Here is a 47302-nt window from a genome sequence, read left to right as displayed (position 1 = left end):
TATGATGATCGCGCTTATTGTATTTGGATGGATGGTTACTGCGAGACTTATAAGAGGGAATATACTTCAAGCTAAGAATGAACAGTATGTTATGGCAGCAAAAGCATTAGGGGTTAGTGACTTTTTCATAATAGTTAAGCATATTTTGCCTAATACAATCTTTCCAGTTTTGATAAATGCTACAATGAGAATTGGTTCTATGGTTATAACTGCGGCTGCCTTGAGTTTTTTGGGTTTGGGAGCTCCTCAAGGTTATGCAGACTGGGGATCAATTTTGTCTTATTCAAGAGATTGGATAATTGGAGGAACTAATCCTACTCAATATTGGTTTACTATATTATATCCGGGAATTGCAATGATACTTTTTGTCATAGGGTGGAATTTGTTAGGAGACGCCTTAAGAGATGTTTTTGATCCGAGAATGAGACATTAAAGCGAAGGGAGGATAAATGTTGAACAATAATGAAAAACCCTTACTTAAAGTAGAAAATTTACATGTGCATTTTAAAACAGAAGATGGCATAATAAAGGCCGTTAATGGCGTTAGTTTCGAATTATATCCTGGAGAAACACTCGCCATAGTAGGAGAATCAGGATCAGGTAAAACTGTAACGGCTTTAAGTACTATTAGATTATTAGACGAGAATGGATGGATAGAAGAAGGTAAAATTCAATATAAAGATAATGATGTTTTGTCTTTATCTGACAATCAATTAAGAAAGATACGAGGTAAAGAAATATCGATGATATTTCAAGAACCTATGACCGCCTTGAATCCAGTTTTTACTATTGGAGATCAAATAATAGAATCATTAGAATTGCATCTAGATATGAATAAACAAGAAGCTCGGAGAAAAGCCATAGATTTATTGAGAAAAGTTGGAATTCCTGAACCAGAAAGAAGGATTGATCAGTATCCTCACGAGTTATCAGGGGGAATGAGACAAAGAGCTATGATAGCAATGGCTTTATCTTGTAATCCTTCAATTTTGATAGCGGATGAACCAACAACTGCATTAGATGTAACGATACAAGCCCAGATATTGGAATTAATGAAAGATTTACAAAAAGAATTTCAAATGTCAATAATTTTCATTACACACGATCTTGGTGTTGTAGCTGAAATGGCGGATAGAGCTATTGTTATGTATGGTGGAGAGGTTGTTGAAGCAGCGGATATTATTACTATTTTTAAAAAGCCCAGACATCCATATACATGGGGGCTTATGAATTCAATTCCGCGTATTGACAAGGATGAAGAAAGACTGCTATCAATACCGGGTGTTGTTCCAAATCCTTTAAATTTTCCTAAAGGGTGTAAATTTTCTAACAGATGTTTCTTTGCTGATGAGAAATGTGTCGAGGAAAATCCAAATTTAGAAGAAATTGAGGAAAATCATTTTTCTAGATGTTGGCACATTGACAGGATGCTACGAGAAATGCACAAGGTAAAAGAAGGTGAAAGATGATGCCTGAAAATGAAAAGGTTATATTAGAAGTTGAACACTTAAAGAAATACTTTCCTGTCAGAGCTGGGGTATTTAAGAGAGTTGTAGCTCAAGTTCAAGCAGTAGATGATATTTCTTTTAAAGTTCATGAAGGCGAGACTTTAGGCTTAGTGGGAGAATCTGGTTGTGGAAAAAGTACAACTGGAATGACTATCTTGAGACTCTACGAACCTACTTTTGGAAGAATAATTTTAGAAGAAGAAGATACCACTCCGTGGTTTATGACAACCACTGAAGCAAAACGATACATAAAAATAATGTACGCTGATAGATTTGAAAAGATGAAACAAGAGTTTGGTTCACTGGATGAAGTTATAAAAAATCTTAATAAAGAAATTGACAAGAAGTATGCCGAGATATATTTTGAACAAGGAGAAACTGGAATTAGACAGGATATGATGAAAGATCTTACTGAAAAAAGAAGATACTTCAGGAAAAACGCTCAGGTTATTTTTCAAGATCCCTATTCTTCATTGAATCCAAGATTAAGAATTATTGAAATAATTGGAGAGGGAATGAAAGTTAACAAAATGGGAACTAATCAAGAAATACGTGATAGAGTTGCACATTTGATGGAAATTGTGGGATTGTCTAAAGATTATATTTATCGTTATCCCCACCAATTTTCAGGTGGCCAAAGACAAAGAATTGGAATTGCTCGTGCATTAGCTGTCAATCCAAAATTAATAATTTCAGACGAGGCAGTATCTGCATTGGATGTTTCAATTCAGTCACAGATTATAAATTTGTTAGTGGATTTAAAGAATGAATATGGTTTAACTTTTGTATTTATAGCTCATGATTTAGCTGTTGTTAAACATATTAGCGATAAAATTGCCGTGATGTATCTTGGAAAAATAGCAGAATTGACTTTAAAAAAAGAGCTTTTTGATAATCCTCTACACCCATATACAGTATCTTTGATGTCAGCTATTCCTATTCCAGATCCGGAAGTAAAGAAGAAAAGGGTAGTACTGGAAGGAGATGTTCCCAGTCCGTTAAACCCACCATCTGGTTGTAGATTTCATCCTCGATGTCCCGTGGCAAAAGAAATTTGTTCAAAAGAAGAACCATCATTAAATGAGATATCTGACAATCACTATGTGTCATGCTTTTTTCCTGGTGAATTTAAGATTTAGCAATAACCAAATTCATTTAATAACATCTAACATTATATTTATAAGGACACTCTGGCACTTGTGTATCTCCAGAGTGGTTGTAATATTAATGTGTTTTTATCTATTTGTTTTAGTTTAGAGTGTTTCAGTTTTCCTCAAATTTCTCTATAATGGTAGGAAGATACTTATTTTTGATTTTTTTCTTGTCATATATTCGAATAAATATATATATGAAACAAGTACATAGTAAACCAATTAGAAATGAATTTAAGTCGGAAAAACCCAAAAGATAAAAGAGTATAACAGACGCTAAAAAGACAATCAAGGGTAGTCCATAAGCAATAAAAGATAATTTTACTACAGGTACATTTGGCAACTCTACAACGACTTTATCTCCAATGTTAATATTATTTAAATTGTCGGTTTTTTTCGCCTTGAGTTTAAGTTCGTTAGAACTTCCTAAAATGTTACAACTATTTCTAATTGAGCAACTACCACACGCTTCTGTTCTTAAAGTTTTTAGATAGATGTAATCATTGTCTATATCAATTACGTCCATTACTTCCTTCACTGCACTGCACCTTCTTTATTCTTGTGAAGCAATTTTAAGTTTCACGTTTTCCAAAATGCTTTTTTCGCATGAAAAGTAGCAGTTAATTAATTGATAATATAAGTTTGCTAATTTTCTGCAATGCTCATCTAATTGACTTTCTTTTAATTTACCGTCTAAAAAATCAAACCACATTTGTTCATCTGTATTGTTCATATTAAATTCGCCTCCTCAATCAGTTTCTTAAGTTTCTTTCTAGCGTAATGAAGTTTGCTTTTAACGGTTCCTAAAGGGAGATCAGCTATTTCAGCTATTTCATTGTAGCTTAAACCATCTATATCTCGTAATTTGATCAGCAATCTTTCATCTTCATCTAATTGTTCCATAATTTCTAATATCATTTCATAGCTAAGTTCATTAAAAACTTCTTTTTTAACGTTTGTATCGGATACTGGCTGTACATTATAGGTTTCAGGCTCTTCACTATCCAAATCCATAGGTCTTTCAATTTCCTTACTGTAATTTCTTGAATAATCTTTACCAACATTTACAGCTATTCTATATATCCAAGTGGACAATTTAGAGCGACCTTCAAAATTATTTATACCTTTTAATATTCTTACAAAAACCTCTTGAAGAGCATCTTCAAGTTCATTGGGTCTAACGTAATTTTTTAATATACCATATATCTTAGGAGCATATTCATCGTAAAGTATTTTAAAAGCATTTTGATCGCCTTTTTTTAATGCTTCCACTAACTTCTCATCAGTCAAAAAAATCAACTCCATCATGAATTAGTCTAAAATAATTATAGCATACTTTAGGAAGAGCTGTAAAATTTGATCACTAAAAGTGGTTAAACTTCGAGAATTTTTTTAAAATTTTAAATAAAAATGATAAAATAATAAAAACTAACTTTAATACAAAAAAGAAGTTATCTTTTTTTGCCTTTTAGTCTTATAAAATGTTTTCTAAAAAGTTAAGTTGATAGGTTTTTAAAAGATTGAAAATTGTAAAGACGACAAAATGAGCGATAGCAGATTTTAAAAATATCTAAAATTTGTTAAGGGGGTACTTATAATGCAGGAAGAGAAAAAAGTTAGTATGTTTGATAACGCTGTAAAACAATTTGATAGAGCGGCAAGCATTATGGAACTAGATGCCAACCTTAGAGAAGTTTTGATAAAACCTAAAAGAGAGTTAATTGTAAACTTTCCTGTGCGTATGGATGACGGTTCAATAAAAGTTTTTACAGGATATAGAGTTCAACATAATATGACTTTGGGGCCAGCCAAAGGAGGGATTAGATATCATCAGAATGTTACATTAGATGAAGTAAAAGCTTTAGCTTTTTGGATGACATGGAAATCTGCAGTAGTAAATATTCCTTATGGTGGAGCTAAGGGAGGTGTTACAGTCGATCCAACTCAGTTATCGATTTCAGAACTAGAGAGATTGTCAAGGAGATTCTTCTATGAAATACAGATAATATTGGGTGAAGAAGTTGACATACCAGCTCCAGATGTAAATACCGATGGGCAAGTGATGGCATGGTATATGGACACTTATTCTATGAGTAAAGGACATACTTCACTAGGAATAGTTACAGGAAAGCCTGTAGAAATAGGTGGATCCGTAGGTCGAACTGAAGCAACTGGAAGAGGGATTAATATATGTCTTCAAGAAGCAGTAAAATATTTAAGAAATAAAGGCAGATTAAATAAAAAAGACGAAGAAATTACCGTTGCTATTCAAGGTTTTGGGAATGTAGGCTCAAATTTAGCATTGACTTTAACAGAGGAAACTAAGATGAGATTAATCGCAATTTCGGATATAAGTGGTGGATTATACAATGAACACGGATTTACTTCAACACAAATTAGAAGATTAATGGAAAGAACTAAAAGCAGGAAAAAATTATTATTAGAGGTTAATGAAGAAGGTTTTAAGGAAATATCAAATGAAGAACTGTTAACTTTAGATGTTGACATACTTTCTCCGTGCGCTATGGAAAATGTTATAACACATGAGAACAGTAAAGATATTCGTGCAAAATTGATAGTAGAAGGCGCCAATGGTCCTTTAACTCCGGAAGCCGACGAAATTCTTTTATCTAAAAATGTTTTTATAGTTCCTGATTTTCTAGCTAACTCTGGAGGGGTTACAGTTTCCTATTTTGAATGGTTACAAGGTATGCAGTGGAATTTTTGGGAGTTAGATGATGTCAGATCTGCCCTTCAAAAAAAGATGATCAATGCCTTTTATGATGTGGTTAAAACAATGGAAAAATATGAAATAGATATGAGAACTGCAGCTTATATTAAGGCTATTGACAGGGTAGCAACTGCAACAAGATTGAGAGGTATTTATCCCTGATAAATATAAGAGACAATAAAATATTCAAAAAACGTCCCTTTCTTTTTATGAGAGAAAGGGAGAGGTTTTTAATTATTAATTTTGTATCTTCTTGTATAAATTTACTAGGATATCGTCTACTAAAAGGAGTGACAAAAATAAGATGGCTTCTCTATTAATTTTCGTTTTTGTAAATCTTGGGCTTGCCTACTTTCTTATTAGTTTACCCTGTTGGATTTTTTCCGTGGTTTTACTTTCTTTTTTGCTTTTACTTTGTTATAAAAAAAAGCATTACAATAAACTTAGTAATGTCTTGTTATTAATTTCTTTAGTTTTTTCTTTTTTTGCATATTTAAATTCTTTCAATCCATCTATTTTCTATATTTTAATGAACTTATCTGCATTATTTGCATCTTTAAAAAGTATTTACTATAACAATATTTTCTTACTAATTTCGTGGATTTTGAATGCGGTCTCATTTGGATATTTAATTTCTGGTTTAAAAAGTTTAACTTTAGGAATAATTTTTTCCATAATTATATTTTTGTTAGGAATAAAAGATGTTTTTTCTACTAAAAAGATTCAAAGAAAAAGCGAAAAGTAACTGTTGCGTTAATTTCATTTAATTAATTCTTTTATACAAATAGCCAATCTTTTTATTCCTTCTTCAATAGTTTTTTCATCAGAGCAAGAATAATTTAATCTGAGTGTATTGACATCAGATTTTTTCACATAAAAAGGATCTCCTGGAACAAAAGCGACCTTTTTTTCTATAGAATGATTTAAAAGATTAACTGCCGAAATATTTTTTGGCAAGGTAACCCATAAAAACATGCCACCATTTGGTTTTGTAAATTCTACAGATTTAGGAAAATATCTTTCTATGCTTTCAATCATAGTTAATCTTTGTGAATTGTACGTTGCCTTTATATCTAAAATGTGTTTATCAAGATCTGTGTCTTTCAGGTATTGATATATTATTCTCTGCCCAACATAATTAGAGTGTAAATCAGCCGCTTGTTTTGCAATCACAAATTTATCCATAATTTTATCAGGTGCAATCAGCCATCCTATTCTAAATCCGGGAGCCACTATTTTGGAGAATGAACCAAGAAGTATTGTTTGTTCTGGCAATAATTTACCAAAAGATTCTATTTCTTCATCTTCATATCTTAATTCTCCGTAAGGATCGTCTTCGATTATAAATGTATTATAGCTTTTTAATAAATCAACGATCTTATTTCTTTTTTCAAAGCTATAAGAAATGCCAGTAGGGTTTTGAAAATTGGGTACAGTGTATATTATTTTAGGAGAAAAGTTTTCATATGCAATATGAAGTTCTTCTAAATTTAAACCGTCATTTTCTAATTTTATAGGAACAAAGTTTTTAGAAAAAATTGATAGGCACTGAATTGCGCCAAGATAACCGGGTTCTTCTATTGCTACGGCATCATTATCATTAAGAAAAACTTTTCCAATTAAGTCTAATGCTTGTTGAGATCCATGGGTAATTAGAACGTTTTCTGCCGAAATGTTTAGGTTCTTATTTTTGTTATATCTTTCGGCAATAAATTCTCTTAAAGGAAGATAACCTTCTGTTGTGCTGTACTGTAAGATTTCGGTTCCGTAATTTTCTAATTGATAATTTGCAGCATTTCTGATTTCCTTTACAGGGAAAAGATCTTTATTTGGCAGGCCGCCTGCAAAAGAAATAATCTCTGTATCGTCTATTAACTTCAGAATTTCACTGATAAAAGATGAAGGAACGTTATCCATACGTTTCGCGAAAATATTTTCCATATCCACCCCACCCATCTAGTTAATTTTATTTAACTTTTGATATTAGAATATATTTTGGTTTCTGAACAATTATTAATATACAGGCCATATTCAATACTATCTATTAAAGCGTCCCAACTTGCTTCGATAATATTTGACGAAACACCCACAGTAGTCCAAGTTCGTTCAGAATCTTTAGTTTCGATTAACACGCGTACCTTTGAAGCAGTGCCAAGAGAACTATCTAATACGCGTACTTTGTAATCTATAAGTTTTATATCTTTTAAAATAGGGAAAAATTCCTCTAAAGCTTTTCTTAATGCACAGTCCAAAGCATTTACCGGTCCATCTCCTTCTGAAACAGCATGTACAACTTTATCTTTAACCTTTAATTTAATAACAGCTTCAGTGCTTGTTTCTTCACCGAAATTGTAACTAAGAATTTTGAAATTTTCTACTTGAAAGTCAGGTATATAATCATAAAATTCTCTCATGACTAACAACTTTAAAGAAGCATCTGCTCCTTCGAATTGGTACCCTTGATGTTCATATTCTTTTATCTTTACAGTTAGATTTTTAATTTGTACCTCAGAGAATTGTGACAAGTCAAAACCCAATTCTTCCAATTTTGATTTTAAATTGCTTTTTCCTGATAACTCTGAGACAAGGATTCTTCGCTCATTTCCCACTAATTCTGGAGCTATATGTTCATAAGTTAGAGGATTTTTTAAAATAGCGCTGACGTGAACTCCACCTTTATGTGTAAAAGCACTTCTTCCTACAAATGGTTTTCTATTTTCCGGCGTTAAGTTCGCTATTTCCATGACAAAATTATACAAAGATGTTGTTTTTTCAAGTTTTATATTTTCTAAATGTAGATTATATTTAAACTTTAAAACAGGAATAAGTACTGATAGATCTGTATTGCCGCATCTTTCTCCTAATCCACCAATTGTTCCTTGTATTTGTTCTACTCCTTCCTCAAAAGCTGATAAACTATTTGCAACTGCTAAGCCAGAATCATTATGAGCGTGTATTCCCAATGGCACATTAATTTCTTTTTTAACAGTTTTGATAATTTCCTTTACTCTCGAAGGTATTTGGCCTCCGTTTGTATCACATAAGATTATTGTACTAGCCCCAGAATCTTGTGCAACTTGAAGAGTTTTCATAGCATACTTTGCGTTATTATTGAATCCATCAAAAAAATGTTCAGCATCAAAAAAAACATTTAATCCGTAGTGCCTTAAATATTTTATGGTGTCTTCGATAAGTTTTAAATTTTCTTCACAAGAGATATTTAAAGCTTCAAATACATGAAAGTCCCAGCTTTTGGCAAATATTACTACAGTTTTTACCCCTGCGGCAATTAGTTTGTTAATATTAACATCATCTTCAACATTGATACCAATTTTTTTGGTAGAACTGAAGGCTACTAATTCACTGTTTTTTAAGTTGAGGCTTTGAGCTTTTATAAAAAATTCTTCGTCTTTTGGATTAGAACCTGGCCATCCTCCTTCAATGTAGTGAATTCCATAGTCATCTAATCTTTGGGTTATTTTTATTTTGTCCCCAATAGAAAAAGAAACTCCTTCACCTTGACTTCCGTCTCTCAATGTAGTATCGAAAAGTTTAGGTTCAAAAATTTGAATCACCCTCTTTTTAAAACTTTTAATATCTCATCCCCAACTTCGTTAGTTCCGAGTTTACCCCCCATGTCAGGTGTTAATTTATTTTCTTCAATAACAATTTTAATTGCATTTTCAATTTTTTCAGATAAATCATTTCTATTAAAATATTCAAGCATCATAGATACCGCTAAAATAGCCGCTATTGGGTTAGCTATTCCTTTACCAGCTATATCGGGGGCTGAACCATGTATCGGTTCGAACATTGATACTGTTTTTGGATTAATATTTCCCGATGCGGCTAGGCCCATTCCACCTTGTAATTCCGCACCTAAATCAGTTATGATGTCTCCGAACATATTACAAGTCACAATGACATCAAACAGTTCGGGATTTCTTACCATTTTCATAGTTATAGCATCAACGTAATAATGGTCTGTTGCAATATTCGGATATTCAGTTTTTACTTCTTCGAATACTCTTAACCATAGATTGTGAGAATAAGTTAATACGTTGCTCTTGTCACATAAAGTGACTTTTCCATTTGTTTTTTTGGCATAATCAAAAGCATATCTGATAATTCTTTCTACCCCTTTTCTAGTGCACACCATTTCTTGTATGGCAACTTCATCTGGAGTCCCTTTTTTTAGAAAACCTCCAATTCCTGCGTAAAGGCCTTCAGTATTTTCTCGAACAACAGTAAAATTAATTTCCTCAACCCCTTTGTTTTTTAAGGGTGAAAATCGGTTATTTAATAATTTAATTGGTCTCAGATTTACATATTGATCGAAATAAAAACGTAATTTAAGTAGTATTCCGTGTTCTAAAATGCCCGCAGGTACTTTAGGATCTCCAACCGCTCCAAGATAAATAGCATCAAAAGTTTCTAACTTTTTCAATATATAGTCAGGAATTAATTCTCCACTATTTAAATATCTTTTTGCTCCTAGATCAAATTCTTCGAGCTTGAAGCCCAATTGGTATTGATCATTAAAATAATTTAATATTTTTAAACCTTCCTTTACAACCTCTGGGCCAATTCCATCTCCGGGTATTATTGCAATTGATGGCAATTAACTAACCTCCCTTTTGATTTTTTCTATTAGACCACCAGCCTCAATTATTTCCTGTAAAAATTCTGGATACGGTTCGGCTTTATATTCTTTATTAGCGTTAAGATCTATTATGAGGCCTGTAGATAAATCTATTTCAACTATAGCTCCATTTTCAATGTTTTGGGAAGCTTCTTTAGATATTAGAATTGGTAAACCAATATTTATAGCGTTTCTATAAAATATTCTTGCAAAACTTTCGGCAATAACACACGATATTCCAGCTGCTTTTATAGCAAGCGGTGCATGTTCTCTTGAACTTCCTGAACCAAAGTTTTTACCCGCCACTATAATGTCACCTTTTTTTACTTCTTTTACAAAATTTTTATCAATATCTTCCATACAATGTTGTGCTAATGCTTCAGGTTTAGGATTATTTAAATATCTAGCTGGTATAATGACATCTGTGTCGACATTGTCTCCATATTTAAAAACTTTGCCTCTTAATTTCATTTTAAGACCTCCTCGGGATGTACAATATAACCGACAATGGCAGAGGCAGTAGCAACGGCTGGATTTACTAAGTACACTTCGCTTTCGGGATGACCCATACGACCAACAAAATTTCGATTTGTGGTAGAAACGGCTCTTTCTCCTTTTGCTAAAACTCCCATATGTCCACCTAAACAAGGCCCGCAGGTTGGAGTACTTACCGCAGCACCAGCATCTATAAAAATTTCTATAAGTCCTTCTTTTAATGCATTTTTGTAGATTTCTTGGGTTCCCGGAAAAATGATACATCTAACATCTGGATGTACTTTATGACCTTTGAGTAATTTTGCTGCTATCCTTAAATCTTCCATTCTGCCATTGGTACAAGATCCTATAACGGCTTGATCAATTTTAATATTTTTAGCTTCTTGCACAGCTCTTGTATTTTCTGGAAGATGAGGAAAAGCAACTTGAGGTTCTAAATTTGAAACATCGAATTTAAGAATCTTTTCGTAAACCGCATCACTATCACTTGTTACAGGTACGTAATTTCGAGTAACTCTGTTCTTTAAATATTCTTCAGTTTTCTCGTCATAATCAAATAGGCCACACTTTGCACCAGCTTCAATAGCCATATTTGCCATAGTCATTCTTGAATCGATTGATAGATTTTTAATAGTATCTCCCATAAATTCTATAGATTTATATAATGCACCATCCACTCCAATTTGTCCAATGGTATATAATATAAGATCTTTTCCACTAACCCATTCTCTTAATTTTCCTGTATATATAATTTTAATTGTTTCAGGAACTCTAAACCATAAATATCCTGTTGCCATAGCTGCTGCAATGTCAGTACTTCCTACACCCGTGGCAAAAGCATTTAACGCACCATAAGTACAGGTATGGGAATCAGCACCAATAATTATTTCACCAGGTGCTACCAATCCTTTTTCAGGAAGTAAACAATGTTCTATTCCTACTCTCCCAACTTCAAAATAATTAGTTATTTCCATTTCTTTTGCAAAATTTCTCATCATAAGAGAATTTTCAGCTGATTGAATGTCTTTATTAGGCGTGAAATGATCAGGTACAAGTGCAACTTTATCTTTATCAAATACTTTACTAATTCCTATCTTTCGAAATTCTTTGATAGCTACCGGAGCAGTTACATCATTTCCTAAAATTAAATCTACCTTAGCGTTAACTAATTCTCCTGGCCTAAGCGAACTTTTATTAGAATGTAAGGCTAAAATTTTTTCTACAATTGTCATATCATATCCTCTCTTTCTCACACATTATTGAATCTTCTTTGTTTGTTAGCAACATATTTGTTTAAAGCATTTATATACGCTAAAGTGCTAGCGTAAGTTACGTCTGATTCAACGGAACGTCCTGTATAGACTTCATCTTCTATTTTAAGTTTTACAATTGCTTCACCAAGAGCGTCAGTTCCTTCTGTAATAGCCTCGATTTTGTAGGAAACAAGAGATATATCTGGAATCGCAACAACTTCATTTATTGCTTTAAAGATCGCATCTATCGGTCCGTCACCGCTACATGCTGCTTTTTCTACAAAATTATCTCCAACTTTGATTTTTATTGTTGCGGTTGGTAGTACAGTATTTCCAGTATTAACAGAGACATATTCAAGAATAAAATAATCTTCAACTTTATAAATTTCGTCACTAATTAAGGCATCTATATCTGCATTTGATAGATTTTTCTTTTTGTCAGCAAGATTTTTGAATTTGTTAAATAATTTTTCGAAAGTTTCTTCATCTACTTTATATCCTGAAGCATTCAAGTATTCTTTGAAAGCATGTCTACCAGAATGCTTTCCAAGAACAAGGGCGTTATTTTTTAATCCTATGCTTTTAGCATCCATTATTTCATAAGTAGTTCTTTCTTTAATCATGCCATCTTGATGAATTCCTGATTCATGAGCAAATGCATTTTTACCTACAATTGCTTTGTTGGGTTGAACAGGCATTCCTGTAAAATTTGAAACCATAGTGCTTAATTTTATAATTTGAGTAGTATCTTGAGTGACAATAATGTCTTTGAAGAAGTCTTTTCTAGTAACAAAAGTCATTATTACCTCTTCTAAAGCGGTATTTCCAGCCCTTTCACCGATACCATTTACTGCAACTTCAACCTGATCTGCACCATTTATCACGGCTGCAACAGTGTTAGCAGTAGCCATTCCGAGATCATTATGACAATGCACGCTTAGTTCAACTTTATCTATCCATCTTGTATTTTCTTTAATTTTTTTGATTAATTCTCCGAATTCTTGAGGAATTGCATAACCAACGGTATCAGGAACGTTAATTACAGTAGCACCTGCTTCTATAACCTTTTCAAAGATCAAGTATAGAAATTTTAAATCACTTCGTGACGCATCTTCAGCAGAAAACTCTACATTTGGAGTATATTTAGAAGCATATTTGACTGCATCAACCGCCTTTTCTAAAACTTGATCAGGAGTCATGTTAAGTTTATATTTCATGTGAATTGGGGATGTCGCAATAAAAACATGAATTCTGGGGTTTTCTGCATCTTGAAGAGCTTCCCAGGCACAATCAATATCCTTGTAATTTGCACGAGCTAAAGCAGCAATTTCTACATCTCTAATTTTTTTTGCTATTGTTTGAACACTCTCGAAGTCGCCGCGTGAAGATATTGGAAATCCGGCCTCAATTACATCTACTTTAAGCATTGAGAGTTGTTCAGCAATTGCTAACTTTTCTTCCTTAGTTAAATTTACTCCAGGAGATTGCTCCCCATCTCTCAAAGTAGTATCAAAAATTTTAATTTTTTTCAAGAGATATCACACTCCTATTCTTCGATCCAAGGCATCATAGCTCTCAATTTTTCTCCTACTTCTTCTAAAAGAGATTCATTATCTTTTTTCGTTAAAGAGTTAAATACAGGCCTATTTGCATGATTTTCTAGTATCCATTCCTTGGCAAAATTTCCATTTTGAATATTTTCTAAAACTTCCTTCATTTTTTTCTTTACATTTTCGTCAATTATTTTAGGACCAACCGTTAAATCTCCATATTGTGCAGTATCACTTATCGAATACCTCATCTTTTTAAGTCCACCTTCGTAAATCAAATCAACAATCAATTTCATTTCATTTAGACATTCAAAATAAGCAATTTCTGGTTGGTAACCAGCTTCTACTAAGGTTTCAAAACCAGCTTTTATTAAAGAAGTTAATCCACCGCATAGTACTGCTTGTTCCCCAAATAGATCGGTTTCAGTTTCTTCTTTGAAGGTAGTCTTTATCACTCCTGCCCTTGTACATCCAATTCCTTTAGCATAAGCTAACCCTATCTCTTTGGCTTTTCCGGTAAAATCCTGTTCTATAGCTAACAAACCTGGTACACCTTTATTTTCAACAAACATTCTTCTAACCAAGTGTCCAGGACCTTTAGGAGCGACCATAAAAACGTCTACATTTTTTGGAGGGACTATTTGACCAAAGTGTATATTGAAGCCATGAGAAAATCCAATTGCATCTCCTTCTTTTAGATTAGGTTCTATATCTTTTTTATATACATCACTTTGAACTTCATCAGGAATAAGTATTTGAATGATATCTGCCATTTTAACTGCTTCAGCGGTGTCATATACTTCAAAGCCATCTTTTTGAGCAATACTTCTGCTTTTACTTTCTTTTTTTAATCCAATAATAACTTTTAAACCACTATCTTTAAGATTCTGAGCTTGTGCATGTCCTTGACTTCCATAACCTAATACAGCAATAGTTTTACCTTTTAAAACATTCAAATCTGCGTCTTTTTCATAAAAAATTTCTAACATTCCTATCCTCTCCTTTTTCAAGTATTTATGTCTGTATTTAAATATCAATGAGTAATTAATTTTTTACTTTCGTTGTAGAGGGAAGTTCTCTATCTAAAGCCACTATACCTGTACGAACCACTTCCTTTATACCGAAATCTTTTAGCAATTCTATTAATGCATTAATTTTACTTTCGTCACCTGTAACTTCAACCGTAACAGTTTCTGGCGAGAGATCAACTATCTTCCCACGAAATACATTTACCACTTGAATTAATTGAGTACGCATATTTTTGTTACAATTAACCTTTATCAGAGCCATATCTCTTTCAACCATATTAGCTTGATTTAATTCAGTAACTTTTATAACATCTATTAATTTATATAACTGTTTTTTGACTTGTTCAAGGGTATGATCGTCTCCTTCTACCACAATAGTCATCCTTGAAAATTCAGGTTTTTCAGTTTCACCTACGTTTAAACTTAGTATATTAAAGTTTCTTCTACTGAATAATCCTGAAATTCTAGCAAGTACCGCAGGTTGATTAGAAACAGTTACAGAAAGTATATGCTTCATCATACATCACCTCATATTTCCGTTTCTTTAAGAACTTTTCTATAATCTAACATTTCCTCCAAGGAGGCACCTTCAGGAACCATAGGAAATACATTCTCATCTTGTGGGATAACAAAATCTAATAACATTGGGCCATTGTAATTTAAAGCTTCTTTTATAGCCTTGTCGACGTCATTTTTGTCAGTAACTTTTAAAGCTTTAATTCCATAAGCTTCTGCTATTTTTATGAAATCAGGATTTTTAATCAATGTATGTGAATACCTTTCATTAAAAAAAAGTTCCTGCCATTGTCTTACCATGCCTAATGTACTGTTGTTAAAAATGATCATTTTAATTGGAAGATTATTGTTACTTATTGTTGCTAATTCCTGTAAGTTCATTTGAAAACCTCCATCTCCTGATATACAAATAACTGGTCTATCAGGATTTCCGAACTGAGCTCCTATACTAGCTGGAAGGCCGAAACCCATAGTTCCAAGCCCACCAGAGGATATAAAAGAGCGAGGCTTTAGGAATTTAAGATATTGTGCAGCCCACATTTGATGCTGCCCTACGTCAGTTACAACTATCGAATTTTCACTTAAAACTTCGTTTAACTTTTCTATTATATATTGAGGTTTGATATTTGAATTCCTGTGTTCATAAGATAAAGGATAATCTCTTTTCCATTCTTTGATTGTTTCTAACCATTCCGTTCTTTCTACGGTTTTTATTAGAGGTATTAATTTGTTTAAAATTGTTTTTGCATCACCAACGATTGGAATATCAACCTTGATGTTTTTGTTAATCTCTGCAGGATCAATATCGATATGAATTATTTTTGCTTTAGAAGCAAATTTATCCACTCTACCAGTTACTCTATCATCAAAACGAACCCCAATTGCTATGATTAGATCGCTTTCAGAGATTGCATAATTTGCATATTTGGTACCATGCATGCCAACCATTCCTAATGAATACTCATCTGTCAAAGGAAATGATCCTAAACCCATTAATGAATTAGCAACTGGTATTTTTCCAGTTTTAGATAGAGTTTTTAATTCATCAGAAGCATTGGAAATTATTACACCTCCTCCAGCAAAAATTACCGGTCGAAAGGAATTATTTATAACTTCTGCAGCAGCCTTTATTTGCATATAGTTGCCTTCATATGTGGGTTGATATCCAGGTAGGTGGACTTTTTCAGGATAGTGATAATCAAAATTTGTTTTTATCACATCAACAGGCAAGTCAATAAGTACTGGACCAGGTCTACCAGTTCTGGCTATATAAAACGCTTCTTTTACAACTCTTGCAAGATCTTTTATATTTGTTACCATATAATTATGTTTAGTAATTGGAAGAGTTATTCCTCTAATATCAATTTCTTGGAAAGAATCAGTTCCAATTAAATGTGTTGGAGCTTGTCCAGTAAAAGCAACAACTGGTACTGAATCCATATAAGCGTTAGCAATTCCTGTAACTAAATTTGTTGCTCCTGGCCCAGATGTTGCTATGCAAACACCAACCTTTCCAGTGCTTCTAGAATAACCATCAGCGGCATGAGCAGCCGCTTGTTCATGCCTGACTAACACATGCGTGATTGGAGCATCGTATAATTCATCATAAAGTGGAATTACTTTTCCTCCTGGGTAACCAAATATAATTTCGACACCTTCTTTTAGTAAAGATTCAATTAGAATCTTCGCTCCGGAGAGTAAAGCCATAAAAACACCTCCACAGATTTACATTAAAAAAGCACCTTTATTTGAAGGTTGAACCATTCTGCTGTATCGTCCAAGGTATCCATTGATCTCAGAAATAATTGGTTTGAATGTATTGATTCTTTCCTTCATTTCCTTGTTCGAAATTTCCAAATTAAGAGTTTTCTCAGGAATATTTATGCTTATAATATCTCCATCTTTTACAATCCCTATTGGGCCACCGTCTGCTGCCTCTGGAGACACATGTCCAATAGCTGCACCTCTAGTAGCTCCAGAAAATCTTCCATCGGTTATCAAGGCGACACTTTTATCAAGGCCCATTCCAGCTAGGGCTGAGGTAGCTGCAAGCATTTCTCTCATACCTGGTCCACCTTTTGGTCCTTCATATAAAATAACAACAATATCTCCTTCTTTAATTTTGCCTTCAAATATTGCTTTAATTGCTTCTTCTTCTTTGTTAAAAACTTTAGCAGGACCTTTATGAATTAGCATTTCTTCCGCAACAGCGATTTGCTTTACAACAGCTCCCTCAGGGGCTATATTACCTTTTAAAACAGCTATTCCTCCATCTTTGTGATAAGGATTTTCGATAGGTCTTATAACATTATGATCAACAAATTTAACCGAGTCAATTGTTTCCTTAAGAGGTTTTCCAGTTACTGTTAGACAATCTAAGTGCAGTAAACCTTTTTTAGACAATTCTTTCATTACTGCGGGTATTCCGCCAGCAAAATAAAGGTCTTCGATATGATTTATACCAGCAGGGGTTAAACTGCAAAGATGAGGAGTTCTTCCACTAATTTTATTGATAATGTCCAAGTTAAAATTTATTCCTGCTTCATGAGCTATAGCAGGCAAATGTAGAGCTGTATTTGTTGAGCAACCAAGGGCCATGTCTAAAGTTAAGCCATTTTCAATAGATTTTTTTGAAATAATATCTAAAATTTTGATTCCCTTATTTACGAGTTCGACTATTTTTTGTCCACTTTCTGTAGCCAATCTTCTTCTTTCTGAAAAAACTGCGGGTATAGTTCCGTTTCCTGGTAGAGCAATACCAAGAGCTTCTGTAATGCAATTCATGGAATTAGCAGTGAACATTCCCGCACAGGAACCATATCCTGGGCAAGCAGACTTTTCTAACTCTTCCAACTCTTCGAGAGAAATTTTGCCAGCTTTTATAGAACCTACAGCTTCAAACATATCATGTAAATCAACTTTTCGTCCTTTATAATTACCAGCAAGCATTGGGCCACCACTGACGAGGATTGTAGGAATGTTCAATCTTAATGCAGCCATTAACATTCCTGGGACTATTTTGTCACAATTAGGTATTAAAATAAGACCATCAAATTGATAAGCTCTTACAACGGATTCAATGGAATCTGCTATTAAATCGCGACTAGGCAAAGAATATTTCATTCCAATATGTCCCATAGCTATGCCATCACATATTCCAATAGTTGAAAAAGAAAGAGGAACTCCTCCTGCAGAGGAAACACCTTTTTTAACGAATTCGCACAATTCGTTTAGGTGCTTGTGTCCAGGAATAATTTCATTTCCCGAATGAGCAATCCCTATTATGGGTTTGTTAAGATCGTCTTTTGTTAGTCCTAGTGCATATAAGAGAGACCTATGAGGAGCCTTTTCGACTCCTTTTTTGATTTGATCACTATTCAACTCAACACCTCCCGCTTTTTGAAAATAAAAACAAAAAACCCCCGGTAGAATTCATTTCAAATAAATAGAAAATTAAATAAAAATAAAATAATGTAAATATTTTCATGGTTTTAATAATATTGAAAAGATTTTCATTTTAGCAAATTATTAGTAACTATTGAAGTTTATTTGTAATTATTTGTGATTATACACTAAAATCTCTAATTTTGCAAAATTTTGAGCAAAAAGTTATTAACCTTATTAATACGCTTATACACAAGATGTTATAAGAAGTTAGCAAATGTTAACGAAGTTATTGTAAACAAATATTTACAAAATTAACAAAAAAGTTACTTCAGAAGGGAACCTGAAGAGTTTATAGAAATGAAGTTTTTTGAAGTTTAATGGTTGTTTATGAAAATTTAGAAAAAGTATTAATTATCCAAATTTTATTCTTCCCATTTATTATAACTCCCCAATATTTTGAAAAAAGAACTCATTTTCTCGATATTGTTTAAAGCTTTTTGGACTTTTTTATCATCGATCGATCCTTCTAAGTCTATATAAAAAGAATATTCTCCTAATTGTTTTTTTGTCGGCCGAGATTCTATTCTCGTTAAATTAATATTTTGTTTTTTGAAATTTTTTAAAATGTTGTACAAAACTCCGGCTTTGTTGAATTTTGGACAGCAAATGATAGATGTTTTATATGAGCTATGTTTTGATCGACTTTTGTGAGTTAATGAATTATCTTTTAAATTTGATATTATGAAAAATCTAGTAGCATTCACCATGGAATCTTGAATGTCTTCAGCTAATACGAATAAGCTATAAATTTTAGCAACATTTTCAGATGCAATTGCTGCACTATTTGGAATGTTTTTAATTAATTGACACGCACTTGCCGTACTTGCAGTAAAAATAATCTCAGGATTGTTCAAATAATTTCTAATAAACTTACTACATTGTCCAACTGCTTGCTGATGTGAGTAGATTGTTTTGATATTATTTAGTTCAATTTTTTCGTAAGATAAGAGAAAATGTCTAATTGGAACGATACATTCAGCTACCACCTTTATTTCAGAAATCTCAAATAGTAAATCCATTGTGATGCTAACTGAACCTTCGACAGAATTTTCTATGGGAACTACACCGTAATCAGTCTCGTTAATTTTAACACTTTCGAACACATCGGCGATGGTTTTTTGGGGAATAAAAATGTTATTTTCGCCAAAATACTTTTTAGCGGCTATTTCACTATATGTACCAATAGGACCTAAATATGAACATTTAATAGCTTCATCGTTTTTCAAAGTTTTTAAAAACTCCTTATTTTTTTGCGATTATAACATATTGAATAAAAAAATACAAAATTTCATAATTATTTCTTGCGAATTGAATCAATCCTTTTTTTAGAAAAAATATTTTAAAATTTGACAAATAAATTTTTATTTGATATAATAAACAAAATTTACATAAAAGGAGACTTCCTTTTACATGTTCGAGATTTTAATTCATAATGAAGTTCCTTTGTTTTCAGCCCAAAAAATTATAAAATTCACAAATTTAAATAACGATAGGAGGCGCCAAGACAGCCGGTGGATTGTAAGCACCGGATCTTGGTGCTTACTCATGAATTAGGGTAAATTCCTTTTCTAGTCCACACGGCTGCATCTTTATAGATGTGGCCGTTTTTTTTATCTATTTTTTCAGTTAATTAAATTGTAATAATTATTTTCTTTAAGAATGTCAAGCCTTTAATATAGTTCAATGATTTAACGTTACCCCGATACATTGAAGTTATTGTTCCGATTTAGATTTTAAAGTAAGTACTAAATTGGAGTTTTAGAATTTTTGAAGTATCCCCTGTAAAAATTATTTTAGGAGGTATTGATAAAAATGGAAAATCTAGAAGTTATTGAAGAAATAGTTTCTATACCGACGGGGTTCAAAGTTACAGGGATCCATGCAGGTATAAAAAAAGCTAAAAAAGATTTGGGATTAATTTATTCAAAATCAAAAGCGAATGCTGCTGCTGTTTTCACTACTAATAAAGTCAAAGCAGCTTCGGTGTTATTGAGTATGAACAACGTTATAAATAATGAAGCTCAAGCCATAATTGTTAATAGTGGCAATGCAAATGCATGTACTGGAGAAAAAGGTTATCAAGATGCAGTTAAAATAGTTGAAAAAACCGCTTCCATATTAAATTTAAGTTTTGAAGATGTGCTAATTTGTTCCACAGGGGTAATAGGTGTTACTTTGCCTTTAGAAAGGATATTGGTAGGTATTGAGGAATTATATAAAAATCTTGATAATAACTCTAATTTAGAGGATTTTGCATATTCAATAATGACTACTGATACTTTTCCGAAGATTTATTCAAAGAAGGTACAAATTAACGACAGGATAATAACATTAACGGGAGTAGCGAAAGGATCAGGAATGATTCATCCTAACATGGCCACCATGCTCTCTTTCATATTAACCGATGCTAATATTTCAAAAGACGCTTTGTGTTCTTCTTTAAAAAGATCTGTTAACAAAACATATAATATGGTTTCGGTGGATGGAGATACAAGTACTAACGATACCACAATTATTTTGGCAAATGGTGAGGCCAAAAATGATGAGATAGTTCAAGATACTTGGCAATTTGATATTTTTCAAAGCGCGTTGGATGAGGTTAATACTCATTTAGCAAAAATGATTGCAATGGATGGTGAAGGAGCTACTAAGGTCATTGAGATTCAAGTTTTAAACGCTATTTCAAAAGAAGATGCTAATTTGATAGCTAGATCTATTGCGAAGTCCAATTTGGTAAAAACGGCTATATTTGGGCAAGATGCAAATTGGGGAAGGATTATGGCGGCAGCTGGTTATTCAGGGGCAAACTTCAACCCAAATAAAGTGGACATCTGGTTTATAAGTTCGAAAGGTAAGGTACAAGTTTGTGAAGATGGCCATTTCATAGTGTTTAGTGAAGAGCTAGCAAAACACATATTGAGTTGCAAAGAAATTGTAATTGTATTAGATTTGAAAGAAGGTAATAGTCAGGCAATTGCTTGGGGATGTGATTTGACTTATGATTATGTGAAAATAAACGGAGGATATAGATCATGATATTAGAAGAAATTTATAAAGAAGAGATTGAAAAAGCTAAGATTTTGGTTGAGGCTTTACCTTACATTAAAAAATTTTCTGGGAAGATTGTGGTTATTAAGTACGGTGGTAAAGCTATGGACAATGATCAAATCAAAAAGATGATAATGCAAGATATTGTATTGATGAAATATGTGGGGTTACATCCAGTTATTGTTCACGGTGGCGGTCCGGAAATAAATAAGATGTTGAAAAGGGTAAATATTGAGTCTAAATTTGTTAATGGATTAAGGATTACTGATAAAGAAACTATGGAAATCGTGGAAATGGTGTTAGTAGGAAAAATTAATAAAGAGATAACTTCTTTAATAAATCAACTCGGAGGAAGTGCGATCGGTTTAAGCGGCAAAGATGCAAACTTATTAATTGCAAAGAAAGATATATCAAATGGGGATATAGGCTATGTGGGAGAAATAGTTGATGTGAATAAAGAGTTTCTCATAACCATACTAAAGGATGGTTACATTCCAGTAATAGCCCCCTGTGCAATTGGAATAGATGGTAATACATACAACGTAAACGCAGATACTGCAGCTGGAAAGATTGCATCAATATTAAAAGCAGACAAATTAATTTTGTTAACAGATGTTGCTGGGATTTTAAGAGATAGAAAAGATGAGAGAAGTATTATTTCACAAATAAACTACCAAGATTCAAAAGAACTTTTAAATTCAAATTTGATCACAGAAGGCATGATTCCAAAATTAAAATGTTGTATCCAAGCAGTTGAAGAAGGGGTAGAAAGAGCTCACATAATAGATGGTAGAATTCCACATTCTTTAATCTTAGAAATATTTACAAAAAAAGGGATAGGGACAATGATTACAAAGGAGAGTTATAACAATGAAAATTTCTGAAAATTGTAAATATGTAATGAACACGTATACAAGATATCCAATTAAATTGGTAAGGGGTGAAGGAGTTAAAGTATGGGATGATGAAGGGAGAGAGTACCTTGACTTTGTGGCCGGTATAGCTGTGAATTGTCTAGGATATTCACATCCTGAAATTATTTCAACAATTGTTAGTCAAGCAGAAAAAATAATTCACTGTTCTAATCTATATTGGAATGAAAGTCAAATTAATCTTGCAAAAATATTATGTGAAAAATCTTTTGGTCATAGCGTGTTTTTCTGTAATAGTGGAGCGGAAGCAAATGAAGGAGCATTGAAACTTGCTAGAAAGTATGGACGTTTAAAATATGGAGAAAAACGATACAAAATCATCACTACTTTGAATTCATTTCATGGAAGAACCTATGGTGCACTTACTGCAACGGGACAAGAGAAATATCATAAACATTTTGAACCATTGGTAGGAGGTTTTAGTTATGTTAAATACAACGATATTGATGAGTTGCAAAGTGCAGTTGATGAATCTACCTGCGCCGTGATCCTAGAAGTTATCCAAGGTGAAGGAGGAGTGAATGAAGCTGACGAAACTTATTTAAAGGAGGTCAGAAGACTGTGCAATGAGCATGATATTCTTTTGATTTTTGATGAAGTACAGACAGGTATAGGAAGAACGGGTAAACTTTTTGCATATGAACACTCTGGTGTTGAACCAGATATTATGACGTTAGCTAAAGGTTTAGGTGGAGGGATACCAATTGGTGCATTAGTTGTTAATGAAAAAGCAGATGTTTTCTCTCCAGGAGAGCATGCTTCTACTTTTGGAGGTAATCCATTAGCTTGCGAAGTTGGTATAACTGTAATGAATCTTGTTTCTCAACCCAATTTTCTAGAGACTGTACAAAAACAAGGTGATTTTTTAAAATCGAAACTTCTCGAACTGAAGAAAAAATACAATGTTATCAAAAGAGTTAAAGGAAAAGGTTTAATGATAGGTTGTGAACTAAATATTGAAGATGCACAAGAAATTGTGAAACTTGCTTTAAAAAAAGGCCTTCTTATAAATGCTGTTAGTAAAAATATTTTGAGATTTGTGCCTCCTTTAATTGTAACTCAAGAGGATGTTTCTAAGGCTATAGATATTTTGGAAGAAACTTTTATAGAAATGGATTTTAAAAGTAATATGTAATTATTGTACTTTAAAAAACAAAAATTTATTAAAGAGGTGAAATATAAATGGACTTGAATGGAGAAAAAGTCATTTTAGCTTATTCTGGGGGTTTAGACACTTCAGTTATTGTTCCTTGGTTGAAGGAAAATTACAAGTGTGAAATCATAGCCGCATGTATAGATGTGGGTCAAGGTTCGGAAATTGAAACCGTGAAAGAAAAGGCACTAAAAAGTGGTGCAAGCAAAGTATATCTTGAAAACGCTAAAGAAGAGTTCGTTACTGATTATATATATCCAACCTTAAAGGCTGGAGCGATTTATGAAGGTAAATATTTATTAGGAACATCTTTTGCAAGACCTTTAATGGCGAAGAAATTAGTGGAAATTGCTCATAAGGAAAATGCCAAATATATTGCTCATGGTTGCACTGGGAAAGGAAATGATCAAGTAAGATTTGAAGTTTCTATAAAAGCTCTTGATCCCTCAATTCAAATTATTGCTCCTTGGAGAATTTGGGATATTAAGTCTCGAGAGGAAGAAATTGAATATGCCTTAATTAAAGGAATTCCGATAAGTGTTTCAAAGGAAAAAATTTACAGTGTTGATAAAAATTTATGGCACATTAGCCATGAAGGAGGAGATCTTGAAGATCCAAAAAATGAACCTAAAGACACACTTTTTGAAATGGTTGTACCGCCCGAAAAAGCTCCTGATTTTCCTGAATACATAACAATTGAATTTAAAAAAGGCATACCAATAAAAGTTAACGAAAAAGAATTAGGACCGGTACAGCTTATAGAAGAAGTTAATAAGATAGGTTCAAGAAACGGTATAGGGATTGCAGATGTAGTTGAAAATAGATTAGTAGGAATGAAATCTCGAGGTGTTTATGAAACCCCTGGAGGAACAATTTTATATTATGCTCATAAAGAGCTAGAATCTTTGGTTCTTGACAAAGAAACAAGTAGATTTAAAGATTTAGTTGCGCAGAAATATGCAGATTTAGTCTATAATGGATTATGGTTTTCACAACTGAGGGAAGCTTTAGATGCTTTTGTTGATGAGACGCAAAAAGTTGTAACTGGGAAGGTTCGATTAAAATTATACAAAGGAAACATTATTACATCTGGAATCGATTCTCCTTATTCATTGTACGACGAAGAGTTAGCAACATTTGGTAAAGACAATGTATACAATCAAAAAGATGCTGAGGGATTTATAAACTTATTTGGTCTTCCTTTAAAGATGCGAGCGTATCAACTTCTCAAATTAGGAAAGGAAAACAGCTTGACAATAACAGATGAAAAAGAAGTTCAAAAGAAAAAGGTTAAACTGCAAAGATAGAAATACTTATAATGAAATATATTAAATTTAAGTATATTACAGAAAAAGTTCTACATAATTATTAAATGAAATTTTTAGAATTTTTAGTAAATATAAAGATAAAATTGATTAGGAGGAATAGGATGAAACTGTGGGGTGGAAGATTTACTAGAGAAATAGAAGCTGAAATGGAAAAGTTTAACTCTTCGTTATCTTTTGACATTAGGCTTCTGCCATATGAAATAGATGTTTCTTTAGCTCATGCAGCTGGATTAAAAAAAGCAGGGATAATAACTAATGAAGAGTTCGACCTTATTAAAAAGGGATTGGAGGAAATAAAAGAAGAAAAATTTAATTATTTACCAGGTATAGAAGATGTTCATACTCTAGTTGAGCAAATTTTATTTGAAAAGGTAGGTGATGTTGCAAAAAAATTACATACTGGTCGAAGTAGAAACGACCTCATCGCTACTGATGAGAGACTATATTTGAAAAGAGAAATAGAAGAAATAATAGATCTTTTAGAGGAAATAAATTTTAATTTAAACGATTTAGCTAATAAACATAAAAATATACTGTTTCCAGGTTATACCCACCTACAAAGAGCACAGCCTATAACCTTTTCTCATCACTTATTAGCTTACGTAGAAATGTTTAGTAGAGATATATCACGGTTAAAAGATTTATATAAAAGAGTAGATGTGATGCCCTTGGGATCTGGGGCATTAGCGGGGACATCATATAATATCGATCGAGAATATGTTGCTTCGTTACTGGGTTTTAGAGAAATTTCTAAGAATAGTCTTGATGCAGTTAGTGATAGAGATTTTATAATAGAATTTTTATCAGGTTCTTCGATAATAATGATGCATTTAAGTAGATTTTGTGAAGAGATTATATTATGGTCGACACAGGAATTTAAATTCATTGAGCTTGGTGAAAAGTATTCTACCGGCAGTAGTATCATGCCCCAGAAAAAGAATCCCGATTCTGCAGAACTAATCAGAGGTAAAACAGGAAGAGTATATGGAAATTTAGTTACTTTGCTCACCATTATGAAAGGATTACCTCTTGCATACAATAAAGATATGCAAGAAGACAAAGAACCACTATTTGATACAGTCGATACTCTAAAAAGTTGTTTAAAAATATTTGTTGGTATGATAAAAAGTATGGAAATAAAACACGAGAACATGGAAAGAGCAACCAGGGATGGTTACATGAACGCTACAGATCTTGCCGATTATCTTGTAAACAAGGGCATACCTTTCAGGGATGCTCATGAGGTTGTTGGAAAGATTGTTAGATACGCAATTGAAAAAGACAGCCCTTTAGAAAAATTAAGTTTAGAAGAGTTTAATAAATTTAGTGGTTTAATAAATGAAGATGTTTATGAAATTTTAAATCTCAAAAATATTTTGAAAAATCGAAAGACTAAAGGGGCTGCAAAATGGGAGGAAATATGATGAAAGTGGGAATCCTTGGAGCTACTGGATATACTGGATTAGAATTAATTCGTTTGCTATCAAAACATCCTTATGCAGAAATAGTGTATATAACTTCACGAACTTTTGATGATAAAACAATATCGGAAATTTATCCAAGTTTGAATAATTTTTGCGATTTATCCCTTGAAAAATTAAATTTAGAAAAGGCTGTTTCATTATGTGATTTAATATTTACGACGTTGCCTTCCAGCTACGCCTTTAAATTAGCAGAAATGATAGAAGGTTCTCAAAAAAAGTTAATAGATTTGGGATCAGATTTTAGGTTTGATAGTTTTGAAACCTACGAGAAATGGTATTTTCCAAAAGAAAAAGTTACATCATATGAAAATTTCAACAGAGTTTATGGATTACCTGAAATATATAGAGAAAGAATAAAAAATGTTCAAATAGTTGCAAATCCAGGATGTTATCCTACAAGTGTATTGTTAGGCTTAAAACCCTTGTTGACGAACAATTTAATCAAAGATAACATAATAATTGTTGATTCAAAGTCAGGGGTATCTGGTTCAGGGCATGAACCCAAACTTGGGAATCTCTTTTCCGAATGTAATGAGAATTTAAGGCCATATAACGTTGTAAAACATAGGCATGTTCCAGAAATGGAGCAAGAATTATCAAAATTAAAAAAGACTGAGGTAAATGTTATTTTTACTCCGCATCTAGTACCTATGACTAGAGGAATACTAAGCACTATTTATACTAAACTTGATTCAAACATCGAAATTGATGAAATATACTCTCTTTATAAAAATCATTATCTAAACGATGGTTTTGTCAGGATACTTAAACCAGGATTATATCCCTCAACTAAAGATGTTTATGGCTCAAACTTTTGTGAGATAGGTTTTGAATTAGATAAAAAAACAAATACTTTAATTATAATGTCGGCTATAGATAATTTGGTCAAAGGAGCCAGTGGCCAAGCTGTACAAAATATGAATATTTTATTTGGATTCCTGGAAAATACTGGTTTAGATATAATTCCCATTTATCCATAGAATTTATTAAAAAGTTTTTACTACTCTTGATAATTTTAGGTCTTTAATATATAATAGAAAAAATTTCATGCCTAAAGCATTAAATTTTTTATCTAAAATTTTAAAAAGTGTATGACAGTTTTACAAAAAAGAAAAAGGAGGGTGGGTACGTTTTAGATCGTTGAAAAGGCGTACCGTTAATTATGAGAAACGTCTTTATCGTTGATACCACTTTAAGAGATGGAGAACAAACTGCCGGGGTTGTATTTGCCAATGAAGAAAAGGTTCAGATCGCAAAAATGTTATCTGAATTAGGAGTATACCAAATAGAAGCTGGGATACCAACAATGGGTGGGGATGAGAAAGAAGCTATCAAAAAGATATGTAAGTTAGATCTTGGAGTAAGTATTATGGGATGGAATAGAGCGGTTATAAGTGATATTGATGAATCTATTGATTGTGGAGTTGATGCTGTTGCTATTTCTATATCTACTTCTGACATTCATATAAAACATAAATTAAGAAAAGATAGAGATTGGGTTTTGAAAAGTATGGTAAACGCAACAAAATATGCAAAAAAGCGTGGGTTATATGTTTCTGTTAACGCCGAAGATGCATCAAGAAGCGATATGGATTTTCTTCTAAAGTTTGCTAAAGAAGCAAAAGAAACTGGTGCTGATAGGCTAAGGTATTGTGATACTGTAGGAATGGAAGATCCTTTTTCAATACATGATAGAATAAAAACAATTATAAAAGAAGTTGGCATAGACGTTGAAACTCATACACATGATGATTTTGGTATGGCTACCGCAAATACCTTGGCCGGTATTAGAGCTGGTGCGAGGTATGCCGGTGTAACTGTGAATGGTTTAGGGGAAAGAGCAGGTAATGCTGCATTAGAAGAAGTTGTAATGGCATTAAAATATATATATAAACTGGATTTGGGTATAAAAACCGAAATGCTTAGAGAAATTTGTGAATATGTTGCTGCTGCATCTAGCAGACCTCTTCCTTTATCAAAAGCAATTGTGGGTCACAATGTATTTACTCATGAATCAGGAATACATACTGATGGAGTTTTAAAAGATTCTAATACATATGAATCTTTTAGTCCCGAAGAAGTTGGGTTACAAAGGCAGATTTTGATTGGTAAACATTCTGGAAAACATGCAATCATAGCCAAGTTTAGGGAATATGGTATAGATCTAACTTCCGAAGAAGGAGAAGAACTATTAGAAAAAGTTCGAGCTCTTTCGGTACAATTGAAAAGATCGTTGTTTGATAAAGAATTGATGTATTTATATAACGAAATGAAGGAGGAAAAAAAGAAATAATGAGAAAAGCTAAAACAATTTCTGAAAAAATCTTTAGTGATCATTTGGGAAGAGATGTTGAAGCAGGTGAGTTAGTTATAATTGATGTTGATTTTATGATGGGGCAAGATGGTACTAGTCCTTTAGCAATCAAGACCTTTGAAGAGGTTGGAGCTAGTTCTGTTTTTGATTCCAAAAAAATAGCCATGGTAATCGATCATAACGCGCCGAGCCCTTCAGAAAAAGTTTCAGCATTACATAAATTAATGAGAAACTTTAAGGATCAAAATAAAATATATTTTTATGATATTGGAGACGGTATTTGTCATCAACTTATGCCAGAACAAGGTCATGCCCTTCCTGGACAAATTGTAATTGGTGCAGATTCTCATACATGTACTTATGGTGCCATTAACTGTTTCTCAACTGGAGTAGGGTCAACTGATTTAGCAATAGCAATGGCAAGTGGTAAGCTGTGGTTTAAAGTTCCAGAAACTGTTAAAATAGTTTTAAATGGTGATTTGCCTTTTGGTGTTTACTCCAAAGACGTTATTTTATTCATTATTAAAGAGTTGACTGCAAATGGTGCAACGTATAAAGCTGTAGAATTTGAAGGAGAAGTTATAGACAATCTATCTGTACAAGCAAGGTTTACAATATCAAATATGGCTGTAGAAATGGGAGCGAAAGTTGGACTAATGAAAGCTGACGATAAAGTTTTAGAATGGCTAAAAAATCGAACCTCTGATGAGTTTAAAACTTACGAATCAGATTACGGAGCCCAATACGAAAAAATTTATAATTTCGATCTTAGTGATTTAGAACCACAAGTTTCAAAACCACATACTGTTGATAATGTGAGTTCTATTAAAGACGTAGAAGGTATTCCAATCCAGCAAGGTTTATTGGGTACTTGTACGAACGGTAGACTTGAAGACTTAAAAATTGCTGCTAAAATCTTGAAAGGTAAAAAGGTTAATTCAGATGTTCGTCTAATAGTTGCTCCAGCTTCCAGATCAACGTTGCTTGAGGCAATAGACGAAGGTGTCATTCAAACTTTGATCAAAGCAGGTGCGACTATTGTTGCTCCGGGATGTGGACCATGTGTGGGTACACATAACGGTGTTCCCGCAGATGGTGAAAATGTAATTTCAACAGCTAATAGGAATTTTAAAGGGAGAATGGGAAATAATAAAGCTTTTATTTATCTTGCTTCACCAGCAACAGTTGCAGCTTCTTGTATTGAAGGAAAAATTACAGATCCTAGAAAATACCTATAACTAAAATTATTAAAAAAGTTTCTGAGGAGGTTCAACTATTATGCAATTAATAGGGTACGCACATAAGTTTGGAGACAATGTAAATACTGATTATATAATATCTGGCAAATACAAATTTGCCACAATCGATATGAATGAACTGGTCGTACATTTAATGGAGGACTTAAGACCTAATTTTTATTATGAAATTAAAAAAGGAGATTTTATTGTAGCTGGAGAAAACTTTGGTTGTGGTTCCTCTAGAGAACAAGCTCCTTTAGTGATAAAACAAGCAGGAATTGGAGCAGTTTTAGCTAAATCATTTGCTCGTATTTTTTTTAGAAATGCGATAAATATAGGGTTACCTGCTATAGAAGTTTCAACCGATAGTATTGAAGAAGGAGACTCCTTAAAAGTGGATTTGGAGAAAGGAATTGTAGAAAACATTACAAAAAATCAGGTTTTAAAGATACATCCTCTTTCTCCTGAGATGCTTGAAATTTTAAAGTTAGGAGGACTTGTTAACTTCTACAAAAAATATGGTTCTTTAGAATTCAAAAAGTTTAATTAAAATTTTCAATTATAATAAGTAGGTGATTTAATGTATAAGGTAACATTGATCCCTGGAGATGGAATTGGTCCAGAAATAACTCAAGTTGTTGTAGAAATATTTGACAAATTAAAAGCACCAATATCCTGGGAAATAGTTGAGGCTGGTGCTGGAGCTATAAAAAAGTATGGTACACCTTTGCCTGAAACTGTTTTGGAATCTATAAAAAGAAACAAAGTTGCTTTAAAAGGGCCTATCACGACACCTGTGGGCGAAGGTTTCCGAAGTGTAAATGTCACTCTTAGAGAAAAATTAGACTTGTATGCCAATCTTAGACCGGTTAAAAGTTTACCCGAAATTAATGACAAATTTGAAAACATTGATTTAGTGATAATTAGGGAAAATACTGAGTGTTTATATAAGGGAATTGAATATAAAATTGATGAAGATACTGCATGCGCTGTTCGAGTAGTTACTAAGAAGGCTAGTGAAAGGATAGCTCGATTTGCCTTTGATTATGCACGTAATCATAACCGCAGAAAGGTCACAGCTGTACACAAAGCGAATATTCAAAAAATAACAGACGGGTTATTTTTGCAATGTATTAGAGAAGTTTCAGAGTATTTTCCAGACATAGAATACGAGGAGAAAATTGTTGATAATATGAGCATGCAACTTGTTTTAAATCCAGAAAAGTTTGATGTGATCGTTTGTCCGAATTTATATGGAGATATTTTATCTGATCTTGCCGCGGGACTTATAGGTGGATTAGGATTAGCTCCAGGAGCGAATATTGGTGAAGAGATAGCTGTCTTTGAAGCGGTTCATGGTTCAGCACCTGATATTACTGGTAAAGGAATTGCTAATCCTATAGCCCTATTGCGTTCATCAGTCATGCTTTTAGAGTATTTGAAAGAAGAAAATTTTGCCAAAAAATTAGAACTAGCCATTGAAAATGCTGTAGCCGATAAAAATATTCTTACTCCTGATTTAAATGGCTATGGAACAACTGAATCATTAAAAAATAAGATTATCAGTTTATTAAAAATTTAATAAACGGTTGGTGATTTTTTTGAAGGAGAAGGTATCTAGAATAGTAATAAAAGTAGGAAGTAGTTCTTTAAGCGATGAAAACGGAATAGATGAAGAAAAAATTCGAAACATTGTTGAACAAGTAAGCACATTAAAAAATTTAGATAAAGAAATAGTTATTGTTTCGTCAGGGGCGATTGCTGCTGGTATGGCTGAGTTAGGTTATAAAAAGAAACCAACTTCTATTATCGAAAAGCAGGCATGTGCAGCTGTAGGTCAAGGACTGTTAATATCGACCTACAATAAGTATTTTAATGAAAAAAAATTAAAATGTGCCCTAATATTATTAACTGGAGAAGATTTCGCTAACAGGCGACGATATCTTAACTCTTATAACACAATTAATCAACTTTTAAAGTTTAATTTGGTTCCAATTATCAATGAAAATGATACAACCGCTACTTTAGAAATTAAATTTGGAGATAACGATATTCTATCTGCCCAAGTTGCAAGTTTAATCGAAGCTGACTTACTTATTATACTTTCTGATGTACCAGGTTTGTTAAAGGATTTAAACGATCCTAATTCAATAATTAGAGTCGTGGAAGAAGTCAATTTAGAGATTAAAAATTTAGTCAATAACAAGATTGGAAAACTAGGAACTGGCGGAATGAACTCAAAGATAGAAGCAGCAAAAATTTCGCTAAGTGCTGGAATACCGATGATTATTGCTCCTAGTTATGATAATAATGTAATTCAAAGATCAATAGAAAGCCTGATTTCTATGAGTTATAGTGTTGGGACTACATTTCTTCCAAAAGGGAAAAAATTGAGTAAAAGAAAAAGATGGATAAACTTTAGTTTAAAGCCCAAAGGTGAAATAATAATAGATGAAGGAGCAGAATTAGCTCTTTTAAGTGGTAAAAGTCTACTTGCTGTTGGAATCAATGAAGTAAATGGAAGTTTTACTGCTGGGGATTTAGTGAAGATTCTCAATAAAGATAAAGCAATTTTAGGAAAAGGTTTAGTAAACTATTCCTCTAATGAAATAAAAGTGATGATAGGGAAAAAAACTGAGGAGATTCATTTATTCAACGAAAAAATTGGACCTGAAGAGATAATTCACAGGGATAATATGGTGATTGAAAAAGAATTTTGAAATATAATGGAAAATAATAAGCAAAAAATAAAAGCACCTATCTTTTTACATAGGACAAGTGCTTTTTTGTTGATGGAGGCAACGGAGGGATTTGAACCCTCGAATAGCGATTTTGCAGACCGCCGCCTTAGGCCCCTTGGCTACGTTGCCATTGTTATATATAATACTGGCGGGGACGACGGGACTCGAACCCGCGGCCACCGGTGTGACAGACCGGCATGATTACCAACTTCACCACGTCCCCATTTTGCTCACATGTATATTTTACCAAAAAAAAATGCTTTTGTCTACTCTTGTGTAGAATCTTTCATGTTTTGTTCATTTATATTTCTTTCGACTCATGATTTTCTTGCACTTGATTTTCTTCTATGTTCGAATTATCATTATAATTAGTTGTGTCACTATTTTCTTCATTTTCTTGAGCTTTTTCTTTTTCTTCTTCTTTATTTGTTGATTCAAATTCTTCAATTTTGACCTTTTCTTTAATAAATTTAGCAACCTTAATTCGTAATTCATTCCACACCAATTCTTCAAAGATTTGTGGATTGGAATTAACTATTTCTAAAGCCCTTCCATAAGGAAGTCCGTACATATTTCCGAAATTTTTTATGGCTTGATTAAGTTCTTCTTCTGTTACTATAATATTATTTTCGTCTGCAATATGTTCTATCGTAATTATCTCTTTTATCCATTTTAGAGCTGATTTTTCAATATCTTCTCTGAATTTCTCTTCGTCATTATTAAACTTTTCTAATTCATTTTCATAAGTGCCTCTTCTTTTAAGATCATTTATGGTCCTTTCAACGTAATAATTTAAAGTTTCTGGAGATATTTCTATTTCTACATAGTTTGGAAGTTCAGATAAAATATAGTTGATAATAAATTGTTCTTCCCACTCCTGAACAGCTTCTTCCCCTTCTTTTCTGATTTTTTCCTTTAATTCGGAAAGTGTTTCAACTTCAATATTAAGTTCTTTAACAAAATTATCGTTTAACTCGGGAATTTTTCTGGAATAAATTTGAACAATTTTAATTTTTTGGATAAGTTCTTCCCCGTCCTCAGTTTCTTCTGCTTCTATCAATAGTTCAAATTCTTCACCGTTGAATTTTCCAATCAAAGCCTTTGTTAGAGGTCTTGGGTCTTCTTCTCTTACTACTACTTCGTATTCCATTTCTTCTTCAATTATTGTATCTTCACTATCTACAACGGAATATAAAAATCTAACAAAGTCACCATATTCAATTGGCCCATTTTTTGGTTCTAAAATAACATTACTTTCCAAAAGTTCATTAAGTCTTTGATTTATGTATTCTTCTACTATATCTTTTGAATTCGGTACCTTCACAACCATATCTTCGAAGTTTGTTTTGCTTATTTTTGGATAGGTATGCAATATTACCTCGAATTCAATAACATCATCCTCTATAGAACTTGATTCTATAATCACAGGAAATAGAATCTTTTCTTCTTCGGATAATTTATGTTCTAATTCATGTTCGGCTTCTTCTAAAAGCATTTCTTGAAATTCTGATCCTAAACGAAGTTTAATAATCTCCCTTGGTACTTTACCTTTTCTAAATCCTTCGAAGGTATAATTATTATTAATATACTGGGCAATTCGATTTTCCATTTTTTCAATTTCTTCTTTATAGAACTTTACTAAATATTTTTTAACGTTTTTGTCTTGATAAAGTAATGTTTTTTCCATTTTATGCCTCCTTGAATTAATAAAGAACGTTATAATTCTAGTAATTAATATCAATAGTAAATTAATATTAAAATCAATAAAAAATGTTCTCGAAGTATTATACAATTTATAGAAGCAAATTTGGTTAATTTTAGGTCAAATTTTATTTTTCATCTGTAAATGTTTAAATATATCTTTTATTTTAGTTAGAATTATTTTCTAAATAATTTATGTAAAGTATTCATTATTTAAGGTTAATTATGTTAGAATATCTTCTGAAAAGCATTTTTAAAAGTAAATCTTTACTTTTTACAATCTAGCGATAAAAACTGTTTTATGAGGTGAACATTTTGCCAACTCAATATGTGCTAAATAATCTATCTATCTTATGTGGTGAAAAAGACGAAATATACACTTACATAGCCGAAAGGTTAAAAGAAGATAAGCTATGGATAGTAACTTTAAATGCATTGATGTATATGGAGTATCTGAAAATGAATGAATATTCTGAAGCGTTAAAAATGTCCACGTTTTCTATTCCTGATGGGGTAGGGATAGTTAAGTTATTAAAAAAGAAAGGGATTGAAACTGAACGATGCCCAGGTTTTGATACAATGGAATTTTTACTGCATTTGTCTAAAGAAAGAAATTACAATATATATTTATTAGGATCTAAGGAAGAAGTAGTTAAAAAAGCTTCTGACAATATTATAAAAGATTTTGGAACCTCAATAGTTGGTTATCATCATGGATACTTTGATTGGAGTCTAGAAGAAGAAGTTGTAAAAGATATAAATGAAAAAAATACTGATCTTCTTTTCGTAGGAATGGGCATTCCAAAGCAAGAAATTTTTATTAAGAGAAATATAGAAAAAATTAATGCAAGGTTATTAATGGGAGTGGGAGGAAGTTTTGATGTTCTTGCCGGTGAAGTAAAAAGGGCTCCTCAATTTTATCAAAAACTCGGGTTAGAGTGGTTGTATAGAATGATAAAAGAACCGCATCGGATAAAAAAGATTCCTGATTTAATAAAGTTTTATTTAAGAATATTTCAAAATAAAGATTAAATAGTTTATCAATAGCAAAATTATCCCCTCATTAAAGAGGAAAGATGGTTTTTTATTTTCATTTTCACAATTTGATTCAAAAATAAACAATTTTGTAAAATGTAAAATACTAGCAAATTTGATATAATCAATGGTATAATATTTCAATAGGATGCGTTCAATTCGTTCTACTTAAATTTGTGATTTTTATATAATTTTTAAGTGTCTTCTTCGACTCTTATCGATCAAAAAAATGAAGGAGGATTTTTTCATGGCAAAACATACACCAAAATGGTTAAAAAATTGTGTGATTTATGAAGTATTCATAAGAAATTATTCCAATGTTGGATGTTTTAATGATGTTTATAATGATATTGAGAGGATAAAGGCTTTGGGTGTTGATATTATTTGGTTTATGCCATTTTATCCTGTGGGAAAGGTGGAAAGAAAAGGTACTCATGGAAGTCCGTATTCTATCAAAAATTATGAAGAAATTTCGCCTGAATATGGAGATAAAGACTCTTTCAGAGAATTAATACAAAAGGCGCACTCTCATGATCTTAAAATAATGATTGACATTGTTTTTAATCATACATCCATGGATTCAGATTTATTAGAAAAACACCCTGAATGGTTTTTAAAGGATAAAAACGGTGATTTTACTAGAAAAGTTGGTGAATGGAATGATATATACGATCTAGATTACAACAATAAAGAATTATGGGATTACTTAATAGATGTTCTTGAAATGTGGGTGGATCTTGGAGTCGATGGTTTCAGGTGTGATGTAGCTCCTTTAGTTCCTTTGGAATTTTGGGAAAAAGCTAGAGAATATCTATCACAAAAGAAAGAGTTAGTTTGGTTAGCTGAAAGTTTAGATCTTAACTTTTTAAATAGTTTAAGAAGCAAGGGTTATAATGTTTCATGTGATGCCGAACTCCACAGAGTATTTGATATAACTTATGACTATGATGGTTATGATTATTTAAAAGATTATTTTAGGGGAGAAAAGGGTTTAGATTATTATTTAAATCAACTCTTTCTTCAACAAACTATGCTGCCTGTAAATTCAGTTAAAATGAGATTTTTAGAAAATCATGATAATCCTCGAATATCCTATGTGTTAAATGGTAAAAACAAAATTAAGAACTGGTCGGCTTTTTACTCTTTATTACCAGGAGCAACGCTTATATATGCTGGACAAGAATTGATGCTAGATAAGACTCCCAGCCTTTTTGAAAAAGATCCTGTAAAATGGAGTAGAGGCGATTATGAATTTATGAATTATTTTAAGAAAATTATAAACATATCTAAAGAAATAAAATCTCGATGTGATTTATTTTCTATTCGTGAATTATCTGAGGGAATTGTTGAATTAAGATGGAAGGGTCGCAGAAGAGAGTATCTGTCGATTTTAAATTTAGATGATAAATTTGGAGAAATACCTGTTGATTTAAAATTATACGCGTCAGATCTTTTAAGTGATCAAATAATACGAATTGACAAGAGTTTTAAAATAAGTAAGTCACCTCTTATCTTTAGATTAAAATGAACGTAAGGGAGGTGAGATTCGTTACAAAAAGCGACTTTAAGGAGGATATAAGATGAGTATCAAAGAAAAATTTATGAACGGACTAAGTAAAACTCGAAAAGCTTTATTTAACAACATAAAGACTATTTTTTCTGGAAGAACTTTAGACGAAGAAACATTAGAAGAACTTGAAGAAATACTCATAATGTCTGACATGGGTGTTGAAGTTGTTGATAAAATTTTAGAAGAATTAAAAGAAAGATATAACAAAGAAAAGTCAGATCAAAAAGATCCCTTAATCTTGCTGAGAAATATAATGGTTAGTCATTTAAATACAAGTCCATTAGTTTTAGATACTTCAATAAAGCCTTTAGTTATCTTAATAGTTGGAGTTAATGGAAGTGGAAAGACAACTACAGCTGCTAAATTAGCTAAAATTTATATAGAATATGGTAAAAATGTTGTATTAGTGGCTGCGGATACCTTTCGCGCAGCTGCTATAGAACAACTTAAAGAATGGGGAAACAAATTAAATACCACTGTTATAGCTCATCAAAAGGGATCGGATCCAGCTGCAGTAGTTTTTGATGCAATTAATCATGCTAAAGCCAAGAATAAAAATGTAATTATTATCGATACAGCAGGTAGGTTACATACAAAAAGTAATTTAATGGAAGAATTGAAAAAGATAAAAAGAGTTGTTCAGAGAGAAATCGAAGGTGCTCCCCAAGAGATATTACTTGTACTTGATGGTACCACAGGACAGAATGGAATTGTGCAGGCCAAGGCCTTTAAAGAAGCGATAGATATTACCGGAATTGTGATAACAAAATTAGATGGAACAGCGAAAGGGGGAATTGCATTCGCTATAAATCATGAATTGAATATACCGATAAAATTAGTAGGATTGGGTGAAAAAGAAGATGATTTACAAATTTTTGATCCAATTACCTATTGTAATGCTTTATTAGGAATCGAGGAATAAATATGGAGGATTTTATAAAAGATTTTGCTCAATGTCCAATTTGCGGTAAAGAGTTTTCGTACAATAAAGTTTCTTCCCCATCTATAAAGGTAAGTTCTTATGATTTAGATTTAAAGCCTGAATATAGAACGATTAATGTTTCTCTTTTTAGTGTGATAACTTGTCCTAATTGTTATTTTACTTTTCAAGAGAAAGACAAATCGGATATAATAAATTATGTTAATAATAATGAAAATTTTTCAAAAATTGTGCAATTTCTTGAATACATAGGAAAAACTTATAGTTCCAAAGTTGATAATTCATCAAATAAATCATCCGATTTTTATAGAGATCAGCTATTTTTAGCAGGAGAAATCTATTCTATACTAGGTCTTTCGTTAGAAGTAGTAAAAATTATGATAAAATTAAGTTGGTATTATCGAGAGAAAAACGATGAGGAAAAAGAGTTAGGTATTCTATATTATTGTGGGAAATTGTTGGAGAGAGAATATCAGAACATTTTAAACGAGGATGATTTTATTTTTGCTTTATTTTATTTAGGGTATATTAACTATCGACTAGATCGAAAAAAAGAAGCGGCAAAATATTTAGATTATCTATTAAAAAAATATAAAAGTTCCTCAAATCCATATTTGAAAGCTGCAAAAAATCTGAGGGGTGAGCTAAGGTGAAGAAAGTTGGTATAGAGTTTTTGTTACTAGTAACTTTTGTGATAGTTTTTGTTTTTTCTGGATGTACTTTTTTTCAACCACAACAACAACCCACTTCTTCTCTGCCGAGTGAAGAATTGGAAGCTATAAAGAACCAATTATATGCCATAGAATATCGTCTGGCTCAAATGGAAAGTCAAGTTATCAATTTGTCCGACAAAATTTATCAAACTTCAATGAATTATAGTTATGATAATGAAATGGTAAAAAGTTTAAAAGATCAGTATACTTATGTTGAGAAAAGGATAGTGACATTAGAAAATTATTTGTATGAAGGAAGAAGTTATGAAGATATTGATAGACTACTGGATTTAGATGTAAGGGTGAAAAAACTAGAAGACGCAAGTAATTTAAGTATCTTTTATACAAGTGATAATTATGATTCTTCTGGAATAGAAGCAAGAATTTTAAAACTAGAAAATCAAATAAATGAATTAGAAAATCTTCTTGTCAATATTCCAAAAATGGATCAAAAGTTAGTTTTGGATAACATAAACGAATTGAATGAAAAAGTTAATTACTTAGAGAAAAGTTTTAAAAATTCGGATTTTTATTTTTTACAAAATGGGAATGTAAAAGAGCTTATTGAAAATGAAATTAAAGAAGCAGATCTAGAAGGATTTGTGGAAAGTATCGTTGATTATAAAACAGAAGAAGCAGTTTCAAAATTATATTATCAAAATCAGTCAGAGAATATTTTAAAAGTTAAATTACTCGAAGATAAAGTTATGAATTTAGAAAATCAAATTAGTGGTTTAAATAATGAATTGCAAAAAGCATTAATTCAACCTCCTAATTCTCTAAATGAAGTATATATAGGTCAAATACAAGATTTAAATTCAAAGATAAATGATCTATATTATAATCTCGGAGAAAAAGAAGTAACTCAACTATTAGGTAGTTCCAGTGAAATTAAATATGTTGTTAAGTCGGGAGATACTCTGATAAGCATCTCTAACGCCTTTAACCTTGGTAATAAGGGTGTTCAAATTATCATGCAAGCAAATAATTTACAATCCACAAATATAAGAGTAGGACAAGAACTTAAAATCCCAGTAGGGAACGTTGAAGAACTAATAAGATGGCCATTTGAAAAAACCAAACCATCCGATTATGATAGAATTGTTATTAGATTTGGTGAAAGAAATGTTAATGGTGTTTCTAGTGGTATTGGAGTTCTTGTACAAGATGAACAAATTTATTCAATTTTGCCTGGCAGGGTAATTGAATCAGGAAAACTAACAAACAATAATTATTATTTAAAAATTGACCATGGTAATGGAATTGTAACTGTTACCAGTAACCTAAAAACTCTTTATGTTTCTCAAAATTCTTGGGTTGATATAACGAAATCATTGGGAAATGGGAAAAACGGTGATATTGTTAATATTGAATTATGGAAAAATGGTGAACCAAAGGATCCTTTAAGACTTTTCTATAAGAAAATTGGAGATTTTAAAGCTACCTACTACACAGAATGGGACGATAAAATAGTTTATTCTCCAACTTTCAGATTAACAAGATCCGGAGATAAACCTATTTCTTATCAGACGATTGCAGCAGATCCTAAAGTTTTACCATTAGGTACTGTAGTGTATATTCCTGAACTTTCTACTTTGCCAAATAATGGATATTTTATAGTTCAAGATACAGGATCGCAAATTGTTGGTAATAAAATTGATATTTATGTAAACGATGTCAGATTAGCTAATAAAACAGAAGAAAAGATTACGGTATACGTTGTTTCATATTCATCCTAATTAATAAGAGGAAAATGTTTAATAAAATTATGAGGTGGTTTAAAAATGGCTCTTACAGTTAAAAGTAGTTATGCCTTAAGAGCATTGTTTGAATTGGCGGTGTTAACTAAAGAAGAAGGAAAAGATAGAGTAACTATTGCTGAATTGGCAGAAAGGCAAAATATTCCAAAAGATTTTCTTGAGAAAATATTTAGTGAATTAAGGGAAGCAGGAATATTGAAATCAATAAGAGGAAAATATGGAGGATACGTTTTGGCTAAAGATCCTAAAGATCTTAGACTAAGTGAAATAGTTCAAGTGCTTGACAATCCTTTGCAATCTTACGATTGCATTACAGGAGAATGTAAATTGGAAATAAACTGTGCTGTAGAATTTGTATGGAAAAGGGTTCACAATGCGATGATTTTGGAATTGGATAAACTTACTCTGCAAGATATAATAGATTACGGTACTACTATTGCAAACTTAGAAAGAGCGAAAGCATTAGATGAGGAGAGTAAAGTAGAAGTTGACTGTGAATGAAAAAGTAGTTGTGTTAATGAGTGGTGGAGTTGATAGCTCAATAGCAGCTTATTTATTAAAAAAACAAAATTATAAGGTATATGGGCTTCATTTTAAAACTGTGAACGATATTATTTTTTCGGCGGGTCCGGAAAAACAAAAGGTTTGTTGTAGCTCTTCAGATACAACAGATGCATTAAAAATTGCAGAAAAGTTGAAATTAGATGATTTTCAAATTGTAGAAGTAAAAAGTGAATTTAAGGGAAAAATCATTGATTATTTTATACAAACTTACAAATCAGGTAAAACGCCAAATCCTTGTGTTCTGTGTAATAGGTATTTTAAGTTTGGTAAGTCTTTAGAAATATCCAAAAAAATTGGGGCAAAATATATATCAAGTGGTCACTACGTAATAAGAGAATATTCTGAAAAATATTCAGATGAGGTGTTGAAAAAAGGTGTGGATAGTTACAAAGATCAATCTTATTTTTTATCTTACGTAAAAAAAGAAGCCGTTCCTCATCTTTTATTTCCCCTTGGAAAATTGTACAAATCTGACATTAGGGAACTAGCTAGAGAGTTAGGATTAAGTATTGCGGACAAAAAAGAAAGTCAAGAACTTTGTTTTATACCTGACAATGACTATCGAGGTTTTTTAAGGGCTAATGGTATTCAAGTTGGAGAAGGTAAAGTTTTGGATTTAGAAGGAAATGAAATAGGGATTCATAGTGGATACATAAATTATACTATCGGGCAACGTTCTGGTATAAGGTATTACAAATCGCCCTGTGAGAAGCTTCATGTTTATAAAATTATTCCTGAGAAAAATATTTTAATAATGGCTCCAACTGAAAAACTTTATTCAAATGAACTTATTGCATCTAAAGTAAATTTTCTTATTGATTTTAAAACGTTTGAAGGTTTGTGTAGAGTAAGAAAAAAGAGTGAAGAAAAACCGGCTATTGTTACTAAAATTTCGGATGACGCCATAAGAGTTAGATTTAAAGAGCCAATTTTTGCCGTTACTCCAGGTCAATTTGCTACTATTTATGATGAAGAAGGTGTCGTTTTAGCATCAGGTATAATTACTAGCTCAACGTATATGGAGGACAATAACGATGGGTAAACGAGATGCTGCATATCCTGGAAGTTTTGATCCTATTACAAATGGACATGTTAACATTGTTGAAAGAGTTAGCGAAAGATTTAACAAAATATATGTTATCGTTATGAATAATCCTAACAAGAATTACCTGTTTTCCCTTTCCGAAAGGTTTGAGATGGTTAAACAAGATTTTGAACATTTGAAAAATGTTGTGGTAGATGTTTATGATGGTTTATTAGTAGACTATCTTAAAAAACACAAGATATATAATCTAATACGTGGCCTAAGGGCTGTTAGCGACTTTGAGTATGAGTTACAAATGGCACATGCAAATAAAACATTATTACCTGAACTAGAAGTCTTTTTTTTAATTGCTGACACAAAATATTCTTTTATATCTTCTTCGATGATTAAAGAAATTGCACAATACGGAGGAGACGTAAGTAAATGGGTTTCAAATTCAGTAGGCAATAAATTAAAAGAAAAATTGTTACAATAATAACAAAAATATTAGATTTTGTAATTGCAATTTCTTATTAGTTATGTTAGAATATCTAAGTATAAATTCTTCCAAAAGAAGTGAAAAATATAGGAGGTTGAGTCAATGGAAGTATCAATTGAAAAAATAAAAGCTTTAAGAAGTTCTACTGGCGCTGGTATACTTGACTGTAAGAGCGCTCTTGAAGAGGCCGGTGGAGATATTGATAAAGCTATTGAAATACTGAGAAAAAAAGGTGCTATTAAGGCTGCAAAAAGGGCTGATAGAGTAACTCCGGAAGGTATAGTATATTCATACATTCATCACAACGAAAAGATAGGCGTACTACTTTTGTTAGGATGTGAAACCGATTTTGTTGCTAGAACAGAAGAATTTCATGAACTAGCCAAAAAAATCTGTTTTCAAATCGCTTCAATGAATCCACAATGGATATCTAAAGAAGATGTTCCAGAAGATATAATAAATAAAGAAAAAGAAATATACTTAGAAGAACTTAAAGACTCAAATAAACCCGAAAATATAAAAGAACAAATAATTGAAAATAAGTTAGGAAAATTTTATGAAGACAACTGTTTATTGGAACAAGTGTATGTTTTTGGAGAAGGAGAAAAAATTAAAGATTTAGTCACAGAATTAGCTGCGAAAGTTGGAGAAAATATTACTGTAGCTAAATTTGCCAGATTTGCTGTTGGTGAATAAACTTAAAATCAAAAAGGACGGACATTTCCACACTTTTTGATTTTTGATTGTGGTTATTTACATTTTTTCGAAAGGAGCTTGTCTAATTTATGTATGAAAGAATTTTATTAAAATTAGGTGGAGAAGCTCTATCCGGGGAAGGGAAAAAAGGATTTGACGTTAATTTTTCAAACTATCTAGTGAATGAGTTAAAAAAAGTCGCGGATTTAAAAGTAAAAATTGGTATCGTAATTGGTGCCGGTAATGTATTCAGAGGTAAAGAACTAGAAGATTTTAAAGTAAAAATGGCCGATCAGTTAGGCATGCTTGGAACAGTTATGAATTCTATTTATTTGAAACATGTATTAGAAAAAAATGGTTTAAATAGTGTTGTTTTTTCAAATATAGTCGATCTACCTTCTGTTATTCCTTTAAAATATGATTTGATCGATTTTTATTTAGAACAAGACTATATTGTAATTTTTTCTGGAGGCACTTCTAATCCCCTTTTTACTACTGATACAGCTGCAGCTTTGAGAGGGGTTGAAATGGATGCTGATGTGTTAATTAAAGCTACTAAAGTCAATGGGATATACAACAAAGATCCAAAAATATACACCGATTCATATAAACTAGATAAAATAACTTTCAATGATGCAATTAGTCAACAATTAAAAATTATGGACACTGAAGCATTTTCAATTTGTCAAAGAAATAAACTTCCAATAATAATTATTAATTTCTTTGATAAGGGAAGCCTACTAAAGGCTGTTAAAGGAGAAGAAATTGGAACTTTAGTTTATTCTGAAGAATAAAAATCTTTTATTAAAGCGGTTTCTAAAGGTTCTGAAAAACCTTAGATTTTGATTCAACAAATTTTATTTTAATGTTGGAGGTGTTTCTATTGTTCTATAGTTCCTACAATGATATTATTTTAGTGAAAGCTAGAGAGGTTTTAGATTCCAGAGGAAATCCTACAGTTCAAGGAGAAGTGCTTTTGTTATGTGGGACTAAAGCCACTGCCATCGTTCCGTCTGGGGCATCTACAGGTAAATTTGAAGCCTTAGAATTAAGGGATGGAGATCCTGAATACTTTCTTGGTAAAGGAGTTACTAAAGCTGTAAAGAATATTAACGAAATTATATCCCCTGAAATCACAGGATTAAATGCATATAATCAACTAAGAGTAGATAAAACCATGATAGAATTGGATGGTACCGAAAATAAACGAAACTTAGGAGCCAACGCTATCTTAGCGGTTTCAATGGCCGTAGCTCGAGCAGCTGCCAAATCTTTAGGAATTCCTCTTTTTAGATATATAGGAGGAGCAAACGCGAAGGTGTTACCCGTTCCTATGATGAATATCATTAACGGAGGAGAACACGCTGATAATAACTTAGATATCCAAGAGTTTATGATTATGCCTGCAGGCTTTTCTAATTTTAGAGACGCTTTGAGAGCAGGGGTAGAGATTTTTCAACATTTAAAACAATTGTTAAAGAAAGAAGGTCATATTACTTCTGTTGGAGATGAGGGAGGATTTGCCCCTAATCTTAATTCAAACGAGGAAGCAATTGAATATATAATTAGGGCAATTGAACTTGCGGGTTATAAACCTGGAGAACAAATTTTCATTGCCTTAGATGCGGCTGCCTCTGAATTCTATAACGAAGAAACAAAAAAATATTTTATAGATGGTAAAGAAATGACTGGAGATGAACTATCTGATTACTATATAAATTTGATAAATAAATATCCAGTAAAATCTTTGGAAGATCCATTTGATGAAGAAGATTGGGAAACCTACGCCAATTTTACCTCTAAGGTAAGAAATAAAATCCAAGTTGTTGGCGATGATTTATATGTAACTAATGTAAAAAGATTACAGAAAGGTATAGAGTTAAAAGCTACAAATTCTATTTTGATTAAGTTAAATCAAATAGGATCATTAACCGAAACTCTAGATGCTATCGAGCTTGCATACAAGAGTGGAATGACTGCAGTTGTTTCACATAGGTCAGGAGAAACCGAAGACACCTTCATAGCTGATTTATCCGTTGCAACTAATTCAGGTTTTATTAAAACTGGTTCACTTTCAAGAACAGATAGAATTGCAAAATACAATAGATTATTAAGAATTGAAGACCTTTTAGGTGACTTAGCAGAATTTAGAGGTTTAGAAGCTTTTTATTCAATTAAATAGTAAATTAATTTTGTTTACAAGTAAGCCAGCATCCTTTATTCTATCTGGCTTACTTTTTTTTGTTTATTTAAAATTGTGTAAAAAATAATATATTTTATTTAATACTTGAACGATAATTTTTTTATCATACAAAAAATTCAAATACACTAAAAAACTTTTATATATTCAACCTCAATTTCTTTAATACTCAATAAATCTTTCAACTCTGGTAGTTTATTTAAAAAATAATCTCTATTTCTTTCCACTTCGAAACTGACAAAATTTTTATCGTTTATTATTTTGATGTGGCAGTCAACAACACCAAATTTATTTGTCAATAAGATTATTGATAGTTCATAGTTCTTATCATTATTAGTTTTATTGTATTTCTTGTTATATCTACTTTCGATTTGCATAAATATTGGCAAGTTTAAAATAATCGTAAAAATTAAAGGAGTTTGTTCTTGGATCACTAAATTTTTTATAGTTAGATATGAGTCAATATTTTTAAACCGTCTATCTTTTTCAAAAGACGTAATTTCTTTATTTAAATCAATTTTTTTTCGAATTATTTCTTCATCTAACGTTTGTTGAATTTCTTTTTTCATACCCTCTAATTCGTTTGATGACATAAAAAAAACATCTTCCTGTTTAAAGAGAAAATATTTGATATAATTAGCTAGTTTATTTGAAGTTTCAACGGGAGAAGGAAAAGAGAATGTACTTGAATATATAGAATTTATTAATTTTTCCAAGACTTTTTTCACAAACAATCCTGATGAATTTAAATCTTCTTTATTAATTTTATTGTACAAAATATCATCAGTATTTTTTTCAAATTCGTGTATAAAATCATTTAACCATTTGATAATTCTTAGTTTTTGAGTATCTGTGATATTTTCATTGTATATTTTTAAAGTATCTCTATTACTCAATTGTAGAATCTTTAAATTTAGTTTTATTTCATTATTTAAAAATTGACCAAGAAGTTTCATCTGAACATTTGTCTTTGGACTATTAAAATTGTTAGTAAAATTTAATTTTACTTTAGTTCCGATTTTAATAATCTGCTCTCCATGATGCTCTAAAAAAAGGAGGGAATTTTTGTAATTAATTACTGCTAAATTATTTTTAATAAATATAATTTCTCCGATACTAGTTTTTACTCTATCGGGTTCATTTCCTTTATAAGGGCTTGGAAACAGTATTGATTGATCTGATTTTTCTACTAACAAATTAATAATTGGTTGGTGCATAATTCAATCTTGCTCCCTAAAATCGTCGAAAAGCTCTTTGTCTCGCGACTTTTTTACATAATTATATCTTTTAATTTTTGATGTGACAATTTTTTCTGAAGTTAATAATTTTTCTTTCATCATTAAATATCTTACTTTATCTGGAGTGGTAAAGTACCAACTACCAGTACTTGAAGAATATTCTGGTACATTGACTTTAAATTTCGTGCCTATTACTGCTCGAGATTCAATTTTTTCAAGAGCTCCGATTTTTTTAAAGTAGGTTATGGCGTTTTGAGTTCTTCCAACACTTAAGTTTAAATTATCGGCGATTTTTCTTACACTAGTATGGGTAATTGTATAGTCAAGACCTACACCATAACTTAAATTATATAAATAAAGATAAACTTTTGCAAAAGAAGAGGGGGTAAGTTGTAAAATATACATCAGCACTTTTTCGGGTATTTGAAGAAAAGGTCTAACAGGTCTATATTCAAATATATGTAAATTTGTATCTTTCTGTTGACTCATTTTTCTACACCTTTCTCCCACTCTTCTTTAGAAATGAGTTCTCCATTTTCTAATGTATATTCTATTAAATTATAATTTCTATCGAGAATAGCATGTAGATGAATACGGTTTGGACATTTTGCTCCAATATATTCTTTAATAATTAAAAACCCGTTATTATCATAATCATTAATCAAATCATAACCTTTTCTAAGATAACTTCTAAACAATTCTCCACATTTAGAACATTTCAAGTATATTACAATTGCATCCTTTTCGTTATAAAATACTTTGTTGCTTTCTGATTTAGTTTTAGGTTCTTTTTTCTTAAAAAA

The 47302-nt window shown here is 31.8% G+C and carries 44 protein-coding genes and 2 tRNA genes; 26 read left to right on the top strand and 20 right to left on the bottom strand.

The genetic code is table 11. The features are described from left to right. The 3 genes from PKN74_RS04675 to PKN74_RS04665 form a co-directional block, all read left to right on the top strand. Window positions 1-433 (top strand): ABC transporter permease (locus PKN74_RS04675; RefSeq protein ID WP_472309103.1); only part of this gene is annotated, 433 nt, incomplete at its 5' end. Window positions 434-449: 16 nt separating this feature from the next. Next, window positions 450-1469 carry an ABC transporter ATP-binding protein gene (locus PKN74_RS04670; protein ID WP_472309101.1) on the top strand — a complete coding sequence of 340 codons (1020 nt, stop codon included), beginning with the start codon at window positions 450-452 and terminating at the stop codon, window positions 1467-1469. Next, a complete protein-coding gene (locus PKN74_RS04665; protein WP_472309099.1) occupies window positions 1469-2647 on the top strand; it encodes an ABC transporter ATP-binding protein in 1179 nt (392 codons plus the stop codon). The genes PKN74_RS04670 and PKN74_RS04665 overlap by 1 nt, the downstream gene beginning before the upstream one ends. Before the next feature lie 124 nt (window positions 2648-2771). Here the strand turns inward: PKN74_RS04665 and PKN74_RS04660 are convergent, their stop codons facing one another. From PKN74_RS04660 to PKN74_RS04650, 3 genes are read right to left on the bottom strand one after another with little or no spacing between them, the layout of a single operon-like run. Continuing rightward, complete coding sequence (locus tag PKN74_RS04660) at window positions 2772-3197, bottom strand: SoxR reducing system RseC family protein (RefSeq protein WP_472309097.1); 426 nt, start codon at window positions 3195-3197, stop codon at window positions 2772-2774. A gap of 15 nt (window positions 3198-3212) precedes the next feature. After that, the gene (locus PKN74_RS04655) at window positions 3213-3392 is read right to left on the bottom strand and encodes a hypothetical protein (protein ID WP_472309095.1); all 180 of its coding nucleotides are present in this window, start codon (window positions 3390-3392) and stop codon (window positions 3213-3215) included. Continuing rightward, window positions 3389-3949 (bottom strand): RNA polymerase sigma factor, encoded by a 561-nt coding sequence (locus PKN74_RS04650; protein ID WP_472309093.1) that lies wholly within the window; start codon window positions 3947-3949, stop codon window positions 3389-3391. The genes PKN74_RS04655 and PKN74_RS04650 overlap by 4 nt, the downstream gene beginning before the upstream one ends. 331 nt (window positions 3950-4280) lie before the next feature. Between PKN74_RS04650 and PKN74_RS04645 the strand changes: the two genes are divergently transcribed. Further along, on the top strand, window positions 4281-5552 hold the full coding sequence (locus PKN74_RS04645) for a Glu/Leu/Phe/Val family dehydrogenase (RefSeq protein ID WP_472309107.1): 1272 nt from the start codon (window positions 4281-4283) through the stop codon (window positions 5550-5552). 597 nt (window positions 5553-6149) lie between these two features. On the opposite strand, the gene PKN74_RS04640 is transcribed toward PKN74_RS04645, so the two are convergent. The 11 genes from PKN74_RS04640 to pheA all read right to left on the bottom strand — a co-directional run bounded on the left by PKN74_RS04640 (window position 6150) and on the right by pheA (window position 19547). Beyond that, window positions 6150-7331 (bottom strand): aminotransferase-like domain-containing protein, encoded by a 1182-nt coding sequence (locus PKN74_RS04640; RefSeq protein WP_472309091.1) that lies wholly within the window; start codon window positions 7329-7331, stop codon window positions 6150-6152. Between the two features lie 29 nt (window positions 7332-7360). Beyond that, window positions 7361-8956 carry a citramalate synthase gene (gene cimA / locus PKN74_RS04635; RefSeq protein WP_472309105.1) on the bottom strand — a complete coding sequence of 532 codons (1596 nt, stop codon included), beginning with the start codon at window positions 8954-8956 and terminating at the stop codon, window positions 7361-7363. Window positions 8957-8961: 5 nt separating this feature from the next. Beyond that, window positions 8962-10011: a 3-isopropylmalate dehydrogenase gene (locus PKN74_RS04630; protein ID WP_472309089.1), complete on the bottom strand. Its 1050-nt coding sequence runs from the start codon at window positions 10009-10011 to the stop codon at window positions 8962-8964. Beyond that, a complete protein-coding gene (gene leuD / locus PKN74_RS04625; protein WP_472309087.1) occupies window positions 10012-10503 on the bottom strand; it encodes a 3-isopropylmalate dehydratase small subunit in 492 nt (163 codons plus the stop codon). After that, complete coding sequence (leuC, locus tag PKN74_RS04620; protein ID WP_472309085.1) at window positions 10500-11759, bottom strand: 3-isopropylmalate dehydratase large subunit; 1260 nt, start codon at window positions 11757-11759, stop codon at window positions 10500-10502. Before leuC ends, leuD begins: the two co-directional genes overlap by 4 nt. A 17-nt stretch (window positions 11760-11776) precedes the next feature. After that, on the bottom strand, window positions 11777-13312 hold the full coding sequence (locus PKN74_RS04615) for a 2-isopropylmalate synthase (RefSeq protein WP_472309083.1): 1536 nt from the start codon (window positions 13310-13312) through the stop codon (window positions 11777-11779). Between the two features lie 14 nt (window positions 13313-13326). Continuing rightward, window positions 13327-14319: a ketol-acid reductoisomerase gene (gene ilvC, locus PKN74_RS04610; RefSeq protein ID WP_472309081.1), complete on the bottom strand. Its 993-nt coding sequence runs from the start codon at window positions 14317-14319 to the stop codon at window positions 13327-13329. A gap of 55 nt (window positions 14320-14374) precedes the next feature. Next, window positions 14375-14875 (bottom strand): acetolactate synthase small subunit, encoded by a 501-nt coding sequence (gene ilvN / locus PKN74_RS04605; protein ID WP_472309079.1) that lies wholly within the window; start codon window positions 14873-14875, stop codon window positions 14375-14377. An 11-nt stretch (window positions 14876-14886) separates the two neighbouring features. Beyond that, on the bottom strand, window positions 14887-16581 hold the full coding sequence (gene ilvB / locus PKN74_RS04600) for a biosynthetic-type acetolactate synthase large subunit (protein WP_472309077.1): 1695 nt from the start codon (window positions 16579-16581) through the stop codon (window positions 14887-14889). Between the two features lie 18 nt (window positions 16582-16599). Beyond that, a complete protein-coding gene (ilvD, locus tag PKN74_RS04595) occupies window positions 16600-18255 on the bottom strand; it encodes a dihydroxy-acid dehydratase (RefSeq protein WP_472309075.1) in 1656 nt (551 codons plus the stop codon). Window positions 18256-18683: 428 nt separating this feature from the next. Next, window positions 18684-19547 (bottom strand): prephenate dehydratase, encoded by an 864-nt coding sequence (gene pheA, locus PKN74_RS04590; protein ID WP_472309073.1) that lies wholly within the window; start codon window positions 19545-19547, stop codon window positions 18684-18686. A 586-nt stretch (window positions 19548-20133) separates the two neighbouring features. Here pheA and argJ point away from each other — a divergent pair. The 11 genes from argJ (at window position 20134) to proB (ending at window position 32538) form a co-directional block, all read left to right on the top strand. Next, complete coding sequence (gene argJ, locus PKN74_RS04585; protein ID WP_472309071.1) at window positions 20134-21357, top strand: bifunctional glutamate N-acetyltransferase/amino-acid acetyltransferase ArgJ; 1224 nt, start codon at window positions 20134-20136, stop codon at window positions 21355-21357. Continuing rightward, complete coding sequence (gene argB, locus PKN74_RS04580) at window positions 21354-22253, top strand: acetylglutamate kinase (RefSeq protein WP_472309069.1); 900 nt, start codon at window positions 21354-21356, stop codon at window positions 22251-22253. Before argJ ends, argB begins: the two co-directional genes overlap by 4 nt. Continuing rightward, window positions 22240-23436, top strand: a complete 1197-nt coding sequence (locus PKN74_RS04575; protein WP_472309067.1) for an acetylornithine transaminase — start codon at window positions 22240-22242, stop codon at window positions 23434-23436. The genes argB and PKN74_RS04575 overlap by 14 nt, the downstream gene beginning before the upstream one ends. A 47-nt stretch (window positions 23437-23483) precedes the next feature. Continuing rightward, window positions 23484-24761 carry an argininosuccinate synthase gene (locus PKN74_RS04570; protein ID WP_472309065.1) on the top strand — a complete coding sequence of 426 codons (1278 nt, stop codon included), beginning with the start codon at window positions 23484-23486 and terminating at the stop codon, window positions 24759-24761. A gap of 122 nt (window positions 24762-24883) precedes the next feature. Continuing rightward, window positions 24884-26206, top strand: a complete 1323-nt coding sequence (gene argH / locus PKN74_RS04565) for an argininosuccinate lyase (protein ID WP_472309063.1) — start codon at window positions 24884-24886, stop codon at window positions 26204-26206. After that, window positions 26203-27246 (top strand): N-acetyl-gamma-glutamyl-phosphate reductase, encoded by a 1044-nt coding sequence (gene argC, locus PKN74_RS04560; protein WP_472309061.1) that lies wholly within the window; start codon window positions 26203-26205, stop codon window positions 27244-27246. The genes argH and argC overlap by 4 nt, the downstream gene beginning before the upstream one ends. Window positions 27247-27428: 182 nt before the next feature. Continuing rightward, the gene (gene nifV / locus PKN74_RS04555) at window positions 27429-28559 is read left to right on the top strand and encodes a homocitrate synthase (protein ID WP_472309059.1); all 1131 of its coding nucleotides are present in this window, start codon (window positions 27429-27431) and stop codon (window positions 28557-28559) included. Continuing rightward, on the top strand, window positions 28559-29818 hold the full coding sequence (locus tag PKN74_RS04550) for a 3-isopropylmalate dehydratase large subunit (protein ID WP_472309057.1): 1260 nt from the start codon (window positions 28559-28561) through the stop codon (window positions 29816-29818). The genes nifV and PKN74_RS04550 overlap by 1 nt, the downstream gene beginning before the upstream one ends. A gap of 40 nt (window positions 29819-29858) precedes the next feature. Then, the gene (locus tag PKN74_RS04545) at window positions 29859-30368 is read left to right on the top strand and encodes a 3-isopropylmalate dehydratase small subunit (protein ID WP_472309055.1); all 510 of its coding nucleotides are present in this window, start codon (window positions 29859-29861) and stop codon (window positions 30366-30368) included. Window positions 30369-30398: 30 nt separating this feature from the next. Further along, a complete protein-coding gene (locus tag PKN74_RS04540; RefSeq protein ID WP_472309053.1) occupies window positions 30399-31400 on the top strand; it encodes an isocitrate/isopropylmalate dehydrogenase family protein in 1002 nt (333 codons plus the stop codon). A 19-nt stretch (window positions 31401-31419) separates the two neighbouring features. After that, the gene (proB, locus tag PKN74_RS04535) at window positions 31420-32538 is read left to right on the top strand and encodes a glutamate 5-kinase (RefSeq protein WP_472309051.1); all 1119 of its coding nucleotides are present in this window, start codon (window positions 31420-31422) and stop codon (window positions 32536-32538) included. 73 nt (window positions 32539-32611) lie between these two features. Here proB and PKN74_RS04530 read toward each other — a convergent pair. The 3 genes from PKN74_RS04530 to PKN74_RS04520 all read right to left on the bottom strand — a co-directional run bounded on the left by PKN74_RS04530 (window position 32612) and on the right by PKN74_RS04520 (window position 34246). Beyond that, window positions 32612-32688, bottom strand: a tRNA-Cys gene (locus tag PKN74_RS04530). Between the two features lie 17 nt (window positions 32689-32705). Beyond that, a tRNA-Asp gene (locus tag PKN74_RS04525) sits at window positions 32706-32782 on the bottom strand. Window positions 32783-32860: 78 nt separating this feature from the next. Next, window positions 32861-34246: a trigger factor gene (locus PKN74_RS04520; protein WP_472309049.1), complete on the bottom strand. Its 1386-nt coding sequence runs from the start codon at window positions 34244-34246 to the stop codon at window positions 32861-32863. A 329-nt stretch (window positions 34247-34575) separates the two neighbouring features. Between PKN74_RS04520 and PKN74_RS04515 the strand changes: the two genes are divergently transcribed. From PKN74_RS04515 to eno, 11 genes are all read left to right on the top strand, one after another. Further along, complete coding sequence (locus PKN74_RS04515) at window positions 34576-35292, top strand: WecB/TagA/CpsF family glycosyltransferase (RefSeq protein WP_472309047.1); 717 nt, start codon at window positions 34576-34578, stop codon at window positions 35290-35292. A gap of 250 nt (window positions 35293-35542) precedes the next feature. Then, on the top strand, window positions 35543-36823 hold the full coding sequence (locus PKN74_RS04510; RefSeq protein ID WP_472309045.1) for an alpha-amylase family glycosyl hydrolase: 1281 nt from the start codon (window positions 35543-35545) through the stop codon (window positions 36821-36823). Between the two features lie 52 nt (window positions 36824-36875). Further along, complete coding sequence (gene ftsY, locus PKN74_RS04505; RefSeq protein ID WP_472309043.1) at window positions 36876-37787, top strand: signal recognition particle-docking protein FtsY; 912 nt, start codon at window positions 36876-36878, stop codon at window positions 37785-37787. Window positions 37788-37789: 2 nt separating this feature from the next. Then, window positions 37790-38458: a DUF2225 domain-containing protein gene (locus PKN74_RS04500; protein ID WP_472309041.1), complete on the top strand. Its 669-nt coding sequence runs from the start codon at window positions 37790-37792 to the stop codon at window positions 38456-38458. Further along, window positions 38455-40257, top strand: coding sequence for a 3D domain-containing protein (locus PKN74_RS04495; RefSeq protein ID WP_472309039.1), 1803 nt, complete (start codon window positions 38455-38457; stop codon window positions 40255-40257). The genes PKN74_RS04500 and PKN74_RS04495 overlap by 4 nt, the downstream gene beginning before the upstream one ends. 45 nt (window positions 40258-40302) lie before the next feature. Then, entirely contained in the window at window positions 40303-40779 is a 477-nt protein-coding gene (locus PKN74_RS04490) for an RrF2 family transcriptional regulator (RefSeq protein ID WP_472309037.1), read from the top strand. After that, window positions 40772-41884: a tRNA 2-thiouridine(34) synthase MnmA gene (mnmA, locus tag PKN74_RS04485; protein ID WP_472309035.1), complete on the top strand. Its 1113-nt coding sequence runs from the start codon at window positions 40772-40774 to the stop codon at window positions 41882-41884. The genes PKN74_RS04490 and mnmA overlap by 8 nt, the downstream gene beginning before the upstream one ends. Continuing rightward, window positions 41877-42362, top strand: a complete 486-nt coding sequence (gene coaD, locus PKN74_RS04480) for a pantetheine-phosphate adenylyltransferase (protein ID WP_472309033.1) — start codon at window positions 41877-41879, stop codon at window positions 42360-42362. Before mnmA ends, coaD begins: the two co-directional genes overlap by 8 nt. A gap of 105 nt (window positions 42363-42467) precedes the next feature. Then, window positions 42468-43061 carry a translation elongation factor Ts gene (gene tsf, locus PKN74_RS04475; protein ID WP_472309031.1) on the top strand — a complete coding sequence of 198 codons (594 nt, stop codon included), beginning with the start codon at window positions 42468-42470 and terminating at the stop codon, window positions 43059-43061. A gap of 89 nt (window positions 43062-43150) precedes the next feature. Continuing rightward, window positions 43151-43855, top strand: coding sequence for a UMP kinase (pyrH, locus tag PKN74_RS04470; protein ID WP_472309029.1), 705 nt, complete (start codon window positions 43151-43153; stop codon window positions 43853-43855). An 89-nt stretch (window positions 43856-43944) separates the two neighbouring features. After that, the gene (eno, locus tag PKN74_RS04465) at window positions 43945-45243 is read left to right on the top strand and encodes a phosphopyruvate hydratase (protein WP_472309027.1); all 1299 of its coding nucleotides are present in this window, start codon (window positions 43945-43947) and stop codon (window positions 45241-45243) included. 146 nt (window positions 45244-45389) lie between these two features. Here the strand turns inward: eno and PKN74_RS04460 are convergent, their stop codons facing one another. From PKN74_RS04460 to PKN74_RS04450, 3 genes are all read right to left on the bottom strand, one after another. Further along, window positions 45390-46478: a hypothetical protein gene (locus tag PKN74_RS04460; protein WP_472309025.1), complete on the bottom strand. Its 1089-nt coding sequence runs from the start codon at window positions 46476-46478 to the stop codon at window positions 45390-45392. A 3-nt stretch (window positions 46479-46481) separates the two neighbouring features. Further along, entirely contained in the window at window positions 46482-46988 is a 507-nt protein-coding gene (locus PKN74_RS04455; protein WP_472309023.1) for a hypothetical protein, read from the bottom strand. After that, a partial coding sequence (locus PKN74_RS04450; RefSeq protein WP_472309021.1) for a hypothetical protein occupies window positions 46985-47302 on the bottom strand: 318 nt, incomplete at its 5' end. The genes PKN74_RS04450 and PKN74_RS04455, both read right to left, overlap by 4 nt.

It is taken from the genome of Defluviitoga sp., from assembly GCF_035349255.1.
Classification (GTDB): Bacteria; Thermotogota; Thermotogae; order Petrotogales; family Petrotogaceae; genus Defluviitoga.
The sequence above is the reverse complement of the archived record's forward strand: the minus strand, read 5'-3'. Positions and strand labels throughout refer to the sequence as shown.

Coding starts and splice junctions, on each gene's coding strand:
- PKN74_RS04670 (WP_472309101.1), top strand. CDS start 450: ATGTTGAACAATAATGAAAAACCCTTACTTAAAGTAGAAAATTTACAT.
- PKN74_RS04665 (WP_472309099.1), top strand. CDS start 1,469: ATGCCTGAAAATGAAAAGGTTATATTAGAAGTTGAACACTTAAAGAAA.
- PKN74_RS04655 (WP_472309095.1), bottom strand. CDS start 3,392: ATGAACAATACAGATGAACAAATGTGGTTTGATTTTTTAGACGGTAAA.
- PKN74_RS04645 (WP_472309107.1), top strand. CDS start 4,281: ATGTTTGATAACGCTGTAAAACAATTTGATAGAGCGGCAAGCATTATG.
- PKN74_RS04640 (WP_472309091.1), bottom strand. CDS start 7,331: ATGGAAAATATTTTCGCGAAACGTATGGATAACGTTCCTTCATCTTTT.
- leuD (WP_472309087.1), bottom strand. CDS start 10,503: ATGAAATTAAGAGGCAAAGTTTTTAAATATGGAGACAATGTCGACACA.
- leuC (WP_472309085.1), bottom strand. CDS start 11,759: ATGACAATTGTAGAAAAAATTTTAGCCTTACATTCTAATAAAAGTTCG.
- ilvC (WP_472309081.1), bottom strand. CDS start 14,319: ATGTTAGAAATTTTTTATGAAAAAGACGCAGATTTGAATGTTTTAAAA.
- ilvN (WP_472309079.1), bottom strand. CDS start 14,875: ATGAAGCATATACTTTCTGTAACTGTTTCTAATCAACCTGCGGTACTT.
- ilvB (WP_472309077.1), bottom strand. CDS start 16,581: ATGGCTTTACTCTCCGGAGCGAAGATTCTAATTGAATCTTTACTAAAA.
- argJ (WP_472309071.1), top strand. CDS start 20,134: ATGGAAAATCTAGAAGTTATTGAAGAAATAGTTTCTATACCGACGGGG.
- argB (WP_472309069.1), top strand. CDS start 21,354: ATGATATTAGAAGAAATTTATAAAGAAGAGATTGAAAAAGCTAAGATT.
- PKN74_RS04575 (WP_472309067.1), top strand. CDS start 22,240: ATGAAAATTTCTGAAAATTGTAAATATGTAATGAACACGTATACAAGA.
- PKN74_RS04570 (WP_472309065.1), top strand. CDS start 23,484: ATGGACTTGAATGGAGAAAAAGTCATTTTAGCTTATTCTGGGGGTTTA.
- argH (WP_472309063.1), top strand. CDS start 24,884: ATGAAACTGTGGGGTGGAAGATTTACTAGAGAAATAGAAGCTGAAATG.
- argC (WP_472309061.1), top strand. CDS start 26,203: ATGATGAAAGTGGGAATCCTTGGAGCTACTGGATATACTGGATTAGAA.
- nifV (WP_472309059.1), top strand. CDS start 27,429: ATGAGAAACGTCTTTATCGTTGATACCACTTTAAGAGATGGAGAACAA.
- PKN74_RS04550 (WP_472309057.1), top strand. CDS start 28,559: ATGAGAAAAGCTAAAACAATTTCTGAAAAAATCTTTAGTGATCATTTG.
- PKN74_RS04545 (WP_472309055.1), top strand. CDS start 29,859: ATGCAATTAATAGGGTACGCACATAAGTTTGGAGACAATGTAAATACT.
- PKN74_RS04540 (WP_472309053.1), top strand. CDS start 30,399: ATGTATAAGGTAACATTGATCCCTGGAGATGGAATTGGTCCAGAAATA.
- PKN74_RS04520 (WP_472309049.1), bottom strand. CDS start 34,246: ATGGAAAAAACATTACTTTATCAAGACAAAAACGTTAAAAAATATTTA.
- PKN74_RS04510 (WP_472309045.1), top strand. CDS start 35,543: ATGGCAAAACATACACCAAAATGGTTAAAAAATTGTGTGATTTATGAA.
- ftsY (WP_472309043.1), top strand. CDS start 36,876: ATGAGTATCAAAGAAAAATTTATGAACGGACTAAGTAAAACTCGAAAA.
- PKN74_RS04500 (WP_472309041.1), top strand. CDS start 37,790: ATGGAGGATTTTATAAAAGATTTTGCTCAATGTCCAATTTGCGGTAAA.
- PKN74_RS04490 (WP_472309037.1), top strand. CDS start 40,303: ATGGCTCTTACAGTTAAAAGTAGTTATGCCTTAAGAGCATTGTTTGAA.
- coaD (WP_472309033.1), top strand. CDS start 41,877: ATGGGTAAACGAGATGCTGCATATCCTGGAAGTTTTGATCCTATTACA.
- tsf (WP_472309031.1), top strand. CDS start 42,468: ATGGAAGTATCAATTGAAAAAATAAAAGCTTTAAGAAGTTCTACTGGC.
- pyrH (WP_472309029.1), top strand. CDS start 43,151: ATGTATGAAAGAATTTTATTAAAATTAGGTGGAGAAGCTCTATCCGGG.
- PKN74_RS04460 (WP_472309025.1), bottom strand. CDS start 46,478: ATGCACCAACCAATTATTAATTTGTTAGTAGAAAAATCAGATCAATCA.
- PKN74_RS04455 (WP_472309023.1), bottom strand. CDS start 46,988: ATGAGTCAACAGAAAGATACAAATTTACATATATTTGAATATAGACCT.